The organism is Streptomyces coffeae (assembly GCF_016741875.1).
Taxonomy (GTDB): Bacteria; Actinomycetota; Actinomycetes; order Streptomycetales; family Streptomycetaceae; genus Streptomyces; species Streptomyces coffeae.
Genome location: NZ_JAERRF010000001.1, coordinates 57,340 through 115,010, shown reverse-complemented (window position 1 = coordinate 115,010; position 57,671 = coordinate 57,340). Strand labels below are relative to the sequence as shown.

Genomic DNA, 57,671 nt, shown 5'->3' with positions numbered 1-57,671 from the left:
GCGACCTCACCGTAGGCCAGCAGGGCTCGTCCGTCCTCACCCCGCCCGACCGCTTCATGCTCAACGAGGCGTCGGCGCTCATGGCCCGCTTCCGCAACGGCACCGAACTCCCGCTCACCGTGCCCCTGGACCGCGTCGGCAACATCAGCGTCATCGGTCCGCGCGAGGACTGTCTGCGCGTCGTGCGCGCCCTGCTCGTCCAGACCGCCGCCACCCACGCGCCGGACGACGCGGCGATGGCGCTCGCCGTACCGGGTGAGCGGATGGCCGACTGGGAGTGGGCGAAGTGGCTGCCGCATCTCCTCGACACCGAGCAGTTCGACGGCCCCGTCGCCGCCCGTCGCATCGCCCCCTCACCGCCCCAGCTCGCCCGGCAGATCGGCCCCGAGCTGCGCCGCCGTGCCTCGTACGCGGCCGAGGTGCGCCGCGGCCTGTCCGGTGTGGACGCGCTGGCCATGATCTCGCGCCTGCTCGTGGTGGCCGACGGACACGGCGAGGACGCCGTCGACCTGCCGCGCCCCGACGACGCGGTGGGCTTGCGCGAGATGGGCGTCACGGTGCTCCATCTCCTCGAGCGGCGGGTCCAGGAGCCGGGGCAGGTGAGCGTCCGGATCACGGTCGACGGCGACCAGGTCGTCATCGAGGATCTGCGCGAGAAGGAGCCGATCAGCGCCCACGGCACGGTGGACGAGGTGGGCATCCCGTTCGCCGAAGGGCTGGCCCGGATGATCGCGCCGCTGCGGCTGTCCGCCGAGTCGCTCGTCGACGCCCCGCTGTCCGGCCCCGTCGACTTCGCCGAACTGCTCGGCATCGACGATGTGGCCCGGCTGGATGTGGCACGCCTGTGGGCGCCGCGCGGTGAACGCGCCTTCCTGCGCGTGCCGATCGGCATCAGCGACTCCCATGAACCGGTCCTGCTCGACCTCAAGGAGTCGTCCGAGCTCGGCATGGGCCCGCACGGGCTGTGTGTGGGCGCGACCGGTTCGGGGAAGTCGGAGCTGCTGCGCACCCTCGTTCTCGCCCTGGTCGCCACCCATCCCCCCGAGGACCTCGCCCTCGTCCTCGTCGACTACAAGGGCGGTGCGACCTTCGCCCCGTTCGCCGAACTGCCGCATGTCGCGGGGGTCATCACCAATCTGGAGAACCAGGCGGGTCTGGTCGAGCGCGTCCACGCCTCGCTCGCGGGCGAGGTCAAGCGCCGTCAGCAGGTCCTCAAGGACGCGGGCAATGTCGCCGACATCGGTGACTACGCCGCGCTGCGCGCCGCGAAGCGGCCGGACCTCGATCCGCTGCCCCATCTCTTCGTGGTCATCGACGAGTTCGGCGAACTGCTCACCGCGAAACCGGACTTCATCGATCTGTTCCTGTCCATCGGCCGCATCGGCCGCTCCATCGGGGTGCATCTGCTGCTGTCCAGCCAGCGCATCGAGAGCGGCAAGCTCAAGGGCCTGGACACCTATCTCTCGTACCGGCTGGGCCTGCGCACCTTCTCGGCCGACGAATCCCGTACGGTCCTGGACACCACGGACGCCTTCCACCTCCCCCCGCTGCCCGGCTTCGGCTTCCTGAAAGTCGACACCAGCCACTACGAGCGCTTCAAGGCGAGTTATGTCTCCGGCGCCTACCGCGGGCCGGTCCAGCGGGACGAGGACGAGGACACCGGACCGCTCGCCCTGGAGTACCAGGCGTACAACACCCTCGCCGAGCCGGAGAATCCGGGCGAGCGGGAGCCCGCGATGCGGCGCCGTGAGACCGGGCCGACCGAGCTGGGTGTCATGGTGGCGCAACTCGCCGACGCCGCCGCCCCGGTGCGCCGTATCTGGCTGCCGCCGCTGCCCGACGCCATCGCGCTGGACACGGTCGCGGGCCCGCTGGAGGTCGGCGCGCGCGGGATGCAGCTCGCCCACCCGTCACCCGGCCACCGCCCCTCATCGAGCGCTTCGCGCGCCCCGTCCGAGGGCGGCGGACAGCTCCGGATACCGCTCGGGCTGCTCGACGACCCCACCAAGCAGTGGCAGGGCCGGTGGTACCTGGACCTCACGGTGGCGGGCGGCCACGCCGCCGTCATCGGCGGCCCGCAGTCCGGCAAGACCACGCTGCTGCGCACACTCGCCCTCTCCCTCGCGCTGACCCACACCCCGCAGGAGGTCGGCGTCTACGCCCTCGACCTGGTGGGCGGAGGACTCCAGGCGCTGTCCGGGCTGCCGCATGTCGGAGGTGTCGCGGGGCGCGCCGACCGCGAACGCGCCGGGCGCACCGTCGAAGAGGTGCGGACCATGCTCGCGAGCCGCGAGGACCTCTTCCGCCGGCACGGCATCGACTCCGTCGAGCAGCTGCGCTCCCTGCACGCGGCCGGGCAGCTGCCCGAGCTGGGCTCCGCCGAGATCGTGCTGGTGATCGACGGCTTCGGAGCGCTGCGGGACGACTTCGAAGAGCTGGACGACGCGGTCGTCGACCTCCTCAAGCGGGGTGGCGGCTACGGGATCCATGTCGTCGCGGCCATGCTGCGCTGGAACGACGTCCGCATCGCCACCCAGTCGAACTTCGGCACCCGTATCGAACTGCGTCTGAACGACCCCAGCGAGTCCAGCATCGACCGCAAGCTCGCGCAGACCCTGGCGCCGGACGAGCCCGGCCGGGTGCTCACCGACGGCAAGCTCTTCGCCCAGGTGGCGCTGGCCCGTACGGACGGGCTCGCCGACACCGCGGAGCTGGGCGCCGTCCTGGAGCGCACCGCCCGCACCGTCCGCGCGACATGGAGCGGTGAGGTCGCCCAGCCCGTGCGGGTGCTCCCGCAGGTCCTGGAGCCCGGTCTGCTGCCGGGGCCGGCCGCCGAGCCCGAGCGGGTGCCGATCGGTCTGGATCAGACGGCGCTCGCGCCGGTGACCCTCGACCTGTTCGAGCACGACCAGCATCTGCTGGTGCTGGGCGACAGCGAATGCGGCAAGACGAACCTCCTCAGGACCATCGCGCACGGCCTCATCGAGCGCCACGGCGAGGACGACCTGGTCTTCGCCGTGATGGACCCGCGGCGCGGGCTGCGCGGCGCGATCCCCGAGGAGTTCCGCGGCGGGTACGCGTACAACGCCAGGATGTGCGGGGGCCTTGCCGCCGGTATCGCCACCGAGCTCGAGAAGCGGCTACCCGACGAAAACGCGGACAACGCGGACACCGAGGACCTGGAGCCGGGCAGTTGGGGCAGCGGTCCGCGGATCGTGGTCCTGGTCGACGACTACGACGTGCTGACCACGGCGGGCCAGGCGCCGCTCGCGCCGTTCCTGCCGTACATCCCGTCGGCGGTCGACATCGGCCTCCACTTCGTCCTGACCCGCCGGGTCGCGGGCTCCTCGCGCGGGATGTACGAACCGCTGGTGCTGGGCCTGCGGGAATCGGGGGCCTCGGCACTCGTCATGGCGGGCGACCGCAGCGAGGGGCAGCTGTTCCCGGGGGTGTACGCCGCACAGCAGCCCGCCGGGCGCGGCGTCCTGATCCGGCGGGGCCAGACGAACCGGCTGATCCAGACGGTGTACACGGACGGGTGACGCCGAAGGCGCTCCCGCAGGCACTTCAGGACGAGGAAAGACCGGAGAGAATCACATGACCAAGGACGTCGTCACCCTCACACAGAAGATGCCCGACCCGTTGAGCGTGCTCGCGGGTCTGCTCGCCGGAGGCCCCGACAAGCTGGTCGGGACGACGGGTGAGGACGCCGTCGTACAGCTCTGTGACATGGAGGGGCGCCCCTTGGTCTCCGTGGAGGCGCCGGTGCTCGTGCACGTCGCGGGCGAGGCCGAGCGGTTGCTCGGGGCCACTGAGCCCCCGGTGCCGTTCTGGTGGACCGAGGCCCGCGCCACCACCGGTGTCGAGGAGGCGGAGCGGCTCGCCGGGACCTTCGCCGCCCGGCTCGCCTCCCTGTCGGGTGGCTCCGCCTGGCCGCCGGAGGCAGCGCGTTCCCTCGCCGTGGTGGAGTCCGACGGGGTGAGTGTGGCGAAGCCGCCCGCGGCCGCGCAGCCCGCCGTCGACGTCCTCACCGACAAGGTGGCCGTGGTCATCCAGGATCGCCCGGTGGTCGCCATGACGGCCTGGCTCTCGGACGCGCTCCGCGCCACCGCCCGCGCCGAACTCGGCCTCCAGATCGTCACCTCACCGAAGGCCCGGCTCTCCCCCGCCGTCCGCAACAGCCTCGGCGGCTGGCCCTCCCGCTGGGTCGTCCAGGACGAGCGGGAGGGCTACTACGACGGCCTCTCCGGCGCCGTACTGCGCTGGCAGAACGGCCTGTTCGCCCCGGTCGAGGCGGCCGACGCCACCCCCGAAGAGCCACGCACCCCGGTGGCCGCCGCCTACCAGGAGTTCGCCGACACCGGCGAACGCCAACTGGCCATCACCTTCCGCACCGTTCACCCCGCCGATGACCGCCTGGTCCTCGGCGGCGCACTGGAGTCGGTCTGGCGTGAGCTGACCGGCGAACCCCCGGCCGGCTGGGGCACCGCCGAACCCGCCAACCTGCCCTGGTCCCTGCGGCAGTTGACCGACCTCGCCCACGACCGGGCGCCCGAACCCACCTGGCTCGTGGTCGTCGGCTCCCCCGCCCGCCCCGGCCTGGCCACGGTCCGCATCAGCCGCACGACGGCGGGTGTGGAGGAGGACGTCACCCTGGCCTTCGGCTACGGCCCCGACGAAGAACCCCCACTGGACGCCCTTCCCCGGACCGCGGAGATCCTGGCCACCCGCCATCACCTCCAGTCCCTGCTCCTCCAGCTCCGCAAGGCCCGCCGCGACCTGATGGTTCCGCCCCGCTTCGAAGGCCCCGGCGTCCCGCTGGCCTTCGTCCTCGGAAGCGAAGAGGTCCGCCAGCTGCCCGGCGACCGGGCCCGCCGCACCCCGCTCCCCGAACCACCGCTCCCCCTCGGCCCCGCGACCCGCCCCGCCCTCTACTACCGCCTCCCGGGCGACCCGGCGGACCTGTCGGGCTGGCAGGACTTCGAACGCCTCATGCGCCACCTGAAAGGCGCGTAACTCCACCGGCCCCAGCCCGCGCCCGCCCATCCCGCGACGCGCGTCTCGACAGGTGGGCTGAGTCCGGGCGGCCGGGACGGCGCGGATACTGTGAGCCGCTATGACAGGTATTGATCATTCCGTTGCCCCCTTCGCCGTCCACATTCCCGACGCGGAGCTCGAAGTGGATCCCCTCGCCGCCGAGCAGATCGTCTCCGGGGACCCGGTCGTCACCGGGAAGGTCCTGTGGGAGTCCCCCGACGGCAAGCAGCTTCGCGGCATCTGGCAGATCACCCCGGGCGTGGTGACCGACACCGAGGCCAACGAGCTGTTCGTCGTGGTCAGCGGGCGGGCCACGATCGCGTTCGAAGGCGGGACGGTCCTCGAGGTCGGGCCGGGGGACGCCTGCGTGCTGCGCGAGGGCGACCGTACGACGTGGACCGTGCACGAGACGCTGCGGAAGGCGTACCACATCAGCCTCTGACCACGAACCGCTCCGCGTGATACTCGCCGCCGTCAGACCCGGTTACAGCTGCTGCTCGATCTCGTCGATGCGACGCCGCGTGGCGGCAGCGTTCCTCTGCTGACGTTGGAGCTTCGACTTCGCTGCCGCCAGCTCCTCAGCGAGCCTCTCACGCTCCGCGGCTAGGCGATCACACATGATCTGCTCGTCGTCATAGGCTGGCCCAATCCTCTCGCTCTGTACGACACCGCGGCGAGCATCACACTCCGGGCAGTCGACAACATCGGTCGAGACGCGGTCGTGCTCACGATGTTGTGTGTACCGAACGGTGTGGTCACAAGTGAGAGTCAGCTTCCACGCGTCCTGGTCCTTCTTCCGCTCATCCGTCGACGGCCAGGACGCGACGAGCTCTGCGAGCTTCTGGATCCGCGCTGGGCTCATCGGCGGAGGTGGGCAGCAGAGCATGCAATGCGTCACGCGAGAACCGCTGATACCCCATCGACCGCTCTTGCAGTCCGGGTGACGCTCCCGGAATCGCTCCTGCGCTGCGTCGTACTCCCGCTTCTCCTGCTCGGAGCGGTACATGGTTCCCGGCCAGTCTCCGCGCCCATCCTCCATGGGCTCGCCACAGCCTCGGCACGGTTCGCCAGCTTCGTAATCCTCCCAGCTGAGGTGCATGCCTTCCCGCTGCCACATCTCGCGACGTTCCCTGTCCCTCCGATCTTTCTCTTCGGCTTCGAGGGCCTTCTTCCGGGCGCGCGCAGCGGCACGCCGCTGGCGTTCTTCCTCGGTAAGTTTGGCCATGACGCCTTCCACGGGTGAGTAATTCCGTCACACAAATCCGCCACCTCATCCTGCGACAACTGCCAGCAGCCTGGCTGCCGTCTGCGGCTTTGACGCTGGATCGACCATTCCAACCAGGAATCCGATCACTGTTGCCAGGTTCTGACTGACTGCGCCCGTTCGGCAGCCACCGAATGCGAACAGGGCACCCGGCGTCGTCCGCGCCAACAACGACGTGCTCGACGGCATCCGCAGCACGGCGACCGCGCTCGACTCCGAGCTGCTGCGCATCCACCGCTCATGCACCGGGCTGTTCGACGAGCTGCCGGGCCACGCATGGTCGCAAGACGCTGCCGAAAAGGGCGACGACAATCCGCTCAAGCAGAACGACCACTCGTGCGACGCGCTGCGCTACGCGGTTCACTCCACCGCGCACGAGTGGCGCCACTTGCTGACCGCGCCGGGCGGAGCGGAGGGGTACACCTTGCCCGCCAACCGATGCCGGTACCCCACATCCGCCGCAGCTTGTGTGTTCAGACGTGCCGAACTATGGCTGCACCGCTCAAAAGTGAGAGGACCAAGGGTATGGACGACCGTTGGGGATTTCATACTTAGCTCCGGCGCATCCCAGGAGAAGCAGCAATATAATGATCCATCCCAATAGCATGCCATCCAGCGTTATATGCCCCACCTTCGCCCACACAAGGCCAGCGACCTGGCACGGCCAGAACAGCCAGAAGCAGACCCTCTTTCGTCGGCGAAGTTTGCTCAGCCGCTCTGTTTGCGCCCGTGCTGCGGCGCTCACGGAGTGGCGGCAATTGGGGTGCTGCAACCCTGCGCGGCGAGCCTCATCGAGGCTGCCCTGCATCGCAACGACAGCATCTTGCCGTGGATCGTGGCGTGCTCGACCTCGACCGACACGCACCTGATCTCTGCGGAAGTCGCAGAGGCCCGAGGTGCCATTGAGTTCTATCGTCGCGACAAGCCCGACGGGCTTGAAGCCACACGAAAGGTGCTCGGTCCATACTTCGACTTGCTATGGGCGTTCGAGTACGTGCTCGCTGGCCGCGAGGCCCTGTCGCGCATGCGGCGCGTGAACACTGTGAAACCGGCGCTCGACTACCTCGACAGCATGACTCGCTGGCACATCGAGGAGTGGAATCGACGCTGGCCAAAGCTTCGTGCTCAGATCCAGAATCACCTTGAGGACGACCTCGACGACCACCATTCGCTTGAGAGCTTCTGCAAGCTGGTCTGCCAAGTAACCGGTGAGACAGACGAGGTACGAACACTGCGATCTCGTATGCAGCAGGAAGACGACGAGCGACGTCGCCGTAGACAGAGCGGACAAGTCCGCAGTGCCCTCGGAAGGGATGGACAGTGAATACGCGTCAGCAGCTCGTGCAGGCGATCAACGAAGGCCAGCAGGCTGGACACGACCGGCAGCGCGTGACCGCGTGCCCGTACCCCGCAGGCGATCTGCGCCGTTCAGCTTGAGTGCGCGGGTATGCCGCCGCTAGGCTCGTGGGTTTTGCCGATTCTTCTGCCAAGCCCTGAATGCGCGAACCGATGCTGGCGCCAACGCCCCCATTGGTGAGAATGAGCCGAGACCTTCAGCGAATTCCAATGCCACGTCCATCTCCCTTGCGGGACGGAGCAGCCGAAGGTCTACCCCTTCGAGGGCAGCCAAACTGGTCAAGTTCGGCTGTCCATCAACAAGTAGCGTGTACGTGACCATGTGCCGCTTCTTGAGCAAGCTGGGGCCAACCTTCAGTGCCGTCCCGTCCAGCGCCATTCGGGGCACAGGACTTGTTACGGGCTGATTCTCCGTTTCGAGGACACCCAAGACCGGCACCCCCATGTCGAAGGTGATCGGCTGCCCGGCGTCATAGCTGCTGCTGGGGATGTCGTGTCGTCCACGGCTCACCATCCGGAACTCGACGATATACGGGTCTTCCAGGACAATGCCTCTTTGCCGAACCTCCAGCTCGGGGACTCTCCCGGTCTCTTCGGCCAGTAGTCGTGTCGTCCTGTAAATCCCGTACCACAAACGCCGCTTCGGTGTTCCCACCCGATGAGTGATTACGGCTGCGGCGAACCCCGTCGCGAGCGTCGCGACGCCACCGACAGCGGCCCAAAAGACGTCAGAGGCGTACCACTCTTCCGCAAGAAGCATGGCGCCATCCAAGCAGCGCCGGACCGCACTGCAAACGCCTCAGGCACCCCAACCTGCCGCCGCAGCCCATCCCTTGGCTGGGCCTTCTCATCCCTGTAGGAGCCATGGAGGAACGATCTGGTATGCCATCCGAGACCGCCAACACCCCCGCTGCAACGGACAGCAGCGATCAGGGCGAGCTGTCCAGCATCGACAGTGCGCGGGCTGCCACGACGACACCCGGCACTACGCCGGATCCAGTCGAAGAGCGGCAGCTCGCCGTGGCTGAGCAGCGCGCGACCGAGCAGAGCGAGCGGGCCGAGCAGCTACAGGCCGCGCTCGACGCCGTTCACCAGGCCCTCAACCCCGACGGGGGCGAGGGCGGGCAGGACCTCGCGCAGCTCGCTGCCCAGGTCGCCGACCGCGACAAGCAGCTCGCCGACGTCGGCGCGCAGCTGCGTACGGCGCAGGTCGAGCTCGCCGCCCACCGCGCCGCCGCCGAACAAGGGGAGCGCGCTGATCGGCTGCTCAACAGTCGTTCGTTCCTCGACTCGGTCGCCGCCCTCGACCCCACCGGGCCGAAGTTCGAGCAGCAGCTCAGCGCCGCCATCACCGCCGCTGTGGGCGCACGCTTGGCTCGGCATCACCCCGGCACATAATGCCGTCGCGCACCTGAACCTCACCACCTACGCCGAGGCCGGGGGACGCGTCCGCGTGCAGATGCGCGTCGGGCAGGGCGAACCCACCGTCATTGACGAGTGGGAGGTGCCGGCGGGGAAGTGGACCGCGCGCACCATCGAGCCTCCCCTGCACGGCTCCGGGTTCCTCGACGACGTCGCCATACAGGTTGAGCACCGCAGCGGCCGGCGCCGCAAGGCCATCGAAACGCGCCTGCTCGCCGCGTACAGCCGCAATACGCTCAAGGCGTCCGAGGCCCCCGACCCGCCGGTCGGCCGGGCAGGCGACACGGGCAAGCCGGTCCGCAAACGGGGGCGCTGTATGACCGAGCACGACGACGTCGCCCTCGAACTGGCGAGACTCCACAGCAGCGTCGAGGCCGGATTTGCAAGGCTCGATGGCCGCCTCGACCTACTCACACAGAAGGACGACCAGACCGACAAGGCCCTCGCCGACCACGAGCAGCGCCTCGCCGCCCTCGAACGCGCACGGTGGCCCCTGCCCAGCCTCGCCGTCATCATCGGCGGCGCCGGCTGCGCCCTATCCGCCTGGCAACTCATCCACTGAACACCACAACGCCCCCTGTACCGCCCGCGCATGGGCCGTACAGGGGGCCATTCTGCGTTCTCACGGTGATCAGACGTAGGACGGTAGGGGTGTCCATTGCGGCCGTGCGCGGCATCGTGAACGACAGCGCCCCCTGTGACGCTTCGTTGCTGACAGGCTTCTCAGAGGTTGCCGAACTCGCCAGCGCGGACGGCCGACACGAACGACGACCACTCGTCAGCCGGAAAGACGAGTGCCGGGCCATGCGGGTTCTTGCTGTCGCGGACGGGGACGGCACCGGGGATATTGGCAGCGACCTCGATGCAGTTACCGCCGTTGTTGCTGTAGGAGGACTTGAACCATCGGGGGGAGTCGGTCGTGGTCGTCACGGGGTGCCCTTTCGTGCCTCGTTGATCATTGCCATCGATGCCGCCTGCGACAGCGCCTCGGCCTGCAATTGATGGTAGGCCGTCAACAGAGGCAGTACGGATGTCGTCTCGTGTTCTAGGTGTCCCCGAATCTGGGACTCTGCATACGCGATCACGGACAGGTCCGACAGCGTCAGCAAGTTCATCGGGAGGTCGAACGGGCGGCGCTCCCCTATGTCGTACGGGGCGATCTGGAGCACGGTGTTCGGCAGCTCGGCGAACTCGGCCAGTCGCGCCAACTGCGCTCCCATGACCTCATGTCCGCCGACACGTCTACGGATACAACTCTCGTCCATCACCACCAGCATCATGGGAGGGCGGGGCCGTACTAGCGTGGCCTGCCGTTCAGCCAGGAACGAGACCCGCTCGGCTGCTTGCTCGGGGGTGATTGCCCCACGCCGTACGGCACTGTCTGCCAGAACCCGGGCGTACTCCGGTGTCTGTAGAAGCCCAGGGACGATCCCGATTTCGTACAGCCGAATCTCTGCCGCCCGGCCCTCATACTTGACGTACTCCGGGAACCCCTCCAGCAGGCTGCCGTGCCGGATCTCGCGGTACTCACCCTCGAACGAGTCTGCTGTGCCCTCAAGGCCGAAGACGTGGTCCACGCTACGCGAGAACCGGAGGGTTGGAGGCTTCCGTCCATTTTCGACTGCTGAAATATGCACACTGGAATATTCCGCGCGCTCGGCCAGGTCCTCCTGAGTCCAGCCGCGTGCCTCTCGCAGACTGCGTAAACGCGCTCCGTAGGCCGCCTGAGGGGAGGCGTCGGGGTTCAACTCGTTGCGATTCAAGGGGCGTTCATCATCCTTCCGTCCGCAAGTGACACGTTGAATGGTTCTCGACTGTAGGCCACGCTGAGTCACCCCGGTAGTGGAAGCGCTACGGAGAGGAGCAGACCTTGAACCGTAAGCGCACCTCCCCCAAGACCCCCAACGCCCGGCCCCGTAGCGCCATGAGCGCCGCGGAGATCGTCATCCCACCGCGGGATACCTGGCCCGTTCCCGTGATCACCGGGCACGCCTGTCCCGTCTGCCACCACGGCTACACCCTGGTACGTCGCGCGATTCCCGTTCCCGGCCATGTCGGCATCACCGTCTGTTCCGTGTGCGCCCTGGGCGCCGGCCACCCACCGACCTCGGAGGGCACGCGATGACCACCTCGCTGGGGCTCTGCCACCAATCCCATCCGTTGCTCGGTCGCCTGGTCGTTGACCACGCACACGATGACCGTGTGGGCGTCCTGCGCGCCATCGCGCCGGACTCGACAGACAACCGGTACCGCCTGGTGGTCATGAACCCGGACGCGCCGCCGGTGGCGTGGCTGGCACCCGAGGGGGGCGGCCTTGAATGGACGACATCGCCGGATGCGATCGAGACGGCGCAATGAGCGGCACCCACACCCGGCCGGGACCGGCACTGATCGGCGACTCTTTATGGTGGCCCCTATCGATCCTTGCCCTCGTTGGCCTCACCCCGCCCGCCGTGATCCTCGCGGGCCGGGTAGACGCCCACGGCGCGCCCGCACCGCCTGGGATCGACCAGCCCGATGCCCCGGTAGAACGGGCCGCGGCCGACACCGCCGGCGACGTGGACCGCGCCGAGTCGCACACGGGCCACTGGGGGTGGCGCATGGACTGGTCTGTGCCGCGCGAAACCGTCGACCAAGTCCTCGCCAGCACCCGCCCCCTGGACGACCGCTCACGCCCCCGCCTACGGGTCCACGCCGCCGTCCTGCTGCCCATCGTCCGTCAGCGCCCTGGAGCCTGCGACGACGAGTCGGTCGCGCTGGCCGTGAAACACCTCACCGAGGCTCTGTGCCGCCGCGCGGACATGAGCCTGGTGGCGATGGCCGAGGCCGTCGAGGTCCTGCTCGACGTGGTCGACCCCCGCGGTTCACCCGGCCACCTCTGAACCCCGGCGGCCCGACGGGAGAAGAGGACAGCCCCGCCCGGCCGCCGGCACCACTCCGTTCCGCCTGTGGGCCCATGCCTCCCATGCCCGGCCCACGGGCGGAACGGAAACCAGACCGCCCGCCACCTCTGCGGCGGGCCCGCCCTGGCCGACCCCCGAACACGGCAATCGGCACGGCCGGGGCAATGGCCCGGAACGCAAACGCCCCCCGCCGTTGGCGTTCCGGGCCAGCTCAAGCCCCCCTGCCGGACCACGGCAGGACACCCATTCCAGGAAGAAAGCGAAACGCCGTGGCACGCAAAGACAAGGGAACCGGGCCGAACGTCGCGAGGCAGAAAGTCAGAACAGGAAGAACAAGGGCTAGAGCCAGGGGTATCCACATGGATGACCCCACCAAAGTGGCCTTGAACCGATTGCTCGACGAGCATCACCAAGCGCTTACGGCGGCCCTCGGTGCAGTGCTGGACATCGACGCCGGCCTGCGCGAGATCCTTCGGACCGGTAAGGAATCCTCGCTCGACGGTCCCTCGGACACGCCTTAGCCTGCCCAGCTCACAGGCTGCCGCCCCGCGCCCGGCCAACTGGTCAAAGCGCGGGCCGGTGCACCACAGCACCACCCAACCTCATTCCACGACAGGGAAGGAATCAGCTGTGACCACCATCGTGCACCCGCGGGAAGCATTCCCGCTCGCACCCGAGGGCGGACGTATTCCGCACAGCAGCGAGGCCGCCACCGGACCGAGTAGCCGCCCGTGGGTTCTCCGGTTCGCCCGCATCCCCGACGCCGCTCAGGCGACCGTGATGCCGCCGGCCGTCTATGACAACGAATTACAGATGTCCCGCGGCCTGTACGACGGCCCGCTCCCCTACATGCAGACCCACAACCCCACCGTCCCCGACGGCAACGTGAACAACCCCCCGCCGCTCGATGAGGGCGCAAAGGACTGATGCCCTCATGCCCACCGTTCTTGTCATCGCAGCACGCGACGACTGGCCGACCGACCGCGTTGTGAAGGCCCTCACAGACGGTGGAGCGGAGGTGTTCCGCATGGACACCGCCGAGTTCCCGCAGGAACTCACCCTTGCCGGGCGCATCGACGCCCGGCAAGGGTGGCTCGGCGGACTCACCACCGCTCACCGCGCCGTCGACCTCGCGGACGTATCAGCCGTCTACTACCGCGCCCCGAACCCGTTCAGCCTTCCGGCGACCATGTCGGAACCCGAGCGCAGGTTCGCCGCCGCGCAGGCCCGCGCCGGCCTCGGCGGCGTCATCACCGCCCTGAATTGCCGGTGGGTCAATCACCCCGCCGCCATGTCTCGCGCCGAGTACAAGCCGCTCCAACTCACCACCGCACGGGACTGCGGCATGACCGTGCCACCCACGCTCATCACCAACGCCCCGGACGCCGTCCGCGCGTTCGTCGGCGACATCGCAGGCCCAGTCATCTGTAAGCCGGTAGCCACCCCCGTGTTCATCGAGGGCGACCAGCTCAAGACCGTCTACACGCACCGCCTCTCCGAGGACGACCTCAGCGACCTGCGCGGTATCGAGACCACCGCGCACCTGTTCCAAGCGTGGGTCGACAAGGCGTACGAGGTGCGGCTTACCGTCGTAGGCGACCGGCTGTTCGCCGCAGAGATCCACGCCGAGAGCGACGCAGCACACGAGGACTGGCGAAGCGACTACGCCGCGCACACGTACCGAACGTGCACACCCCCGGACTACGTCGCCAAAGGGGTGCGACGCTATATGGACCGCCTCGGCCTGCGGTTCGCGGCCCTCGACTTCATCGTCAGCCCCGGCGGCGAGTGGACGTTCTTGGAAGCGAATCCCTGCGGGCAATGGGACTGGATCGAGTACGCAACGGGCCTGCGCATCTCTCAGGCCATCGCCGACGAACTGCAAGGAGTCCCCGCATGAGCGCCCCCGCCCTCGACCAGGCGCGCCCTTATATGACCGCCCTCGCCGACGAACTCACCAAGGCCGGCGCCATCCGCACCCGCCCGTGGGCCGAGGCGTTCGCCAACACCCCGCGGCATGTGTTCGTCCCGCGCTGGTTCCAGCAGGAGACCAACGACAAAGGCATCGCCGTATGGCGGGAACACCAGGGAACCGCAAGCGCCGACGACCTCGCCGCCGTCTACCGTGACCAGACCCTCGTAACCGCACTCGACCCGGCCACCGCCGAGCAGGTCGACGAGACGGCATGGACGGGCGTCGCGACCTCATCCAGCACTCTGCCAAGCCTCATGGCCGGAATGCTCGAAGACCTCAGCGTCGAGGACGGACATAGGGTTCTCGAAATCGGCACCGGCACCGGCTACAACTCCGCCCTACTCTGTGCCCGCCTCGGCGAACGCCTCGTTCACTCCGTCGACGTTGACCCCGCGCTCGTCCAGGAAGCACAGCATCACCTCGCCGACACCGGATACACGCCCCAACTCGCCCCCGGCGACGGTACGCAGGGCTACCCCACCAGCGACACCTTCGACCGGATCATCGCCACCTGCTCCGTACCTGGCATCCCCCGCGCGTGGATCGAGCAGAGCAAACCCGGAACCATCCTGGTCGCCGATGTCGCCCTCGGCATCGAGGGCGGACTCGTCCGCCTCGCCGTCGACGAGCAACAGCGCGCCCGCGGCCACTTCACCACTACCGCCGGCCGCTTCATGGCCGCCCGCCAACAGGCACGCACCTACACAACACCACAACGCCCCGAGCGAGCGCCCGAAGCGGAAACCCGACCGACGACGGTCACCGCCACTGACATCCGCGGCAACTACCCCCTCCGCCTGCTGCTCGCCTTGCACCTTCCTGGGGCGGAACTCGTCTACCACATCGACGACACCACGGGCGCCATGGCGATCCAGATCCAGCACGCCGACGGCTCATGGGCCCGCACGCCACTCGTCGGCGAGAACACCGGCACTGTCACCTACGGCGGCGACGCCGAACTCTGGAAGCAAGCCGAGGCCGCATGGCGCTGGTGGAACGACATGGGCCGCCCGCCACAGGACCGTTTCGGGTACGCCCGTGAAGCGGACGGAAGCGCGCACGTCTGGCACATCCCCGACGGAACCCGCTGGAACCTCCCCACAGGCGTGTAAGCCTCCACCCGCGCCCTTCCCGCCCGCCGTTCCCCGGCGGGCGGGTGGGGCGCTCTGGCTGCCGCCGATCCGACTGCACGATCTGCGGCACGTCGCAGCATCGCTCATGCTCGCCGCTGGCAGGTCGCGCAGGTGGCCCTCGATCATCTCCTCGCGCAGCTCGTCGAGGCCGCCGAGCAGGACGGCCGCACGGTCGAGGAGGTCGCGCAGATGGCGCTCGCTCGGCTCACCGAGCAGACCCCCGAGGCAGCGTCCGAGCAGGATGGCCACACGATGGCCTCACAAGAGGGAGCAAAGATCCTTGAGTTCCGGCCCCGCAAGGTCAGCGCATAAGAAAAAGCCCAGGTCAGCGGGTAACTGACCTGGGCTTCGTCGGAGCCGCCTAAGGGAATCGAACCCTTGACCTACGCATTACGAGTGCGTCGCTCTGGCCGACTGAGCTAAGGCGGCAGGCCCCGGTGCCAGATTGGCATCAGCAGCGCCGCCAAGTCTACACAGTTTCGGGGGGTGCTCCGTACGGGGCCGGGTGGGGGGCGGGGAAGGGGCGTTCGGGCTGGTCAGTGGCAGCGCTTGGCGGGGGCGGGAGGGCGGCCGGAGATCAGGTAGGTGTCGATCGCGTCGTCGATACAGCGGCTGCCGCGGCCGTAGGCGGTGTGGCCGTCGCCCTCGTAGGTGAGGAGGGTGGCGGAGGAGAGCTGTCGGGCGAGGGAGCGGGCCCAGGGGTAGGGGGTGGCCGGGTCGCGGGTGGTGCCGACGACCAGGATGGGGGCGGCGCCCTTGGCGGTGAGGGCGTGGGGGCGGCCTGTGGCGGGGACGGGCCAGTAGGCGCAGTTCAGGGCGGACCAGGCCAGGGCCCCGCCGAAGACGGGGGACGCCTTCTTGAAGGCGGGCAGGGACTGTTCGACCTCGGCCGGTGTGCGGAAGGCAGCGGGGAGGTCAAGGCAGTTGACGGCGGGATTGGCGTACATGAGGTTGGTGTAGGAGCCGCCGGAATCGCGCTCGTAGTAGAGGTCGGCGAGGTTCAGCAGACCGCCGCCCTCGCCGCGCAGGGCCGCGCGGAGGGCGGTGCGCAGTTGGGGCCAGGAGCTCTCGTCGTACATCGCGGCCATCACGCCGGTGGTGGCCAGGGACTCGCCCAGCCGGCGGGATCCGCCGGTGGCGACGGGGCGGGAGTCCAGGCGGGTGAAGAAGGAGCCGAGGCGGTCGCGGGCGTCCGCGACGGAGCGGGTGCCGAGGGGGCAGCTGTCGCGGCGGACGCAGTCCTTGGCGAAGGCGGTGAAGGCGGTCTCGAAACCGGCGGTCTGGTCGAGGTTCGTCCGGCGGGAGGACAGCGCCGGGTCGAGGGCGCCGTCGAGGACAAGACGGCCGACGCGGGAGGGGTAGAGATCGGCGTAGGTGGCGCCGAGGAAGGTGCCGTAGGAGGCGCCGACATAGGTGAGCCGGTTGTCGCCGAGCGCGGCGCGCAGCAGGTCCATGTCGCGGGCCGCCTCGACGGTCGAGACATGGGCGAGGACCTTGCCGGAGCGGTCGGCGCAGCCGCGGGCGAACTTCTTGTAGGCGGCCACGAGCCGGTCCGTCTCGGCGGGGGCGTCGGGTGTCTGATCGGTCCGGGTGTAGCTGTCCATCTGCTTGTCGCTCAGACAGCGGACCGGCTCGCTGGCGGCGACGCCGCGCGGGTCCATGGCCACCATGTCGTACCGGGCCCGCACCCGCGCCGGATAGCCGAGCGCGGCAAAACTCTGGAGGTAGCCGATCGCGGAGCCGCCGGGGCCGCCCGGGTTGACCAGCAGCGAGCCCAGCCGCTGACCGGAGCGGGTGGCCTTCTTCCGGGAGACCGCCAGCTTCAGATCACGGCCCTGGCCGGGGCGGGCGTAGTCCAGCGGGGCCTTGAGGGTGGCGCACTCGAAGCCCGCTTCGCCGCAGCCGCGCCATTGCAGGGTCTGTTCGTAGTACGGCTTGAGGGCGGCCGGAACGCGGGGGGTCGGCTGCGCGGCGGCGGTCGTCGAGGAACCGGAGGAGCAGCCGGAGAACAGCAGGGCGGCGGCCGCGAACGCGGCGCCGAGCGTGCGGAGCGTACGGCGGCTGATGTCCATCGGCGGATCCCTCGGTTCGCGGTCGCGGAGCGCGGGGATCACCGGCGGCCGGCACGTCACGGCCGACCCGGAACCCCTAACGGAGCGTATCCATTCGACTACACTCCATGCGCGCACCGCCCAACCCGTACGGGTGACGCAGCGCTCGCGGACGCCGGGACCTGGCTCAGCCCGCGCGCAGCGCCATGGTCATCGCCTCGACCGCCAGCAGCGGCGCCACATTCCGGTCCAGCGCCTCGCGGCACGCCGAGACCGCCTCGATGCGGCGCAGCGTCCGCTCCGGTTTCGAGCCCGACGCCACCCGCTCCAGGGCGTCCCGTACATCGGTGTTGGCCAGCGCGACCTGGGAGCCCAGCTGGAGCGCCAGCACATCCCGGTAGAAGCCGGTGAGGTCGGTCAGCGATTGGTCGAGGCTGTCGCGCTGGGTGCGGGTGGCCCGGCGCTTCTGGCGGTCCTGGAGCTCCTTCATGGCTCCGGCCGTACCGCGCGGCAGCCGTCCGCCCGTACCGGCGGCGGCGCCCAGGGCGGCGCGCAACTCCTCGGTCTCCTTGGCGTCGACCTCCTCGGCCACCTGCTTGGCGTCCTCGACCGCCGCGTCGACCAGCTCCTGCGCCGCCTTGAGGCAGCCGCCCACGTCGTCCACGCGCAGCGGCAGTTTCAGGACCGCGGCGCGGCGGGCGCGGGCCCGCTCGTCGGTGGCCAGACGGCGGGCGCGGTCGATATGGCCCTGGGTGGCGCGGGCGGCGGAGGCGGCCCGCTCGGGCTCGATGCCGTCACGGCGGACGAGGATGTCCGCGACGGCGTCCACCGGGGGCGTACGGAGGGTCAGCAGACGGCAGCGGGAGCGGATCGTGGGCAGCACGTCCTCCAGCGAGGGCGCGCACAGCAGCCACACGGTGCGCGGCGCGGGCTCCTCGACCGCCTTGAGCAGGACGTTGCCCGCGCCCTCGGTGAGCCGGTCGGCGTCCTCCAGGACGATCACCTGCCACCGGCCGCCCGCGGGCGACAGCTGGGCCCGCCGGACCAGGTCGCGGGTCTCCTTGACGCCGATGGTGAGCAGATCGGTGCGCACCACCTCCACATCGGCGTGGGTGCCGACCAGGGCGGTGTGACAGCCGTCGCAGAAGCCGCAGCCCGGGGCGCCGCCCAGGGCCCGGTCGGGGCTGACGCACTGGAGCGCGGCGGCGAAGGCGCGCGCGGCGGTGTCCCGGCCGGAGCCGGGCGGACCGGTGAACAGCCAGGCGTGGGTCATCCTCGACGCAGCGCCCGGCTCGGCGGCCGGGGCGCCGCCCGCCGCCCGCGCCGCCGTGACCAGGGCGTCGGCATCGCGCGCGGCAGCCGTGAGCTGGGCCGCCACTCGGTCCTGCCCGATCAGGTCGTCCCACACCGCCATGGCTGCCTCCGCCCCTTGTGCTCAACGCATCCCATTGTGGGCCACCCTTCGGACACCCACGTCCACGGCCGGAACGCCCCGAAGCGAGAGGCCCACGGGGCGGCCGGAGCCACCCCGTGGGCCTCTCGATCGAACCGGCCGAGCCGCCGCCGTCAGCGGCGCCGTCCGCCGTCCTCGTCGTCGTGCGGGCCGAGCAGTTCGTCGGCCAGGGTCGGCAGATCGTCCAGCGGGGTCTCCTCCGCCCACTCCGGGCGGCGGCGCTTACGGCGCGGAGCCGACGATTCGCCCTGGTCCTCGGGCGGGTCCTGCGGCCCCTGGGCGTGACTCTCACCGTGGCCGTGGCCGTACTGGGGCATCTCGCGGGTGCGCTCGTTCCCGTGGCCCTGGTCCTCCTCGGACCGGAACATCCACGGCGGAACCCGGTCCGCCGGATCGGCGGAGCGCTCGTCCCGGACGGGCGGCAGCACGGCCGTCTCGTCGGCCGCGTTCGACGGCTCCGGTGTGGCGGGCGGCTTGGGGAGAACGGCCGTCTCCTCCACGTCCGGACCCTGCTGGGGGCGCACCGGCGGCAGCACGGCGGTCTCGTCCGCGTCCCGGGCCGGGGTGCCCCGGCCGGTGGCCGCGGTCCGCGGGTCGACGCGCGGCGTGCGGACGGTCGCCGTCGAGTCCGGCCCGGCCGCCGCGCTCGACGCGCCGGCGGCGCCCGCCGGGCCCGACGCGTCATCCGCCTCGTCACGGCCCGGACGTGCCGGGGGCGCGGGCGGTACCGGCGGTGCCGCGGGCGGCTGCGGCGCCGGACGGTCGGGACGGGCCGGAGCCTCGGTCTCCACCGTCGGCGCGTCGTCCGCGGCGGCGCTCCCGCCGCCCGGGGCGTTCGCCGCCGTCCGGGCCTGCTCCGCCCGCAGCAGCGCCTCCTCCGCCTTGCGCTGCTCCTCCCGGCGGCGGGCCTCCGCCTCGGCCCGCTCCTGGGCCTCCGCCTCCGCCTGGGCGCGGCGCCGCTGCTCCTCGGCGGCGCGGGCGCGGTCCTCCGCCTCGATACGCCTGCGGTCCTCCTCGGCCCGCCGACGCGCGTCCTCGGCCCGCTTGCGGGCCTCCTCCGCCTGCCGTTCGGCCTCGCGCCGCCGCGCCTCCTCCAGCTCGCGGCGCTTGCGCTCCTCCTCCTCGGCACGCGCCTTGGCCAGCGCCTCCTGGCGCTCGCGCTCCAGCCGCTCTTCCTCCGCCTTGCGGGCGGCCTCCTCCTCGGCCTTGCGGCGGGCCTCTTCCTCGGCGGCCTTGCGGGCCTCCTCCTGGGCCTTCACCTCCGCCTCGGACAGCGGCAGCATCTGGTCCAGCCGGTGGCGCACCACCGAGGTGATCGCCTCGGGCAGCTGCCCGGCGTCCACGACGAGGTAACGGGCCGGGTCGGCGGCGGCGAGGGCCAGGAATCCGGCGCGTACCCGCTGGTGGAACTCGGCGGGCTCGGACTCCAGCCGGTCCGGGGCCTCGGTGAAGCGCTCACGCGCGGCCTCCGGCGAGACGTCCAGCAGCACCGTCAGATGCGGCACCAGGCCGTTGGTCGCCCAGCGCGAGATCCGGGCGATCTCGGTCGCGGAGAGGTCGCGGCCCGCGCCCTGATAGGCGACGGAGGAGTCGATGTAGCGGTCGGAGATGACCACCGCGCCGCGCTCCAGGGCCGGACGGACCACGGAGTCGACGTGCTCGGCGCGGTCCGCCGCGTACAGCAGCGCCTCCGCGCGGTGCGAGATCCCCGCGGACGAGACGTCGAGCAGGATCGAGCGCAGCCGCTTGCCGATGGCGGTCGCGCCCGGCTCGCGGGTGACCACCACCTCGTGGCCCTTGGCCCTGACCCACTCGGCCAGCGCCTCCACCTGTGTGGACTTACCCGCTCCGTCACCGCCCTCGACGGCGATGAAGAAGCCGGTGGCAGCCGGGGCCTCGTCCGCGTCCCCACCGCGCAGCGCCTCGCGCAGATCCCGCCGCAGCGGCACGCCCTGCCGGTCGTCGGTGCGGCCGAGGACGAGCGCGGCGACGGGCAGCAGCAGCGCGCCGACGAGCATCAGTGTGAAGGCCGCGCCGCCGTGGGCGAAGACCCATTCGCCGCTGCCGAGCCGGTGCGGCCCGATGGCGGCGGCGAGCAGCGGGGCGGCGACCGCGCCGAGCCCGACGAAGACACGGACGACGGCGTGCAGATGCTCGGTCATCCGGGGTCGGCGGGACTCCTCGGACTCCTGGTCCAGGAGCGCGTGGCCGATGTGGGCGGCGACTCCGGCGGCGAGCCCCGCGACCAGGGCGATCATCAGGACCGTGGTGGCGTCGTGCACCAGGCCCGCCGCGAGCAGCGCCAGCCCGGTCAGCGCGATGGACAGCGCGAGCAGCCGGCGCCGGGACAGCCCCGGGAGCACATGCGGCGCCCAGCGGATGCCGAGCGCCGGACCACCGCTGAGGACCAGGACGAGCAGCGCGTAGCCGACCGGGCCACCGCCGAGGTCGACCGCTTGGAGCGCGGCGACGCCGACGGCCGCGGCGATCGCGGCCGCCACCCCGGCGCAGGACAGCACCAGCAGCGGTGCGGCGCCGGTACGGCCCTTGTCGGCGCCGGTGCCGGACGCGGCGCGCGGACGGCGCAGCCCTTCGAGGGGCGAACGGGTGCGGGGCGTCTGCACGCCGGGCAGCTCGACGAAGTAGAGGATCGAGACGGAGGCGGCGAAGAGCCCGGCGCCGACGTACGAACCCAGCGCGGCCTGGTGGTCGTGGAACCACGCCAGCCCGGTGCCCAGCAGCCGCGCGAAGAGCGCGACGACGAGCAGCCCGGCGGCGGCGAGCGGCAGCGTCAGGAAGTTGGTGCGCAGCGAGAGCCTGCGCAGCGCGTCGAGGTGGTCGGGCAGCGGGCGGACGGCCGCGCCCTCGGCGGGCGGGGCCGGGAGCAGCGCGGGGGCCGCGTCATCCTTGGCGACGGTCCAGAAGCGCTCGGCGACGCCGACGACGAAGGTGGTGATGAGCAGCCAGGCGACGGCGTCGTCCGGGGTCCACTCGATCCACAGCGGGGCGATGAGCAGCAGGACCATCCGCACCCCATCGGCGCCGATCATGGTCCAGCGGCGGTCCAGCGGGCCGGCGGGGGCGAGCAGCGAGGAGACCGGGCCGAGCAGGACCGCGCCGAAGAGCACGGTCGCCAGAAGCCGGGCGCCCAGGACGAGGGCGACCGCGAGGGCCGCTCCGCGATAGCCGCCGCCGAAGGAGCCCGCGGCGACGGACGCCTGCAACGACAGCAGGACGAGCACCAGCACGGCGAGCGCGTCTCCGGCGCCGCCGACGAGTTGGGCACTCCACAGCCGTCGCAGCGGCGGATAGCGCAACAGGGCCCGAACGGCGCGCTCGCGGGAGTCCGCGGCCAGTGCGCCGGATGTGGGGGTCACGTCCGTTGGCTGCTCTCGCGTCATTCCGCCAGCCTATCCGGATCACGCAAAACCGCGTGCCCCCGGCCGAACAAACGGGCGGGGGCGTGGCGGTTGCGGTGAAATGAGCCGGGGCTATTCGGCGTTGGCCGTCGACTTCTTGGCCGCCGTGGTCTTCTTCGCGGCGGTCTTCTTGGCGGCGGTCGTGGTCTTCTTCGCGGCCGTCTTCTTGGCCGCGGTCTTCTTGGCCGCCGTCTTCTTCGCGGCGGTCTTCTTCGCCGCCTTCTTGGCGGTCTTCTTGGCCGGGCCCTTGGCGCGCTTCTCCGCGAGCAGCTCGAAGCCGCGCTCGGGCGTGATGGTCTCGACGTCGTCGTCCCGGCGCAGCGTCGCGTTGGTCTCGCCGTCGGTGACGTACGGGCCGAACCGGCCGTCCTTCACCACCACCGGCTTCTCGCTGACCGGGTCGGTGCCCAGCTCCTTCAGCGGCGGCTTGGCCGCGGCCCGGCCGCGCTGCTTGGGCTGGGCGTAGATCGCCAGCGCCTCGTCGAGGGTGATGTTGAAGATCTGGTCCTCGCTGTCGAGCGACCGCGAGTCCGTGCCCTTCTTCAGGTACGGGCCGTAGCGGCCGTTCTGCGCGGTGATCCCGGTGCCCTCGGGGTCGGTGCCGACGACGCGCGGCAGCGACATCAGCTTGAGGGCGTCCGCCAGGGTCACCGTGTCCAGGGACATCGACTTGAAGAGGGAGGAGGTGCGCGGCTTGACCGCGTTCTTGCCGGTCTTCGGCGTGTCCTCGGGCAGCACCTCGGTGACGTACGGGCCGTAGCGGCCGTCCTTGGCGACGATCATGCGGCCGGTGTCCGGGTCGGTGCCCAGCTCGAAGTCACCGCTCGGCTTGGCGAGCAGCTCCTCGGCGTACGCCACGGTCAGCTCGTCCGGCGGCAGGTCGTCGGGGACGTCCGCGCGGTGGCCGGTCTGGCCCTCGGTCTGGGACGGGCGCTCCACGTACGGGCCGTAGCGGCCGACGCGCAGCACGATGCCGTCGCCGACGGGGAACGAGGAGACCTCACGGGCGTCGATCGCGCCCAGGTCGGTGACCAGCTCCTTGAGGCCACCGAGGTGGTCGCCGTCGCCGTTTCCGGCTTCGGCGGCGGCACCCGCGCGGCCGTCGGCGGTCTCACCGAAGTAGAAGCGCTTGAGCCACGGCACGGCCTGGGCCTCACCTCGGGCGATGCGGTCGAGGTCGTCCTCCATCTTGGCGGTGAAGTCGTAGTCGACCAGTCGGCCGAAGTGCTTCTCCAGCAGGTTGACCACGGCGAAGCTCAGGAAGGACGGCACCAGCGCGGTGCCCTTCTTGAAGACATAGCCGCGGTCGAGGATGGTGCCGATGATCGAGGCGTAGGTCGAGGGGCGGCCGATCTCGCGCTCTTCGAGCTCCTTGACCAGCGACGCCTCGGTGTAGCGGGCCGGGGGCTTGGTGGCGTGGCCGTCGGCGGTGATCTCCTCGGCGGCGAGCCGGTCGCCCTCGGCGACCTGCGGCAGACGGCGCTCGCGGTCGTCGAGCTCGGCGTTCGGGTCGTCCGCGCCCTCCACGTACGCCTTCATGAAGCCGTGGAAGGTGATCGTCTTGCCGGAGGCGGAGAATTCCGCGTCCCGGCCGTCGCTCGCCCGCCCGCCGATCTTGACGGTGACCGACTGGCCGACCGCGTCCTTCATCTGAGAGGCGACCGTCCGCTTCCAGATCAGCTCGTAGAGCCGGAACTGGTCGCCGGTGAGGCCGGTCTCTGCCGGAGTGCGGAAACGGTCTCCCGAGGGACGGATGGCCTCGTGCGCCTCCTGGGCGTTCTTGACCTTGCCCGCGTAGGAGCGCGGCTTGTCCGGCAGGTAGTCCGCGCCGTACAGCTGGGTGACCTGCGTCCGCGCCGCCGCCACCGCCGTGTCCGACAGAGTGGTGGAGTCGGTACGCATATAGGTGATGAAGCCGTTCTCGTACAGCTTCTGCGCCACCTGCATGGTGGCCTTGGCGCCGAAGCCGAGCTTCCGGCTGGCCTCCTGCTGGAGGGTGGTGGTGCGGAACGGCGCGTACGGCGAGCGGCGATACGGCTTGGACTCGACGGACCGCACCGTGAAGGCGGTCTCGGCGAGGGCCGCGGCCAGGGAGCGGGCGTTCTCCTCGTCCAGGTGCAGAACGTTCGAGCCGTCCTTGAGCTGCCCGGTCGAGGTGAAGTCGCGGCCCTGGGCGACCCGCCGGCCGTCGACGGTGGTCAGGCGGGCGCCGAAGGTGCCCGGATCGGTGGCGTCACCGGTCCGGCCGGTGGCGAAGGTACCGGTCAGGTCCCAGTACTCGGCGGAGCGGAAGGCGATGCGCTCGCGCTCGCGCTCGACGACAAGACGGGTGGCCACGGACTGCACACGGCCCGCGGACAGCCCCCGCATGACCTTCTTCCACAGGACCGGCGAGACCTCGTAGCCGTAGAGGCGGTCGAGGATCCGGCGGGTCTCCTGGGCGTCGACCAGGCGCTGGTTCAGCTCGCGCGGATTGGCCACGGCCTCGCGGATCGCGTCCTTGGTGATCTCGTGGAAGACCATCCGGCGGACCGGGACCTTGGGCTTGAGGACTTCCTGGAGGTGCCAGGCGATGGCCTCGCCCTCGCGGTCCTCATCGGTGGCGAGGAAGAGCTCGTCCGATTCGGCGAGCAGTTCCTTGAGCTTCTTGACCTGGCTCTTCTTGTCCGCGTTGACCACATAGACCGGCTGGAAGTCATGCTCGACGTCCACACCGAGACGGCGTACCTCGCCGGTGTACTTGTCGGGTACCTCGGCCGCACCGTTCGGCAGGTCCCGGATGTGCCCGACGCTGGCCTCGACCACATATCCCGGGCCGAGATAGCCCTTGATCGTCTTCGCCTTGGCAGGCGACTCGACGATGACGAGTCGGCGGCCGCCCTGTGCGGTCTCGCTGGTGGTCGGGGACAACTTCGCTCTTCTCTCCGGTCGACGCCTCGGTGAACGGGCACTGCAGCGCGGGTAACGCGTACACGGCCACCACTTCGGTGACGCTGCGGAGTGTGACGGTACCTCCCGCCCCCGTGTCAAACGGAAAAAGCCCGCAACGCCACTCGAACGGTAACCCGACAAGCGTCCTGTCTGCCGCCCGGACCGGCACAAGCCACCGTGGAAGGCCCTGTCAGGCGTAACCCAGGCACCAGATCCCGCCGCCGAGCGCGGCGATGCCGAAGAGAAGGGAGAGCGCCGCAGAAGCGACAGGACTCACACCGTGCGCGACCGGCTGACGCAGCCGCAATCGCGCCACTGTCCACAGCAGCAGCGCGGAGCCGAACAACATGAATGCCGTTGCGGCGAAGATCGCAGGTCCGCTCTCCATGGCCGGATCCTGGCACGCGCGGAAGGCGTCCGCGCGAACCTGGGGTGAACAGCGCGCGACCGGCCTTTTCGGCCATGTTCACCGAGGTCGGGCGCGGGATACGCCCCGGCGTGTCCCGGTACGGACCGGCCGGGTCCGCGGCCGTCCGGGCCACCGCGGGAGATCATCCGCGGTCACGCACCGCCGAGCATCCCGTACAGACCGTACTTCCCGGGCCTTCCGTGCTCCGTACGGCAGGTTCCTGCCATATGACGCGGAGGGGCGGGGCGGGCGCACCGGCGCACGCCCCGCACGGCTACGCGCCCTGAAGTCCGCCGGGGCCGTCGGCTCCCCCGGCGCCCTCGGCGTCCCCGGCTCCGACCGGCTCCAGAAAGCCCTGTCCGACCAGGAGCCGGATGGACTCCGGGGTACGGTCGCGCAGCACCACCGGGTCCTCCCCGAGCAGCTGGGCGATGGCGTCCAGGATCCGGCCCGCGCTGAGGGTGCCGTCGCACACACCCGCGAAGCCCGCGCCGACCGTGTCCACCTTGGTGGCGCGCCGCATTCCGCGGTTCTGCCGCAGCACCACATGCTCCGGGTCCTCCGCCCCCGGCAGCCCCACCTGCTCCTGCACGACCTCCTCCGCCAGCCGGAAGTGCCCGGCCAGCAGCGCCGCGTCGTCATGCGTCCGCAGGAAGTCCTGCCGGGCGAAGTGGGCCGCGACCGTGTCACCCAGCGGCTGCTCGACCGGGTGCGGCCACTCCTCCACGGTCACCGACGGCCGGTCGGCGCCGGACTTGCGCAGGGTGATCCAGCCGAAGCCGACGGCCTTGGTGCCACGTGCCTCGAACTCGTCCAGCCATGCGTCGTAACGCGCCGCGTACGCCTCCGGCCCGGCCAGGTGCTCGCCCGCGTCGCGCAGCCACAGCTCGGCGTACTGGGTGATGTCCTGCACCTCGCGCTGCACGATCCAGGCGTCACAGCCGCTCGGCACCCAGGAGGCCAGCCGCTCGCGCCAGTCCTCCCCCTCGATGTGCTGCCAGTTGGCGAGCAGCTGACACCAGCCGCCGTCGGTGAGGTGGTCGGCGGACTGCCGGACGAGGGTGCGGCACAGATCGTCCCCGGCCATCCCGCCGTCCCGGTAGACCAGCCGGGAGTCCTCCGGGGAGCGCGGGGAGATCACGAACGGTGGGTTGGACACGATCAGGTCGTACCGCTCGCCGTCCACCGGCTCGAAGAGCGAGCCCTCGCGCAGATCGGGCTCCGGCGCACCGGACAGGGCGAGGGTCAGCCGGGCGATGGCGAGGGCGCGCGGATTGCGGTCGGTGGCGGTCACCCGGTCGGCGTGTCGGCTCGCGTGCAGCGCCTGGATCCCGGACCCGGTGCCGAGGTCGAGGGCACGGCCGACCGGGGCGCGCAGGGTGAGCCCGGCGAGCGTGGTGGAGGCGCCGCCGACCCCCAGCACGAGCTGGGAGCGGTCCACGGCGCTCCGCTCGCCGCCGGGTCCGCCGATACCGCCCGCGCCGCCGACCGCGCAGCCCAGGTCGGAGACGATCCACCAGTCCTGGCCCTCCGGCCCGCCGTACGGCCGTACGTCCACGGTGGCGCGCACCTCGTCGCCGTCCCGCACCAGCCAGCCGTCGGCGAGGCAGTCCTCGACGGGCAGGGCCGCGGCCGCCCTCCCGTACGGCGCGGGGCACTGCAACAGGAAGAGCCGCACCAGCGTCTCCAGCGAGGAGTCACCGCGGGTGGCGCGGAGCGCCGGGACGGTCTCGCTGCGGGCCAGGGCGGCATAGGCGGACGCGCCGAGCAGGTCCAGCAGACCGTCGGCGGTGAAGGAGGCGGCCGACAGCGCGTCACGGAGACGGGCGGTGCGCCCGGGGTCGGCGGCGGGGAGGCGGAACGGGGGCTGGTGCGTACTCACGCCCCCATTGTCGGGGCAACCGCCGACGGCCCGCGACGACCGCGACGACGCGCGCCACGGTGGCCGGGTGGGGCGGCGCGGCGGGGCCGGGGTGGCGGGGGCCGGGGTGACGGTCCCGTGGATGACATCACGTCACCGGCAGGGCTGACGGACCGACAACGGGGGCGTGGCGCGGGAGCATTCCCTCCCGGCATCCACTTCTACGAATCCTCTTCGTGGATGCCGTGGTGCCGGGCTCCGCTCAGGACTGCGTGGCCGCGCCGCCGGTCGGCGTCTTCGGCTTCTGGCAGCCGGGCTGCTTGGCCATCGCCTCGCCGACCTTCCCCTCCTGCAACTGCTGGAGAGCCTTGTCACCCGACTTGCTGAGCCTGTCGAGCTCATCGGCGACGTCGTTGAGCCCCGCGGCGAACTTCGACTTGTCCGAGGTGTCGAGCTTGTCGACGCTCTTCTGCAAGTCCGCGTAGGCGGTGGAGGTGGCGTTGAGCTCCTTGACCGCCTGCTGCTGGGTCTTCTTGCCGTCGTCGACCGGCGGCGGGCCCGCCTTCTCCACGGCCTTGGCCAGCGCCGCGTACGACTCGGAGATCTGCTTGAACGCCTTGGAGTCCGTCTCCTGGAGCTTCTTGGAGTCCTGCTCGTCGGCGGCCCCCTGGATCGAGGCGTTGGCTCCCTGAATCTTCTTCAGCTGCGGCTGCACCTCGTCACAGACCGACTTGGCCCAGTCGTTGACCTTCTTGTCCTCCTCGCCGCCGCCGTTACCGCCGCAACCAGTCAGCGCCACGACGAGTGCCGCACCGCCGGACAGCGCTGCCACTAGCTTCTTGTTCACCGGATTGGTCCCTTCCATGGCTCTCGGCCCCGGAACATACACGGCGATCCGGCGAGGACCCCGGGACGGGCGTCCCTTGTGAACCCTTTTGAAGCCATTTGCATCAAGCCCGGTGTGCTGTCCGCCTCACTCCGCGGAGGGACATCCGGTGAGCCTGCGTGCGGGCGGACGGTGTGCCGGTGCACACCACCCGCCCGCACGTCGTGAGGGCTCTCACAGCCCCATGACCGACCCCGGGGTCAGGACACCACCGCCGCGTCGGCTGACTTCGCCACGCGTTCGGAGTTGCCTTCGTCACCCACGGCGATGCCGCGCCGCTTGGAGACGTAGACCGCTCCCACGATGATCACGACGGCGGTCACCGCGATGACCGCGCGCAGCCCCGGACTGGCGTTGTCCCCGTACGAGAACTTCACCACCGCCGGGGCGATCAGCAGCGCCACCAGGTTCATCACCTTCAGCAGCGGGTTGATCGCCGGGCCCGCGGTGTCCTTGAACGGGTCGCCGACCGTGTCGCCGATCACTGTGGCGGCGTGGGCCGCACTGCCCTTGCCGCCGTGGTGACCGTCCTCGACCAGCTTCTTCGCGTTGTCCCAGGCACCGCCGGAGTTCGCGAGGAATACAGCCATCAGGGTGCCGGTGCCGATCGCCCCGGCCAGGAAGGAGCCGAGTGCGCCGACCCCGAAGGTGAAGCCGACGGCGATGGGCGCCAGGACGGCGAGCAGACCCGGGGTGGCCAGCTCGCGCAGGGCGTCCTTGGTGCAGATGTCGACGACCCGCCCGTACTCCGGCGTCTCGCTGTAGTCCATGATCCCGGGCTTCTCACGGAACTGCCGCCGCACCTCGAAGACCACCGCACCGGCCGACCGCGACACCGCGTTGATCGCCAGCCCCGAGAAGAGGAAGACGACGGCGGCGCCGAGGACGAGCCCGACGAGGTTGTTGGGCTGCGAGATGTCCAGACTGAGATTCATCTCACCGGCCACGGTCGCGTGCACATCGTCGATGGCCTCGGCGATGGCGTCACGGTACGAGCCGAAGAGCGCGGCCGCGGCGAGCACCGCCGTCGCGATGGCGATGCCCTTGGTGATCGCCTTGGTGGTGTTGCCGACCGCGTCGAGGTCGGTGAGCACCTGGGCGCCCGCGCCCTCGACATCGCCGGACATCTCGGCGATGCCCTGCGCGTTGTCGGAGACCGGGCCGAAGGTGTCCATCGCGACGATGACGCCGACGGTGGTCAGCAGACCGGTACCGGCCAGCGCGACCGCGAACAGCGCCAGCATGATCGAGCTGCCGCCGAGCAGGAACGCGCCGTAGACACTGAGCCCGATCAGCGCCGCCGAGTAGACCGCGGACTCCAGGCCGAGCGAGATACCGGAGAGCACCACGGTGGCCGGGCCGGTCAGCGAGGTCTTGCCGACGTCCCGGACGGGACGCCGGTTGGTCTCGGTGAAGTAGCCGGTGAGCTGCTGGATGAGCGCGGCCAGCACGATGCCGACCGCGACGGCGACCAGCGCAAGGACCCGCGGGTCGCCGCTGTGGCCGAGGATCTCGCGGTCGGTGACCCCGTCGAGATCCGCGTAACTGGACGGCAGATACACGAAGACCGCGGCCGCCACCAGCACCATCGAGATCACCGCGGAGATGAAGAAACCGCGGTTGATGGCAGTCATCCCGCTCCGGTCGGAGCGGCGCGGGGCCACCGCGAAGATCCCGATCATGGCGGTGAGCACGCCGATGGCCGGGACGAGCAGCGGGAAGGCCAGCCCGGAGTCGCCGAACGCGGCCTTGCCGAGGATCAGCGCGGCGACCAGGGTCACGGCGTAGGACTCGAAGAGGTCCGCGGCCATGCCCGCGCAGTCGCCGACGTTGTCGCCCACGTTGTCCGCGATGGTCGCGGCATTGCGCGGGTCGTCCTCGGGGATGCCCTGCTCGACCTTGCCGACCAGGTCGGCACCGACGTCGGCGGCCTTGGTGAAGATGCCACCGCCGACCCTCATGAACATCGCGATCAGCGCGGCACCGAGGCCGAAGCCCTCCAGCACCTTGGGCGCGTCTGCGGCGTAGACGAGCACCACGCAGGAGGCGCCCAGCAGGCCGAGGCCCACGGTGAACATGCCGACCACACCACCCGTCCGGAAGGCGATCTTCATCGCCTTGTGCGAGACGGCCGTCAGATCCACGCCCGACTGGCCGGGCCCGGAGGAAGCGGAGTCTCCATTGACGGATGTGCCGGGTGAGGCGGAAGCGGCGGGAGTGGCTTCACGGGCCGCCGCGGCGACACGCACATTGCTGCGCACCGCGAGCCACATCCCGATATAGCCGGTGGCCGCCGAGAATCCCGCGCCGATCAGAAAGAACACCGAACGCCCGATGCGCTGCGCCCAGTCGTCCGCAGGCAACAGCATGAGCAGGAAGAACACCACTACGGCGAATCCGCCGAGGGTACGCAGCTGCCGGGCGAGATAGGCATTCGCGCCTTCCTGCACGGCCGCGGCGATCTTCTTCATGCTGTCCGTGCCCTCGCCGGCCGCGAGGACTTGTCGTACCAGCACCACCGCGACCGCGAGCGCCGCGATCGCGACGGCGGCGATCACCAGCACGATCACACGGTTGTCATCGGTCAGCTCTGCGGCGGCCAGGGTTGGGGTGAGGTCCAGCTGATGAGGGGTGAGAGGCCCCGCCATTCGTCCTCCTTGACGTTTGGCACATGGGCGCGCAGCAGTTCTGCGACCGCAGAAGAGCCGCCACGCTCAGGCGTCCTGAGCTTGGGATGTGGACGGATTGTAGGGAGCGTCACACGATCAAAACAGGGCGCCGGAATAGGAATTCGCCTGCACCAGCGAAGATCAATAGGTTTGAGGGCCGCGAATTCGTCCGGAAGGGGGACGGTCGACAATTCGCTGACGGGTGTCAAATGATCTCCATAAATGATCTCGGTGCACTATGAAAAGTGCTGATCAGGGCATTACCGAAGCTGATCGCGACACCCCGGTCGACAAGCGATGCGAAAGATCGTCGAGAGGTCGGTGGAGGTCTGTGAGGGACAGCGGAGGGGGCGCCGGGCCACGCGCAGGCGAGGCCTGAAGGTCATCCAAGGTCGCGGGGTCAGGAGCGCCCGGGCCCCGCAGGGGCAGAGGCGGGGACGCGGACCGCAGGGCAAAGCGCCGAGGGCGGCGGAGACGCGTCTGGCCGGGGCCGGGAACGGCAAGGTGAGGCGGCACGGGCCCCTGACCAGAGCCGGAGCCAGGGCCGGGAACGGCAAGGTGAGGCGGCGCAGCGCAGCGCGGACGACTGGCCGGGAGGCCGGGAGGCCGGGAGGCCGGGAGGCCGGGAGGCCGGGAGGCCGGGAGGCCGGGAGGCCGGGAGGCCGGGAGGCCGGGAGGCCGGGAGGCCGGGAGGCCGGGAGGCCGGGAGGCCGGGAACGGCAGGAGGAGAAGAGACCGCACCCGACATCGCGCCGAGGCACGAAGCCAGTCATCGCGCACTGGGCAGCCGTCGGCATCAGCGGAGCCTCGCGACGGCCACGCCACCGCGAAGGCGCAACAACGCGCACCCCGGAACGTGGCGGCACACAGCAGCGGTGCCAGGCGGAATGGCCGTGCCGGACGGGAGGGCCGACCCGACACCTTGCCGGGGCGGCTACGACATACAGCCGAGCCAGCAGGCTCCTACGACACCCCTGCCCTGGCGGCCCTATGACACCTGGGAGTCAGGAGAAGTCGGCCAGCTCATCCGGATCACTCCACCGGTCTCGCTGGTCGTCACCTCGACGTCGTCGACAAGCCCCTTGATCACGGCCAGGCCCATCTCGTCCTCACCCTCGGGCTCGGACTCCTCGTCCCCACCGGGGGTGCCGGGCGCCAGAGCGGCCGAGGTCGGGGACTCATCACCGATCTCGATGGAGAACTTCTTCTCCTCCTCGGTCAGCGCCACCCGTACCGGGGCTTCCACCCCATAGCTCAGATGGAGTCCCACCGCACGGGTGCACGCCTCGCCGACCGCGAGCCGCACCTCGTCGAGCACGGCCTCATCCACCCCGGCCCGGCGCGCCACTGCCGCAGCGACCAGTCGGGCGGTCCTGACGTGCTCGGGCAACGCGCTGAAGCGGAGTTCGACGGTGGCCATGCCATCCCCCTCGGGCGTATGGGCGTGCAAGTCGGGGGGCCGGGCGATGGCGCCCGGTTCCCCCTTCGGTGTCTTCCTGCGACGACTGAGTCAGTCGGTCGCCGCGACAGCGTCCTCGACCGAGGTGTGAATCGGGAACACCTTGGTCAGGCCGGTGATACGGAAGATCTTGAGAATGCGCTCCTGGTTGCACACCAGGCGCAGTGAGCCCTCATGGGCACGTACGCGCTTCAGCCCGCCGACGAGCACGCCGAGCCCGGTGGAGTCGAGAAAGTCGACGCCCTCCATGTCGACGACCAGGTGGTAGCTACCGTCGTTGACAAGCTCGACCAGCTGCTCGCGCAGCTTGGGCGCGGTGTATACATCAATCTCGCCACCGACCTCGACGACCGTGCGGTCGCCAACGGTCCGAGTCGACAGGGACAGGTCCACGGATCCTCCAGCACCTTGCATCGAGCGGTCGCCCCCCATGGATCGGCAGCCGCGATGGCATTCAATCACTTACCAGCAGGCGTGCACGACGCCTTGAGCCCATTGTCCGTCAGACCAGTGACACACTCGGTGTCGATGGCCCACAACCAACTCCCGCAGCAGGCGGGCATACGCCCCTCACCTCGGGCTGTCCTCGGTCGGCTCGGCACGGGGGCGGGCCGAGGCGCGCGCATCACTCATACGGAGCACTTGCCCCCGCGTCTCGGAAGCCATGCCGACTGGCCTTCGCCGATCCGGCCGGAAGTGATCGAGGCCATCAGCGCCGCCGGAATCGGCCGTCCATGGGCTCACCAGGCGCGTACGGCCGAGCACGCGCTGCGCGGTGAATCGGTGGTGGTCGCCACCGGAACCGCTTCCGGTAAATCCTTGTCCTATCTTGCACCCGTCCTCAGCACTCTGCTGGATGGTTCCGAGGAGCCCAGCGGGCGGGGAGCGACCGCGCTGTATCTCTCGCCCACCAAGGCGCTGGCCGCCGATCAGCGCCGCGCGGTGGCCGATCTCACCGCCCCGCTCGGCACCGCGATCCGCGCCGCGGTCTACGACGGCGACACGCCGGTCGAGGAACGCGAATGGGTGCGGCAGTACGCGAACTACGTCCTCACCAACCCCGACATGCTGCACCGGGGCATCCTGCCGGGCCATCCCCGGTGGTCCTCCTTTCTGCGCGCGCTGCGCTATGTGGTCATCGACGAGTGCCACACCTACCGGGGTGTCTTCGGCTCCCATGTCGCCCAGGTGCTGCGCCGGCTCCGGCGTGTCTGCGCCCGTTACGGCTCCTCGCCCGTCTTCCTGCTCGCCTCGGCCACAGCCGCCGATCCCGCCGTGGCGGCAAGCCGGCTGACCGGTCTGCCGGTCGTGGAGATCACCGAGGACTCCTCGCCCCGCGGCGAGGTCGTCTTCGCCCTCTGGGAGCCGCCCCTGACCGAGTTGCACGGCGAGCAGGGCGCCCCGGTCCGCCGCACCGCCACTGCCGAGACCGCGGATCTGCTCACCGATCTGGCCGTCCAGGGCGTCCGCACGGTCGCCTTCGTGCGCTCCCGGCGGGGCGCGGAGCTGATCGCGCTGATCGCCCAGGAACGGCTGGCGGAGGTGGACCGCTCGCTGCCGGACCGGGTGGCCGCATACCGGGGCGGCTATCTCCCCGAGGAACGCCGTGCCCTGGAGCGCGCGCTCCACTCCGGTGAACTCCTCGGGCTCGCCGCGACCACTGCCCTGGAGCTCGGCATGGACGTGGCCGGTCTGGACGCCGTCGTCCTGGCGGGCTATCCCGGCACCCGCGCGTCCCTGTGGCAGCAGGCGGGGCGGGCCGGGCGCAGCGGACAGGGAGCCCTGGCGATCCTCGTCGCCCGGGACGATCCGCTGGACACTTATCTAGTCCACCACCCGGACGCGCTTTTCCGTCAGCCGGTCGAGTCGACCGTGCTCGACCCGGACAACCCGTACGTCCTTGCGCCGCATCTGTGCGCGGCCGCGGCCGAGCTGCCGCTCACCCCGGCGGATCTGGAGCTGTTCGGCCCCGCCACCGAGGAGTTGGTGCCGCAGCTGGAGCAGCGCAAGCTGCTGCGCCGCCGGGCGACCGCTTGGCACTGGACCCGCCGTGAGCGCGCCGCGGACCTCACCGACATCCGCGGGGAGGGCGGCAGCCCGGTCCAGGTCGTGGAGGCGGCGACCGGTCGGCTGCTGGGCACCGTGGACTCCTCGGCCGCCCACAGTACGGTCCACGAGGGCGCCGTCCACCTCCACCAGGGCCGGAGCTACTTGGTGAAGCAGCTCGACCTCGACGACTCGGTCGCCCTGGTGGAAGAGGCCAGTCCGCCGTACTCCACCACCGCCCGCGACACCACGGCCATCTCCATCCTGGAGACCACCACCGAGATCCCATGGGGGGACGCCCGGCTGTGCTTCGGCTCGGTCGAGGTCACCAACCAGGTCGTGTCCTTCCTCCGCCGCAAGCTGATCACCGGTGAGGTGCTCGGGGAATCCAAGCTCGACCTCCCGCCGCGCACATTGCGCACCCGCGCCGTGTGGTGGACCGTCACCGAGGATCAGCTCGAGGACGCACGGGTACACCCGCAGGCGCTCGGTGGTGCCCTGCACGCCGCTGAGCACGCCTCCATCGGCATCCTGCCGCTCTTCGCGACCTGTGACCGCTGGGACATCGGCGGGGTCTCGGTGCCGCTCCACCCGGACACGCTGCTGCCCACGGTCTTCGTCTACGACGGGCACCCCGGCGGGGCGGGCTTCGCCGAGCGTGCCTTCCACACGGCCGCCCGCTGGCTGACCGCCACCCGCGAGGCCATCGCCGCCTGTGAGTGCGAGGCGGGGTGCCCGTCCTGCATCCAGTCGCCCAAGTGCGGCAACGGCAATGACCCGCTCGACAAGAGGGCCGCGATCCGCCTGCTGACGACGCTGCTCGCCGGGGCCCCCGAGCAGATCGCCGCCGCCGGATGACGTGCTCCGCTCCCCGGTCTCCGAACGCACCGCGCGGGCCGGGTCCGGCCGCCGCTCGGGGCCGTCGGTGACGGTCGTGGCCGCGGGCCCGGCCCGCGCCCTTGCCCGGAGGGTGAACGGCCCGGCGCGCACCTCCGCCGTGAGATCGGCGATCTCCCCGCTCAGGGCGCACCGCACCACATGGGCTCCCTGGGCGGAGGCGACCCGCCGGGCGAGGCGGCACGCCGCACCCTTCCCCTCCAGGCCGTGATCGGCGGCCGCGAGTGCGGCCAGATCGGCGGCGGCGCCCGCGCGGTGGCGGGCCAGCATGGCCTGCCCGGCGGCCAATACGGCCGCGAACACCGCGCAGACGGCTGTGGTGGCCACCACGGCCCAGACCGTCGCCGACCCGCGGTCGTCCGTCCTCCTCACGGCACCGACCCCCGTGCCCCGGTCACCTCCGGCGGTGGGCCGACGGCGTCCTCGGCGAGGGCGGCCGCCTCGCCGCGCAGACCCACCGCGAGCGGACCGGGTCCGGCCGAGCGGGCTTCGACCCGCACCCTCACCAGATCGCCCTCCCTCCACAGCTCGACACGGGCTCCGCGGGGTGCAGCCGACCGGGCGGCGGCCACTGCGGCCGCCTTCGGCTCCGAGCGCGCCGCCGCCCTCGCCCCGGCCCGCGCCGCGTCAACGCACTGCAACTGCGCCGCCGCGGCCATCAGGCCCCAGATCAGCATCAGCGAGAACAGCGCCAGCACCGGCAGTGCGATGGCGGCCTCCGCGGTGACATAGCCGCCGTCCCGGCCCGTGCGGGGCGGGACGGGGGTGCCCCGCGCGCCGCTCCCGGCGCACGGACCCCTCCGACCGGTCTCCTCCAGCCGCGGTTCCCCAGAACCGCGCGCCGAGCCAGAACCGCGCGCCGAGTCAAAATCGCGCGCCCTGTCAGAACCGCGCATCGAGCGCCTGCCCGATCACCGACTCGAGCGCGCCGCTGACACTTCCGCTCGTCACCACCTTGTAGAGCACCGCGGCAAAGGCGCATGCCGCAATCGTCCCCATCGCGTACTCGGCGGTGGTCATGCCCGCCTCGGCCCTGGCACACAGCGCCACATACCGCCGTGTCCACCATTGCTTCACCATGTCGGTCCCCCTTGTGATCGTCGTTTGCGGTCGTCGTTGTGTTGTCTTGAGGTCATCTCGTGGTTGTCGGGTCGGATCGCCTGTCATTCGCCAGCGCTCCACGGCTGGTCCGGGACGCCGCGCTCAGCCGCGGCCCATCAGTCCGCCCGCGAGCCCGACCATCACCGGAGCCAGGCCGATCAGCAGATACGCGGGCAGAAAGCAGACCGTGAGGGGCGCGGTGGCCCGTACGGCGGTGCGGTCGGCCCGTTTCACCGCCTTCCGGGTCTGTTCGGCGCGGCATTCGGCGGCCACCCGGGAGACCGGCTCCACGGCCGGTGCGCCTGTCGTCCCGGCTCGCTCCAAGGCGCGCGCCAGCCCTCGCGCTCCGGGAAGAGCACCCATCCGCCCCCAGGCATCGGCCGGTTCGCCTCCCAGCCGCAGCTCCGCCGCCGTCCGGGCCAGCCGCTCGCCGACCGGGCCGCCCAGCGACACGCCCACCGCCTCCGCCGCTCTGCGCGGCCCCGCTCCGGCCGCCAGGCAGGCGGTCAGCAGATCGGCCGCCAGCGGAATCTGCCGTACCGCAGCGACCTCGCTACGGCGGCCGTGGGCGGAAGGGCCACCGAGGGCCTGACGGCGCCGCTGCCAGCGCCGTACGCCGTACGCGGCGGCGAACCCCAGCACCCACCCCACCGGTCCCTCGACCACCGCTGGACCGGCCAGCAGCGCGCCGAAGGAGGCCGACCACGCCAGGGCCGCGCCCTCACCGGCGGCGGTGCGCCGACGCTCCCATGGCCGCGGCCGCTTCGGCGGTCCGCTCCCGTGTCCCGGCAGCAGAGCCACGAGCCGACGCCGGGCGGTCCGCTGCCGACGGGACTCGAGCACGGCCATCACCGTGCACAGGACGGCCGCCGCGGCGGACAACACAATCCCCAGCCTGTGGACAACGTCAGCGCTCATCGGCCACGGCCCCGGAGGAGGCGAGCGCCGACCGCACCAGCCGGCCGGTCCAGAACAGCCCGGCCCACTCCAGCAGCCCGCCCAGCACCAGACACCCGAGACCGGCCGGGGTGTGCAGCAGCACATGCAGCGGATCGGCGCCCAGCGCACTGCCCAGGATCAACCCGACAAGGGGCAGCCCGGCCAGGGCCATCGCGGTGGCCCGGGGCCCCGCCAGCTTGGCGTGCAGATCCTCCCGCTGGTCGCGCTCGGCGCGGAGCGCCGCGGCCACCCGGTCGAGCCCGGCGGCCAGCCCCGCGCCCTCGTCGACCGCCACCTGCCAGCAGGCGGCCACCCCGGTCAGACCCTCGGCCCCCGGCGCGCGAGCCGCTCTGCGCAGCGCTTCGGGCACATCGCCGCCGAACCGGGCGGCGGCCGCCACCAGCCCCCATCGCTCCCCGAGGTCGCTCGGGGACACGGCGAGCAGCGCCTCGCCGGGCTGCCGCCCGGCGCGCAGCTCGCCCGCCACCGCCGAACACAGCTCGATCACCCCGGCGGCGCGCCGCTCGCGGACCCGTCCGCGCTCCCGGCGCCGCAGCCACCGGCCCATGACCGGCACGGCCGCCACCGCGAAGAGCAGCGGCAGGACCGATGCGCCCAGCAGCGCGACCACGCCCCCGGCCGGGAGACACAGCAGCTCACGGCCCATCCTCCCGCCGTACCGGACTCGCCATCGCTCCCGCACCCCGGCGGCAACCTCTGCCGCCCTCCGCGCCGGATCCGGCGCGACGGGTGCGGCCGATGCGACGGGGGCGCCACCCACGAACAGCAGCCTGGCGCGGCGCAGCTCCCGGTCCCGCTTGGCGAGCAGCCACACGGCCGCTCCCGCGCACAGCACCGCGGCGCACAGCGCCAGCGCTCCACGATCCGCTTCCACGCCCGTCATACGGCGCCTCCGCCCCGTTCACAGAGGCTCCGGAGCTGCTGCCAGCCCTCGGCCCGTTCGAAGCCGTACGGGCCCCACAGCGCCGCGGGCACGGTGGTGACATAGCCCCCGCGGTCCCGGTCGAGGACATGCAGCTCGGCGATCCTGCGCCGCCCGCCGCGGTCCCGCACCAGATGGACCACGACCGACAGGGCGGCGGCCAGCTGGCTGTGGAGCGCGGCCCGGTCGAGTCCGGCGGTCGAGCCGAGCGCCTCCAGCCGTGCCGGAACATCCCTGGCCGTATTGGCGTGGACCGTGCCGCATCCGCCTTCGTGGCCCGTGTTCAGCGCGCCGAGGAGATCGGTCACCTCAGGGCCCCTCACCTCCCCGACCACCAGCCGGTCCGGGCGCATCCGCAGGGCTTGGCGCACCAGGTCCCGCAGGGTGACCTGGCCCCGGCCCTCCTGGTTGGCCGGGCGAGTCTCCAGCCGGACCACATGCGGATGGTCGGGCCTCAGCTCGGCCGAGTCCTCGGCCAGGACGATCCGCTCATCCGGTGCCACCAGCCCCAGCAGGCTCGACAGCAACGTGGTCTTTCCCGATCCGGTGCCCCCGCTGATGAGGAACGACAGCCGGGCGTCCAGCATCGCCCGCAGCAGGTCCGCGCCGCCGGGCGGCACGGTCCGGGCCGCCACCAGCTCGTCGAGGGAGAACGCCCGCGGGCGCACCACTCGCAGCGACAGACAGGTGGAGCCGACGGCCACCGGCGGGAGCACGGCGTGCAGCCGCGTCCCGTCCGGCAGCCGGGCGTCCACCCATGGCCGGGCGTCGTCCAGCCGCCGCCCGGCCACCGCGGCGAGCCGCTGGGCGAGCCTGCGCACGGCCGCGGCGTCAGGGAAGGTCACGGCTGTGCGCTCCAGCCCCGAACCCCGGTCCACCCACACCTCGTCGGGGGCCGTGACCAGGACGTCCGTGACATCGGGGGCGGCGAGCAGCGGCTCCAGGGGGCCGGTGCCGACCAGCTCGGAACGCAGGGTCGCGACCACTCCGAGCACCTCTGTGTCGCCGAGCAGCCGCCCCTCCTCCCGGAGGGCCGCGGCCACCCGGGCGGGGGTGGGCTCTGCTCCGCTCTCGGCGAGCCGCAATCGCACCGCGTCCAGCAGCTCCGTCGGTGCGGCGCTCATGCGGGCACGCCCCCTTCACCAGCCAGGGCGCGCGCCCAGAACTCGGTGCAGAACCGGCTGAGCGGTCCGCGCGCACTGGCTCCCGGGGGCTCCCCGCCGTCCAAGGCGGCCGACAGGCCGGGCTCCGGCGGCAGTTGACCGGCCAGCGGCAGCCCGAGCAGACCCGCGATCTCCTCGTCGTCGAGCTCGGGCCCGCACGGGCCCCGCACCACCGCACGCAGATCGCGCAGCACCATCCCCACCGTGGACGCCACTCGGTGAGAGGCCGCCACGGCCCGCAGCTCCGCGGGGACGACCAGCAGCCCGAGGTCGATCTGGGCCAGGGCCTCGGCCGTGGCGTCGTCGATCCTCCGGGGCAGATCCACCACCACGACTCCGCCCCGCCGCCGGGCCGCGGCCAGCACTGCGCGCATCGCCGAGTCGGGAATGACCACCGCGTCGCCGCGGTCCCAGCTGAGCACCCGCAGGGAGTGCAGCTCGGGCAGGGACTCCTCGAGCGCGCTCCCGGCGACCCGGCCCCTCGATTCGGCGAAGGCGGGCCATCGCAAGCCCTCCGCGCCCTCGCCACCGAGCAGCACATCGAGACCCCCGCCCAGCGGATCGCCGTCGATCAGCATCGTGCGCCGGCCCGCGCGGGCCGCGCTGACGGCCAGGGCACAGGCAAGGGTGGAGGCGCCGGCGCCGCCACGCCCGCCGATGACCCCGACAGTCAGGGCTTGTCGCCCCACCCCCTCGGCGACATCGGCGATCCGGTCCACCAGCCATGTCTCCGCATCGGGCAGAAACGCGACATGATCCGCGCCGAGATCGACGGCCCGCCGCCAGATGCCGTGGTCGTCGAGGTCGCGCCCGATGAGCAGAACCCCTTCCCTGCGGGCGCGGCCGCACAGCCGGGCGGCTGAGTCGTCGCCGACGAGGATCAGCGGCGCGCCCTCCCAACTGCCTCTGCGCGTGGGCGCCCCATGTGCCACTTCCGGCTCCGCTCCGGCCGCCGCGCACAACCGCAGCAGATCGTCGAGAAGTTCCTCGTCCTCGGTCACGATCAGCGGTCCGTTCCGCTGTTCTTCGGGCGCCGCCGGTCGTTCCGGTGTGATGGATGCAGCCACGATCCCCTCCCCATATCCGTTACGCGCACTCACTCCCGCTAACGGCGAGCGCGAACTTCGCGGAGAATCACGATGCGGCGATCCAGAAAATCTTGGGGATCTTGGTCCAAAACTGTGGACAACTCATCAGCTGTGAATATCCCAGTCACCTAAACCAGTGACTTCCGGAGAGCAGCCTGGCGATTACGCACGGTTACCGTTCAGGCTGGTGGCGAGGAAGACAGCGAGGACCCACGGGAAGGAGCCCGATCCGGTGAGCACACCGAAAAAGCGTCCGGACATGCGACGACCCCCGCCGGGGGGGAGAGCGGGGGTCGTCCCCACGGCCGACTCGGGGGGGGAGGAGTCGGACCGGGTTAGCACGGTCGCGAACGATCCGTGACTTCCATGGTGTACCCGAGAGCCTTCTCAGGCAAACCCACGCGCCTCAGCTTACGCCGAATGGTGGGCCCTATGCTCGGCGTCGTGGAAAACCACTCCTTGCCTCGGACAGCCGCCTTCTTTGACCTGGACAAGACGGTCATTGCGAAGTCAAGCACGCTCACCTTCAGCAAGTCCTTCTACCAGGGTGGTCTGATCAACCGCCGTGCCGTACTGCGCACCGCCTATGCACAGTTCGTCTTCCTCGCGGGCGGTGCGGATCACGAGCAGATGGAGCGGATGCGCGAGTACCTCTCGGCGCTGTGCCGCGGATGGAATGTCCAGCAGGTGAAGGAGATCGTCGCAGAGACCCTGCACGATCTGATCGACCCCATCATCTACGACGAGGCCGCCTCACTCATCGAGGCACATCACAGCGCCGGGCGCGATGTAGTGATCGTCAGCACGTCGGGAGCCGAAGTCGTGGAGCCGATCGGCGAGCTTCTCGGCGCGGACCGTGTGGTGGCCACCCGCATGGTCGTCGAGGACGGGGTGTTCACCGGTGAAGTGGAGTACTACGCCTACGGCCCGACCAAGGCGGAGGCGATCGCCGAGCTCGCCGAGTCCGAGGGATACGACCTCTCGCGCTGTTACGCCTACAGCGATTCGGCCACCGATCTACCGATGCTGGAGGCGGTCGGCCACCCCCACGCGGTGAACCCGGACCGCGCCCTGCGCCGCGAGGCGGCCGCCCGCGGCTGGCCGGTGCTCTCCTTCAACCGCCCGGTCCGGCTGAAGCAGCGCCTCCCCTCGTTCTCCATGCCACCGCGTCCGGTGCTGGCCGTGGCCGCCGCGGTGGGCGCGGCCGCCGCCACCGCCGGTCTGGTCTGGTACGCCAATCGGCGCCGCGCACTGTATGCCCGGATTTGACGGCAATAGCAAAGATCTGCGGCAAGGGGTTCCGCTTGGCCGCTCGCAGGAGTAGAAAGGAATCGACGGCCCGCGAGACCAGGGGATCCGGGAGGAAACCCCCAGACGCACCAAGGCCCCACGGACCGAGCACGAATGTCGGGCACCCACGCGACGCCGACCCGTCGATTACGGGCCAGCCGCACCAGGTAACGGGCAAAGATCCCGGCCTGATGGGCAAATATTTGTGCACGCATGGTAACCCGACGGACGTGCCAGCGGCGGTACCCCCGTGGTACCGCCGCAACTCTGCGTCCGCCCCCAACTCCGCCCCGGCTCCAGGCCGTTCGGACGGCGTCCCGCTGTCAGGCCGCTCCGCGCTGCAACGCCTCGCACACCGCCGTGCTCTCCCGCACCCCGAGCTCAACCGCCCGCCCGCAGTGCGCAATCCACGCCGCCATCCCCTCCGGCGTCCCGGACACATAGCCCTCCAGCGCCGCCACATACGCCGCGGTCCCCTGCTCGGCGTGCCCCACCTCCGCGGGACAGATCGACTTCGGGTCCAGCCCGCTGCCGACCAGTACGATCCGCTCGGCCGCACGCGCCACCAGACCGTTGCAGGAGACAAAGGGCCGCAGCGCGAGCAGTTCACCGTGCACCACGGCCGACGTCACCAGCGCCGGCGCCTCGGTCCCCGCGAGCAGCAGCCGCGCCAGTCCGTCGAGCCGCCCCGCCACCTCGTCCGCGCCCGGCGGTTCCGGACCGACCAGCACCTCGTCCACCCGTTCGCCCGCCTGGCGGGGCCGCCCCACGGCGTCGTCCGCCCCGGTCCCCCCGGCCGCGACCAAGTGCAGCCGGGCCAGCACCCGCAGCGGCGACTGCCGCCACACGGTCAGCAGCTGCCCCGCCTCGGCAGTCAGCCGCAGCGCCGCACCCACCAGATGCGGCTCGCCCGCAGTCCCGAAGTCGGTGCGGCGGCGCACCTCTTCCAGCGCCCAGTCGGCCCCGGCCAGCGCCGCGGAGCCACGCGCTCCGCGCAACGCCGCCTCGGAGGTGACCTCATTGCTGCGGCGACGCATCACACGATGACCGTAGACCCGGTCCACAGCCGTGCGTACGGCGTCCACGGACTCGGCCACGCCGGGCAGCGCGGCCAGGACGGCGAGCGGATCTGTCGTACTCATGAGTACGACCCTACGCACCGCCTGCCGGGCGCCCCTCGTTGGAGTGGTCTTCTTCACGTAAATCCCTCATGGAAGAGGATCACTCACCTACGCTAGGTGAACATGAAGATCGCTTTCGTAGGCAAGGGTGGCAGCGGCAAGACAACGCTGTCGTCGCTGTTCATCCGCCATCTCGCCGCCACCCGCGCCCCTGTCGTCGCCGTCGACGCCGACATCAACCAGCACCTGGGCGCGGCGCTCGGCCTCGACGAGACGGAGGCCGCCGCGCTGCCCGCCATGGGCGCCCATCTTCCGCTGATCAAGGACTACTTGCGCGGTGAGAACCCCCGGATCGCATCCGCCGACACCATGATCAAGACAACACCGCCGGGCGAGGGGTCACGACTGCTGCGCATCGGCGAGGACAACCCCGTCTACGAGGCGTGCGCCCGGACCGTCCGGCTCGACGACGGGGAGGTGCGGCTGATGGCGACCGGCCCCTTCACCGAGTCCGATCTCGGTGTCGCCTGCTACCACTCCAAGGTCGGCGCGGTCGAGCTGTGTCTGAACCATCTCGTCGACGGACGGGGGGAGTTCGTCGTCGTCGACATGACGGCGGGCAGCGACTCCTTCGCCTCCGGTCTCTTCACCCGCTTCGATATGACGTTCCTGGTCGCCGAGCCCACCCGTAAGGGCATCGCCGTCTACCGCCAGTACAAGGAGTACGCCCGCGACTTCGACGTGGCGCTGCGCGTGGTGGGCAACAAGGTGCAGGGCCCCGACGACCTCGACTTCCTACGTGCGCAAGTGGGCGATGACCTGCTGGTCACCATCGGCCACTCCGACTGGGTCCGGGCCATGGAGAAGGGCCGCCCGCCCCGCTTCGAGGAGCTGGAAGAGCCGAACCGCGAGTCGCTGCGGACCCTCCACGCGGCGGTGGACGCCTCGTACGAGCGGCGCGACTGGCAGCGCTACACCCGCCAGATGGTCCACTTCCACCTGAAGAACGCGCAGAGTTGGGGCAACGCGAAGACAGGGGCCGACCTGGCGGCCCAGGTGGACCCCGCCTTCGCGCTGGATGAGTTCGCCATGGGCGCGGCGGCGGCTACTCCCGCTCCCGCCTAGCCGATTCATCCTCTTCGGAGCCCTGATCGGTGCCGGAGTCCTGGTCGCCACCGGCATTCTGGTAGCGCTCGGACTCCCCGTAGCCGTCCGGCTCCTGGTAGCGGTCGGACTCCTGGTAACGCTCGGGCTCTTCACTCCGCTCGGACATCAACTCCCGGCCGGACGCGTTGTTCCGGTCGGAGCGTTCCTCCCGGCCCTCCCGGCCGGAGTGCTCCCGCTCCGCGTCGCGCTCCCGGCCGGAGCCATACTCGCGCTCAGTGTCCTCCCGTTCGCGCCCGTAGGTGTCCTCCCGACCGGGACCGTCCTCCCGGTCGGGACCATCCTCCCGGCGGGGGCTTTCATCGCGGCCGGGACCCTCATCCCGGCCGGGACCGTCCTCCCGACCCGGCTCGTCCTGCCGCCTGGGCTCGTCCTCCCGTCCGTGGCCACTCTTCCGTCCGTGATCGCCCTTCTCTCCGTGATCGTCTTCCCGCTTCCTCTCGGCCGGGGCGGACGAGCGCGGGAAGGTCGGCTTGGCGGCGAGGTAGCGCTTCCAGCCGCCCTCCGGCCGCTGTCCGACGTCCACCGTCCGCAGTTTCTCCAGGACCATGGGATTCTGCGCGTCCAGCCAGTCGGCCAGTTGCTTGAAGGACACGCAGTAGACGCCCTCGCGCGGACAGACCTCCTTGATGACCTCCTCGACGGCGTGCATATAGGTCCCGCCGTTCCAGGACTCGAAGTGGTTGCCCACGAACAGCGGCGCACGGTTGCCCTCGTACGCCCGGTCGAAGGCGGCGAGCAGGCCGTCGCGCATCTGGCGGCCCCATGCGGCGCGCTTGGACTTCTTGCCGTTGGTCGAGGAACCCGACTGGTTGGCCAGGAAGTTGTAGTCCATCGACAGGGTCTCGTACGCCCGGCCCGGTACCGGGATCTGCTGGAGCGGGAAGTCCCAGATGCCGTTGATCTTGCCGGGCCAGACCTGAAGGCCGCCGACGGAACTCGCGTCGTAGCGCCAGCCCATCTTCTTCGCCGCCCGCAGGAGGTTCTTCTGCCCCTCCAGGCACGGGGCACGGCCGCCGACGAGTTCCTTTTCGTAGTCGAAGGGCAGCGGGTCCTCGTCCTCGAGGCCGGTGTTGGTCTTCCAGTTCTTCACGAACTCCTCGGCCTGCCGGGTCTCGCTCATCCACTCGCTCGGCGTCCAGGTGCCGACGCCGTCGTCGGAACCGCAGAAGTGGCCGTTGAAGTGGGTGCCGATCTCGTTGCCGTCGAGCCAGGCGCCCCGTAGCTGTTCCACGGTGTCCCGGACGCCCTTGACATCGTTGAAGCCGATGGACGAGGTGCCGCGCGGATGTCTCGGCGGATCGTAGAGGTCCCGCTTATCGGTGGGCAGCATGTAGACGCCGCTGAGGAAGTACGTCATCGTCGCGCCGTACTTCTTGCCGACCTCGCGGAAGTGGGAGAACAGCTTCTGCTCGTCCTGGCCGGCGCCGTCCCACGAGAACACGACGAACTGCGGTGGCTTCTTGCCGGGTTCGAGCGTATCGGTCCTGAACTGATGGGGCTGCGGACCGGTGTAGGCGGTCGAACCGTCACCGATGAGCCGAAACGCCTTACCGGCGTGGTCCGGGCGCTTCGGCACGGCGGGGCCCTTCTGCGGACGTTCCCTGTCGTGCGAACCTCCGCTGCCCGCGGTGTCCTGTCCGTCCCCGGAGTCTCCCGAGCAGTTGGCCAGCGCCGCCAGTGCCGTCATCACGGCGAGCCATGCAGTGACGTTTCTCCTGACCCTCATACCGCCACCTCATCCCTCTTGTCTCCCTTGACCCGGGAGCTCCGGCCGGATGGGAGCCAACCTCGCACGGATCAAGAAGAAGACAGAGCATGACAAGGCATTTCAAATGACTATTCACCCGATAGATGGAATATCAGCACAGCTCACCCCGAAATGCTTCCCGCGGACTTTACTCAGCATTACCATTCATTTACCAATGCTTGGGAGTCGGTGGCACAGCAGACCGCCTCCCATGACCGTGTGGTGTCCGCGACCACGAAGCCCCGGAGAGGACGGGAATGGTGAAACTCTTGGACCGGCTCGGCGGGACCTCGCGCCGCACGGCTCTCTCCGCCTCGATCGCCGTCTTCCTGATCACCATTCCCCTCTCCCTGGGTATCGCACTGGCCGCCGGAGTCACGCTCGAGGCCGGGCTGATGGCCACCCTCGGCGGCGGAGCAGTCTCCGTGCTGCTCGGCGGTGTTCCGCTACGCCGGGAGCGGAGCGGCGGGAGCACCGTCCACGGCCCGAACGCCCTCGACGGGCAGACCAGCCATGGGGGCCTGGCGGGGCGGCCGGGAGGGGAGCCGGTCGGTGTCCGTGGCTGTCGGCCATGGACACCGTGGCGCGACCACCGGTGCACCCACCCCGGCTCGACAGAGGGGCCGGGCGGCAGACCCGGCGGCGGCCAACTGCTCGGCGGGGTCAGTGCGTTCCAGCGCAACACCGCACCGCTGGTGCGCGAGGAGCTGGCCCGGCTGGCGCGCGAAGGGCAGCGGCCCGGTCAGCTCTTCCTCACCTGCGCCGACTCCCGTCTGGTGACCAGCATGATCACCTCCAGTGGACCCGGCGATCTGTTCACCGTGCGCAATGTGGGCAATCTGGTGCCGCCGCCGGGCAGCGATGACTCCTGCGATTCGGTGGGCGCGGCGATCGAGTACGCGGTGGAGGTGCTGAAGGTCGGCAGCATCACGGTGTGCGGCCACTCCGGATGCGGGGCGATGCAGGCATTGCTCGGTTCGTCGACCTCGGTTCCGGTCCAGCCGTCGTCGGGGCCCGAGACGGCGGAGGCCGCGGAGACGGCGGAGGCCGCGGAGACGGCGGAGGCCGCGGATCCACCCGGGAGCTCAGCCCCGCCCCGACCCCAGGGCGCGGACCCGGTCGACCCTGGCGATGGGCAGACTCCACTGGCGCGCTGGCTCCGCCACGGGCGGCCAGGGCTGGCCCGTATGGAGCGGATCGGGCGGCTGGGCCGCGGCGAGGTCGCGCTGGCCGACCGGCCGGTGGCCGACGATGTGGAGCGGCTGGCGCTGATCAATGTGATCCAGCAGCTCGACCACCTCCGGGCACATCCCTGTGTCGCCCGGCGGGTGGCGGAGGGCAAGCTGACGCTGCACGGGATGTACTTCCATGTGGCAGAAGCCCAGACCTACGTCCTGGAGACCGGTTCGGGCCGGTTCCTGGCCGTCCGGGCGGGCGACGGCGTGCCGTCGATGACCACTCCCTGTGTGAGCGCGAACGGCGACGGGGCGCACAGCGAAGCCGCCCCGGGCGCGCTGGGGGTGAGGTGATCAACAACGTTCACTATAGGTCTAAACCAATTTTCGGCAACAGCCCTTGTCAGGGGGTGCCGCGGGCTGATGAGCTATGGCCTGGGACACAACGGACACCCTGGGAATGGGAGATGTCGTGAGCAACGAAAGCCTGGCCAACCTTCTTCGGGAGGAGCGTCGCTTCGCGCCGCCCGCCGAGCTTGCTGCCAGCGCCAATGTCACTGCTGAGGCGTATAAGCGGGCAAAGGCGGACCGCCTGGGCTTCTGGGCCGAGCAGGCCCGTCGGCTGACCTGGGCGACCGAGCCGAATGAGACACTCGACTGGTCCAATCCGCCGTTCGCGAAGTGGTTCGCCGACGGCAAGCTCAATGTCGCGTACAACTGCGTCGACCGTCATGTCGAGAACGGTTTGGGCGACCGCGTCGCGTTCCACTTCGAAGGGGAGCCCGGCGACACCCGCTCCCTGACCTACGCCGAGCTCCAGCGCGAGGTCTCCCAAGCGGCGCACGCCCTCACCGAGTTGGGGGTCCAGGGGGGCGACCGGGTCGCCATCTATATGCCGATGATCCCGGAGACCGCGGTCGCGATGCTGGCCTGCGCCCGTATCGGCGCCCCGCACTCCGTGGTCTTCGGCGGGTTCTCGGCCGACGCTCTCGCCACCCGCATCCAGGACGCCGACGCCCGCGTCGTCATCACCGCCGACGGCGGCTACCGCCGCGGCAAGCCGTCCGCGCTCAAGCCCGCCGTCGACGAGGCCCTGACCCGCCCCGGTACGGAGAATGTGCGCAGCGTGCTGGTGGTCCGGCGCACCGGCCAGGACGTGGCCTGGAGCGAGGGCCGCGATGTGTGGTGGCACGAGATCGTCGACCGCCAGCCGGAGCAGCACACCCCCGAGGCGTTCGACGCCGAGCACCCGCTGTTCATCCTCTACACCTCGGGCACGACCGGTAAGCCGAAGGGCATCCTGCACACCACCGGCGGCTATCTCACCCAGGTCTCCTACACCCACCACGCCGTCTTCGACCTCAAGCCGGAGACGGACGTCTACTGGTGCACGGCGGACGTCGGCTGGGTCACCGGCCACTCGTACATCGTCTACGGCCCGCTCTCCAACGGCGCCACGGAGGTGCTCTACGAGGGCACTCCGGACACCCCGCACCAGGGCCGCTGGTGGGAGATCGTCCAGAAGTACGGGGTCACCATCCTGTACACCGCCCCGACCGCGATCCGCGCCTGCATGAAGTGGGGCGACGACATCCCGGCCAAGTTCGATCTGTCGTCGCTGCGGATCCTCGGCTCGGTCGGCGAGCCGATCAACCCCGAGGCCTGGATCTGGTACCGCAAGCACATCGGCGCGGACCAGACGCCCGTGGTCGACACCTGGTGGCAGACCGAGACCGGCGGCATCATGATCACGCCCCTGCCGGGCGTCACCGCCACCAAGCCCGGCTCGGCGCAGGTCCCGCTCCCGGGCATCTCCGCCACCGTTGTCGACGACGATACCAACGAGGTGCCGAACGGCGCGGGCGGCTATCTGGTGCTCACCGAGCCGTGGCCGTCCATGCTCCGGACGATCTGGGGCGACGACCAGCGTTATCTGGACACCTACTGGTCCCGTTTCGAGAAGCGGTACTTCGCGGGCGACGGCGCCAAGAAGGACGACGACGGCGATATCTGGCTGCTCGGCCGGGTCGACGATGTGATGCTGGTGTCCGGCCACAACATCTCCACCACCGAGGTCGAGTCGGCGCTCGTCTCGCACCCCAAGGTCGCCGAGGCCGCGGTGGTCGGGGCGACGGACCCGCAGACCACCCAGGCCATCTGCGCCTTTGTGATCCTGCGCGGTAGTGCGGCCGAGGACGAGGGCCTGGTCGAGGAGTTGCGGGCGCATGTCGCCAAGCAGCTCGGCCCGATCGCCAAGCCGAAGCGGATCCTGCCGGTCGCCGAGCTGCCCAAGACCCGTTCCGGCAAGATCATGCGCCGTCTGCTGCGCGATGTCGCCGAGAACCGCGCCCTGGGCGATGTCACCACGCTCACCGACTCCTCCGTCATGGAACTGATCCAGAGCAAGCTGCCCTCCGCGCCCAGCGAGGACTGAGCGGTCAGGTCTCCGCACCAGGTCAGCGCGGTGCACAGATGAGGGGCGCCCCCGCCCGGCGGGGGCGCCCCTCACGCATCCGGGTTAAGGTTGAGATCCGTCGCGTCAAAACCGCGACAAGATGAAGAGGCGAGCCGGGAAGTCTGGTCGGCACACACCACCTGTGTATCTGCCCCACCGACCTCAGGAGGCCCGCACGTGGCCGCGCCCGCCCGCCGCACCTTCCTCGGACGTCAGTCGCTGCCCGAGCGGACGTTCGTCACCGACGCACTGCGCACCGAGACCGTCGGCGGCGTCATCCTGCTCGTCGCCGCCATCGCCGCGCTGATCCTCGCGAACACCCCGCTCAGCGGCTTCTACACCGATGTCAAAGAGTTCTCCTTCGGCCCCGAAGCGCTGCATCTGCATCTGTCGGTCGCCTCCTGGGCCACCGACGGCCTGCTGACCATCTTCTTCTTCGTGGCCGGGATCGAGCTCAAGCGCGAGCTGGTCGCCGGAGAGCTGCGTGACCCCAAGGCGGCCGCACTGCCCGTGGTCGCCGCTGTGTGCGGGATGGCCGTACCCGCGCTGGTCTACGTCGCCGTCGGCGCGGCCGGAGGCGGCAGCCTCCAGGGCTGGGCGGTACCGACCGCCACCGATATCGCCTTCGCGCTCGCCGTCCTCGCGGTCATCGGCACCGCGCTGCCCGCCGCCCTGCGCGCGTTCCTGCTCACCCTCGCCGTGGTCGACGACCTCGGCGCGATCCTGATCATCGCGATCTTCTTCACCAGGAACATCCACCTCCTCCCCCTCGTGCTGTCCTTCGCCGGACTCGCGCTCTTCTGGCTGCTGCACCGCAAGGGCGTACGCGGCAGCTATGTCTACGTACCGCTCGCCGTGGTCATCTGGGCCCTGATGCATGCCAGCGGGGTGCACGCCACCGTCGCGGGCGTCGCGATGGGCCTGATGCTGCGCTGCACCGTGCACGACGGCGAGGAGCGGTCCCCCGCGGAGCGGATCGAGCACCGGGTACGACCGTTGTCGGCGGGGCTGGCGGTGCCGCTGTTCGCCCTGTTCGCCGCCGGAGTGCCCCTCTCCAGCGGCGCGGTCGCGGACGTCTTCACCCGCCCCGAGACGCTCGGCGTGGTCCTCGGGCTCGTCGTGGGCAAGACCGTCGGCGTCTTCGGCGGCTCCTGGCTGGCCGCCCGCTTCACCAAGGCCGAGCTCAACGAGGACCTGGCCTGGGGGGATGTGCTCGCGGTCGCCTCACTCGCCGGAATCGGCTTCACCGTCTCGCTCCTCATCGGCGAACTCGCCTTCCCCGGCGACCCGGTGCTCGCCGAGGAGATCAAGGCAGCGGTGCTCATCGGGTCGCTGTGTGCCGCGCTGGTCGCGGGCGTCCTCCTCAAGATGCGCAACAACACGTACCGGCGGCTGTGTCAGGAGGAGGACCGGGACGAGGACATGGACGGCATCCCCGACATCTATGAACTCGACAGCCCGGAATACCACCTTCGGATGGCCGCGATCCATGAGGCGAAGGCCGCCGAACACCGACGGCTTGCCGAAATGGCCGCCGCTGGGGACTCCGGCGACGATGGTCCGGCATGATCTGAGAGGCTTGACATCCGCGGAATCGCGCAGAAGAGGCAGCAAGCGCGTGCAACGCGGCACATCGCAGCGAGCGGAAGACGTACAAGAGCAGAGGGAGATGGCGATGAGCGCAGCCGACGACGGCGGCAACCGCAGCCTCGGCCAGCTGGTGGCCTCGGCGACCACCGAGCTGTCCGCGCTGGTGCACGACGAAATCGCGCTGGCCAAGGCCGAGCTCCGGGTGGGAGCCAAGCGTGCCGCGGTCGGCAGCGGTGCCGGTCTCGCGGCCGGGGTGCTGCTGCTGTTCTCGCTGCCGGTGCTCAGCTTCGCCCTCGCCTACGGCCTGCGCTCCTGGACCGGTCTCGGCCTCGCCTGGTGCTTCCTGATCGTGGGCGGCGTCTACTGGCTGATCGCCGGAATCCTGGGCCTGCTGGCGCTGGTGAAGTTCAAGAAGGTGAAGCCGCCCAAGAAGTCCATCGCCTCGTCCAAGGAGACGGCCGCGGTCCTGGGGAGCGTCAAGCCGCATCCGCGTGCATCGAGCAACGGCGGACGCTCCGCACGGGATGTGACACGCTCGTCGGCATGACCGTCCCTGATACCTCCGCGTCGGCCGTACGGCTCGACGGCCCCTGGACCCACCGGGACGTCGCGGCCAACGGCGCGCGCTTCCACATCGCCGAGCAGGGCGACGGCCCGCTGGTGATGCTGCTCCACGGCTTTCCGCAGTTCTGGTGGACCTGGCGGCACCAGCTGACCGCACTCGCCGACGCCGGCTACCGCGCGGTCGCGATGGATCTGCGGGGGGTGGGCGGCAGCGACCGTACGCCCCGTGGCTACGACCCGGCCAACCTCGCCCTCGACATCACCGGGGTGGTGCGCTCGCTGGGTGAGCCGGACGCCGCGCTCGTCGGCCATGACCTGGGCGGATATCTGGCGTGGACGGCCGCGGTGATGCGGCCGAAGCTGGTCCGGCGGCTGGCGGTGGCCTCGATGCCGCACCCGCGCCGCTGGCGCTCGGCCATGCTCGCGGACGTCCGGCAGAGCGCCGCCGGCTCCCACATCTGGGGCTTCCAGCGGCCCTGGCTGCCCGAGCGCCAACTGGTCGCGGACGACGCGGCGGCCGTGGGAGAGCTGATCCGCGACTGGTCCGGTCCTCAGCTGCCCGATGACGAGACGGTGGAGGTCTACCGGCGGGCGATGTGCATCCCGTCGACCGCGCACTGCTCGATCGAGCCGTACCGCTGGATGGTGCGCTCGCTGGCACGACCGGACGGTTTCCAGTTCAACCGGCGGATGAAGCGTCCGGTGCGGGTGCCGACGCTGCACGTGCACGGATCACTCGACCCGGTGATGCGCACCCGCAGCGCGGCGGGCTCCGGGGAGTACGTGGAAGCGCCCTACCGCTGGCGGCTCTTCGACGGGCTCGGTCACTTCCCCCACGAGGAGGACCCGACCGCCTTCTCCACCGAACTGATCAACTGGCTGAAGGACCCGGAACCGGACCGCTGAGCTTCCCCCTGGGCATCGTCGGCGGGTCTCTCACCAGCCTCCGGTGGAGCACGGCCGAGCACCGCTGGGTGGGGCCCGGTGTGCGGATAGCGACCACCCCATGGCGGCCGTGCGAACAGGTGTCTTACGAACAGCCAATTGCCTGGCGCATAGGCCAATTGCCGCAGCCAGCGGCGATTACGGACCTTGGGCCAGGGGCAGACTCCGGCGTATGGGCTGGACGCACGACTACCGTGACGCACCAAGCGGCCGCGGCTCCGAAGCCGCCGCTGCTGCCAATGCCGCGCTGAGCGTTTCCGAGCGGGGCGGCTCCGGGCCTACCCAAGGCCATGACCCCAATATCGGGATTCCCCGCATCATCCGCCGCCGTGCCCGCTGGGTGTCGGCACGGCTGCGCCATCCACGCGGCCGCTAGTACAGGCACCGCCACCAGCACCAGCACCACCACCGTCACCGACGGTAGCTCCGGCGTGCCCGGCAGCATGGGGGCGCACCGCTGGGGGGCGCGCCCCGTGCTGCGCTAGAGGGCGCACCCCTGGCTGTCCACCGACTGCTCGGCCGAACGCCCCTGTTCGGCGTCCTGGGCCACCTCGTCCGCTGTCAGCGCGTACCCGGTGTCGGCGTCGTCGAGGGACTTGGCGAAGACCACGCCGTACACCCGGCCCTTCGGGGTGAGCAGCGGGCCTCCGGAGTTGCCCTGGCGCACGGTCGCGTACAGCGAGTACACATCGCGGTTGACGGTGCCCCGGTGATAGATGTCCGGGCCGTTGGCGTCGATACGGTCGCGGACCCGCGCGGCGCGTACGTCGAAGGCGCCGTTCTCCGGGAAACCGGCGACGATCGCGTCATCGCCGCTGGTCGCGTCCTCCTGGGCGAACTGGAGCGCCGGTGCGCTCAGCGAGGGCACGTCGAGGACCGCGATATCGCGCTTCCAGTCGTAGAGCACGACCTTCGCGTCGTAGAGCCGGCCCTCGCCGCCTATCTGGACGGTCGGCTCGTCGACCCCGCCGACGACGTGCGCGTTGGTCATCACCCGGTTCGGGGCGTAGACGAAGCCGCTGCCCTCCAGGACCTTGCCGCAGCTGGGGGCGGTGCCCACCACCTTCACGATGCTCTGCTGGGCTCGGGTGGCCACCGGGGACCGCGCGAGCGCGGGATCCGGCTGAGGCACCGAGGTGATCCGCTCGTTGGCGAAGGGCGCGAAGACCTGCGGGAAGCCGTTCTGGGCGAGCACCGAGGAGAAGTCGGTGAACCAGGTGTTCGCCCGGTCCGGGACGACCTGGTCGACCCCGAGCAGCACCTTGGAGTTGCGGACCTCCTTGCCGACCGTGGGGAGCGAGGTCCCGGCCACCAGGGAGCCGATCAACCAGGCCACCATCAGCATCGCCAGCACGTTCACCAGGGCGCCGCCCGTGGCGTCCAGGGCGCGCGCCGGTGACCAGGTGATGTACCGGCGCAGCTTGTTTCCCAGGTGGGTGGTGGCCGCCTGCCCGACCGAGGCGCACACGATCACCAGGGCGAGCGCCATGACGGCGCCGAATGTGCCGGGGGACGCTCTGTCGGTCGTCCCGTCCCAGATGACCGGCAGCAGATAGACCGCGACCAGCCCACCGCCGATGAATCCCGTCACCGACAGCACGCCGACGACGAAGCCCTGGCGATAGCCGATGATCGCGAACCATACGGCGGCGAGCAGCAGCAGGAAGTCCAGCACATTCACCGAGACACCGTCTCATGCACGCCAGTCGAGCGGGACGCGCTTGGCGCGGTCCCAGGGCCGCTCCCATCCCGCGAAATGCAGTATGCGATCGATCACTCCGGCGGTGAAACCCCAGACCAAAGCCCCTTCGACCAGGAACGCGGGCCCTGTGTGACCACTCGGATGCGCTGTGGTCGCCCGATTCGCCGGATCCGTGAGATCCGCCACGGGCACGGTGAAGACCCGGGCCGTCTCCGCCAGATCCACCGGCCCGACCGGGCTCGGCCGGTGCCACCAGCCCAGCACCGGTGTGACCACGAACCCACTGACCGGGATGTAGAGCCGGGGCAGCACGCTGAACACCTGGACCCCCGCGGGGTCGAGCCCGGTCTCCTCCTCGGCCTCGCGCAGCGCGGCGCGCAGCGGGCCCGGACCGTCCGGATCGCCGTCCTCCGGGTCGAGCGCACCCCCGGGGAACGAGGGCTGACCGGCGTGGGAGCGCAGCGAACCGGACCGCTCCATCAGCAGCAGCTCGGGGCCGTGCGCCCCCTCCCCGAAGAGCACCAGCACGGCGGACGGGCGGCCTCCGGCCCGGGGCGGCAGAAACCTGCTCAGCTGGGGCGGCTCGATCGTCTCGGCCGCGCGGGCCAGCGGCAGCAGCCACTCGGGCAGCCCCTGCGCGCTGACCCGCACCTCTCCGCCGTATGTGCTCGTCACTCGGCGGCTCCCAGCGGGGCCGCCGGAGGGCCCGGGTAGTCGGCCGGGGGACGCAGCCGCTGACCGGGCTGGCCGCCCATCTCGTACTTCAGCAGCTTCTTCGCCTTGTCGGGGTCCGTCTCGCCCTCGCCGTACGCCGGGCAGAGCGGAGCGATCGGGCAGGCGCCGCAGGCGGGCTTGCGGGCGTGGCAGACACGGCGGCCGTGGAAGATGATGCGGTGCGAGAGCATCGTCCACTCGCTCTTCGGGAAGAGCACTGCGATCTCCGCCTCGACCTTCTCCGGATCCTCCTGATCGGTCCACTTCCAGCGCCGCACCAGCCGCCCGAAGTGGGTGTCCACGGTCAGACCCGGCACCCCGAAGGCATTGCCGAGCACCACATTGGCCGTCTTGCGGCCGACGCCGGGCAGCGTCACCAGGTCCTTCAGCCGGCCCGGCACCTCACCGCCGAAGCGGTCGCGCAGCGCGGCGGACAGCCCCAGCAGCGACTTGGCCTTGGCACGGAAGAAGCCGGTCGGCCGGATCAGCTGCTCCAGGACCTCGGGGTCGGCGGCCGCCATGTCCTCGGGGGTCGGATAGGCGGCGAAGAGCGCGGGGGTGGTCTGGTTGACCCGCAGATCGGTGGTCTGGGCGGACAGGACCGTGGCGACCAGCAGCTGGAACGGGTTGTCGAAGTCCAGCTCGGGGTGGGCGTACGGGTACACCTCGGCGAGCTCGCGATTGATCCGCCGGGCGCGGCGGACGAGCGCGAGACGGGACTCGGTCCTGGTGCCGCCGGACGACGGCTTGGCGTTGGACGTCGGCTTGGTCTTGGACGCCGGCTCGGCCTTGGACGCCGGCTCCGCCTTGGGCGCAGGCTGGGCTTCGGACCGGGACGGAGACGCGGACGTGTCCTTGGATGTGGTGATGGATTTGCCCGCCTTCGCCGCTTTCGTCGACTTGGCGCGCCGCTGTTCGCCCACAGCGGAATTACGAGGTGTGGTCACCCGTCCGGCCCCCTTGCCCTGTGCTCTCACCGGCGTATTGGACACCCGGCCAGCCTAAGCCCAGGCGCCGACATCCGGCCCGGCCAGAGCGGAGAGGCCGCCCAATCGGACCCCTGCCGTTCGGTCCGGAAGGGCGGTGCGTCAAACTTGTGATTGATCGCACTGTTTTACCGTCCGGCATCATGGGGACGACGGTCCCCTGTGCATGTCGACAAGGAGAGACTCGTGGACGACGTTCTGCGGCGCGCCCCGCTCTTCGCGGCGCTCGATGACGAGCAGGCCGCTGAGCTGCGCGCCTCCATGGGAGAGGTCACCCTCGCGCGGGGTGACGCGCTCTTCCACGAAGGGGACCCCGGCGACCGCCTGTACGTGGTCACCGAGGGCAAGGTGAAGCTCCACCGCACCTCTCCCGACGGCCGCGAGAACATGCTGGCCGTGCTCGGCCCCGGCGAGCTGATCGGCGAGCTGTCGCTGTTCGACCCCGGCCCGCGCACCGCCACCGCCACCGCCCTCACCGAGGTCAAGCTGCTCGGCCTCGGCCACGGCGACCTCCAGCCGTGGCTGAACGCTCGGCCCGAGGTCGCGTCCGCGCTGCTGCGCGCCGTGGCCCGGCGACTGCGCAGGACCAACGACCAGATGTCCGACCTGGTCTTCTCCGACGTCCCTGGCCGCGTCGCCCGCGCGCTGCTGGACCTCTCGCGCCGCTTCGGCGTGCAGTCGGAGGAGGGCATCCACGTCGTCCACGACCTGACCCAGGAGGAGCTGGCCCAGCTGGTCGGCGCCTCTCGCGAGACCGTCAACAAGGCGCTCGCCGACTTCGCGGGCCGTGGCTGGCTGCGGCTGGAGGCCCGCGCCGTGATCCTGCTCGACGTCGAGCGCCTCGCGAAGCGCTCCCGCTGACGGGACGACACGGGACCGCATCCCGGAAGACAGAACCGAAGGGCCCCTGCCGGATCTCCCGGCCGGGGCCCTTCGGCTTGCCTCTCCTGTTTCGCCTCGTCCATGGAACCGGCTCGGAGGAACGGGCTCGGAGGAACGGGCTCGGAGCACGCTCAGGGCGCCCGGGAACGTTCCCTGGCGGTGGGAGGCCCGACCTGGCCTGTGACCACTCCCCGTACGCCTCCGTACGCCTTCGCGCGGGCGCGTACAGCCCCGCAGGGGGCGCGCGGTCCGACGAGCGCCCTGCCCGAGCGCCCTGCCCGAGCGCCCGCGCTCCGCGCCCCGCTCAGATCAGCCCGTGCTCCCGCAGATAGTCCAGCTGAGCCCGGACCGACAGCTCCGCCGCGGGCCAGAGCGACCGGTCCACATCCGCGTACACATGCGCCACGACCTCCGCGGGTGTGCGATGGCCGTCTTCCACGGCGGTCTCCACCTGCGCCAACCGGTTGGCCCGGTGCGCGAGGTAGTACTCCACCGCGCCCCGCGCATCGTTCAGCACCGGCCCGTGGCCCGGCAGCACCGTGGCCACCCCGTCGTCCACCGTCATCGAGCGCAGCCTGCGCAGCGAGTCCAGATAGTCGCCGAGCCGCCCGTCCGGGTGCGCGACCACGGTTGTACCGCGCCCGAGCACCGTGTCACCGGTAAGGACCGCCCCGTCGGCCGGGAGGTGGAAGCACAGCGAGTCGGCCGTATGGCCGGGCGTGGGCACCACCCGCAGCTCCAGCCCGCCGGTGGTTATGACATCCCCCAGCTCCAGCCCCTCGTCCCCCAGCCGCAGCGCCGGGTCCAGGGCGCGTACCCGCGTCCGCGTCAGCTCGGCGAAGCGCGCCGCGCCCTCCGCGTGGTCCGCATGGCCGTGGGTGAGCAGCGTCAGCGCGACGCGCTTGCCCGCTCGCTCCACGCCGGCGAT

General features: G+C 70.8%; 51 protein-coding genes, 1 tRNA gene and 2 pseudogenes (2 of these 54 only partly in view). 26 read left to right on the top strand and 28 right to left on the bottom strand.

Features of this window, described 5'->3' with window-relative positions; genetic code table 11:
* From eccCa to JK363_RS00505, 3 genes are all read left to right on the top strand, one after another.
* On the top strand, nt 1–3,542 hold the 3' portion of the coding sequence (eccCa, locus tag JK363_RS00515) for a type VII secretion protein EccCa (RefSeq protein ID WP_201870479.1). It extends 493 nt beyond the left edge of the window; 3,542 of the gene's 4,035 nt are visible here — the last part of the coding sequence; the start codon falls outside the window, past its left edge; the stop codon is at nt 3,540–3,542.
* Nucleotides 3,543–3,597: 55 nt separating this feature from the next.
* Nucleotides 3,598–5,016, top strand: a complete 1,419-nt coding sequence (locus JK363_RS00510; protein WP_201870478.1) for a DUF6177 family protein — start codon at nt 3,598–3,600, stop codon at nt 5,014–5,016.
* Nucleotides 5,017–5,116: 100 nt separating this feature from the next.
* Nucleotides 5,117–5,479: a cupin domain-containing protein gene (locus JK363_RS00505; protein WP_201870477.1), complete on the top strand. Its 363-nt coding sequence runs from the start codon at nt 5,117–5,119 to the stop codon at nt 5,477–5,479.
* Nucleotides 5,480–5,521: 42 nt separating this feature from the next.
* Here the strand turns inward: JK363_RS00505 and JK363_RS00500 are convergent, their stop codons facing one another.
* Nucleotides 5,522–6,262 (bottom strand): hypothetical protein, encoded by a 741-nt coding sequence (locus JK363_RS00500; RefSeq protein WP_201870476.1) that lies wholly within the window; start codon nt 6,260–6,262, stop codon nt 5,522–5,524.
* Nucleotides 6,263–6,476: 214 nt separating this feature from the next.
* Here JK363_RS00500 and JK363_RS00495 point away from each other — a divergent pair, with 214 nt between their 5' ends.
* From JK363_RS00495 to JK363_RS44100, 3 genes are all read left to right on the top strand, one after another.
* Complete coding sequence (locus JK363_RS00495) at nt 6,477–6,905, top strand: hypothetical protein (protein ID WP_201870475.1); 429 nt, start codon at nt 6,477–6,479, stop codon at nt 6,903–6,905.
* A 144-nt stretch (nt 6,906–7,049) separates the two neighbouring features.
* Nucleotides 7,050–7,625 carry a hypothetical protein gene (locus tag JK363_RS00490; RefSeq protein WP_201870474.1) on the top strand — a complete coding sequence of 192 codons (576 nt, stop codon included), beginning with the start codon at nt 7,050–7,052 and terminating at the stop codon, nt 7,623–7,625.
* On the top strand, nt 7,622–7,738 hold the full coding sequence (locus tag JK363_RS44100; protein WP_307821521.1) for an Rmf/CrpP fold protein: 117 nt from the start codon (nt 7,622–7,624) through the stop codon (nt 7,736–7,738). The genes JK363_RS00490 and JK363_RS44100 overlap by 4 nt, the downstream gene beginning before the upstream one ends.
* Nucleotides 7,739–7,757: 19 nt before the next feature.
* On the opposite strand, the gene JK363_RS00485 is transcribed toward JK363_RS44100, so the two are convergent.
* The gene (locus JK363_RS00485) at nt 7,758–8,417 is read right to left on the bottom strand and encodes a phospholipase D-like domain-containing protein (RefSeq protein WP_201870473.1); all 660 of its coding nucleotides are present in this window, start codon (nt 8,415–8,417) and stop codon (nt 7,758–7,760) included.
* A 122-nt stretch (nt 8,418–8,539) separates the two neighbouring features.
* Between JK363_RS00485 and JK363_RS00480 the strand changes: the two genes are divergently transcribed.
* On the top strand, nt 8,540–9,055 hold the full coding sequence (locus tag JK363_RS00480; protein ID WP_201870472.1) for a hypothetical protein: 516 nt from the start codon (nt 8,540–8,542) through the stop codon (nt 9,053–9,055).
* A 55-nt stretch (nt 9,056–9,110) separates the two neighbouring features.
* Nucleotides 9,111–9,641 carry a hypothetical protein gene (locus JK363_RS44560; protein WP_372444684.1) on the top strand — a complete coding sequence of 177 codons (531 nt, stop codon included), beginning with the start codon at nt 9,111–9,113 and terminating at the stop codon, nt 9,639–9,641.
* Between the two features lie 161 nt (nt 9,642–9,802).
* Here JK363_RS44560 and JK363_RS00470 read toward each other — a convergent pair whose 3' ends face one another.
* Together JK363_RS00470 and JK363_RS00465 are read right to left on the bottom strand one after the other, a co-directional pair.
* Nucleotides 9,803–10,009, bottom strand: coding sequence for a DUF397 domain-containing protein (locus tag JK363_RS00470; RefSeq protein ID WP_201870471.1), 207 nt, complete (start codon nt 10,007–10,009; stop codon nt 9,803–9,805).
* Nucleotides 10,006–10,842, bottom strand: coding sequence for a helix-turn-helix domain-containing protein (locus JK363_RS00465; protein ID WP_201870470.1), 837 nt, complete (start codon nt 10,840–10,842; stop codon nt 10,006–10,008). Before JK363_RS00465 ends, JK363_RS00470 begins: the two co-directional genes overlap by 4 nt.
* A 107-nt stretch (nt 10,843–10,949) precedes the next feature.
* Between JK363_RS00465 and JK363_RS00460 the strand changes: the two genes are divergently transcribed.
* From JK363_RS00460 to JK363_RS00425, 8 genes are all read left to right on the top strand, one after another.
* Nucleotides 10,950–11,204 carry a hypothetical protein gene (locus JK363_RS00460; protein WP_201870469.1) on the top strand — a complete coding sequence of 85 codons (255 nt, stop codon included), beginning with the start codon at nt 10,950–10,952 and terminating at the stop codon, nt 11,202–11,204.
* Nucleotides 11,201–11,437: a hypothetical protein gene (locus tag JK363_RS00455; RefSeq protein ID WP_201870468.1), complete on the top strand. Its 237-nt coding sequence runs from the start codon at nt 11,201–11,203 to the stop codon at nt 11,435–11,437. The genes JK363_RS00460 and JK363_RS00455 overlap by 4 nt, the downstream gene beginning before the upstream one ends.
* Complete coding sequence (locus JK363_RS00450; protein WP_201870467.1) at nt 11,434–11,961, top strand: hypothetical protein; 528 nt, start codon at nt 11,434–11,436, stop codon at nt 11,959–11,961. Before JK363_RS00455 ends, JK363_RS00450 begins: the two co-directional genes overlap by 4 nt.
* 380 nt (nt 11,962–12,341) lie before the next feature.
* A complete protein-coding gene (locus tag JK363_RS00445; protein WP_201870466.1) occupies nt 12,342–12,503 on the top strand; it encodes a hypothetical protein in 162 nt (53 codons plus the stop codon).
* A gap of 109 nt (nt 12,504–12,612) precedes the next feature.
* Nucleotides 12,613–12,909, top strand: coding sequence for a hypothetical protein (locus tag JK363_RS00440; RefSeq protein ID WP_201870465.1), 297 nt, complete (start codon nt 12,613–12,615; stop codon nt 12,907–12,909).
* A 7-nt stretch (nt 12,910–12,916) separates the two neighbouring features.
* On the top strand, nt 12,917–13,882 hold the full coding sequence (tgmB, locus tag JK363_RS00435) for an ATP-grasp ribosomal peptide maturase (RefSeq protein ID WP_201870464.1): 966 nt from the start codon (nt 12,917–12,919) through the stop codon (nt 13,880–13,882).
* Nucleotides 13,879–15,069: a methyltransferase domain-containing protein gene (locus JK363_RS00430; RefSeq protein ID WP_236075462.1), complete on the top strand. Its 1,191-nt coding sequence runs from the start codon at nt 13,879–13,881 to the stop codon at nt 15,067–15,069. Before tgmB ends, JK363_RS00430 begins: the two co-directional genes overlap by 4 nt.
* Nucleotides 15,070–15,201: 132 nt before the next feature.
* Nucleotides 15,202–15,402 carry a hypothetical protein gene (locus JK363_RS00425; RefSeq protein WP_201870463.1) on the top strand — a complete coding sequence of 67 codons (201 nt, stop codon included), beginning with the start codon at nt 15,202–15,204 and terminating at the stop codon, nt 15,400–15,402.
* Between the two features lie 43 nt (nt 15,403–15,445).
* Here the strand turns inward: JK363_RS00425 and JK363_RS00420 are convergent.
* The 11 genes from JK363_RS00420 to bldG form a co-directional block, all read right to left on the bottom strand.
* Nucleotides 15,446–15,519 (bottom strand) — tRNA-Thr (locus tag JK363_RS00420).
* Between the two features lie 107 nt (nt 15,520–15,626).
* Nucleotides 15,627–17,162: an alpha/beta hydrolase gene (locus JK363_RS00415; RefSeq protein WP_201870462.1), complete on the bottom strand. Its 1,536-nt coding sequence runs from the start codon at nt 17,160–17,162 to the stop codon at nt 15,627–15,629.
* 166 nt (nt 17,163–17,328) lie between these two features.
* Nucleotides 17,329–18,555 (bottom strand): DNA polymerase III subunit delta', encoded by a 1,227-nt coding sequence (locus JK363_RS00410; protein WP_201870461.1) that lies wholly within the window; start codon nt 18,553–18,555, stop codon nt 17,329–17,331.
* Nucleotides 18,556–18,707: 152 nt separating this feature from the next.
* Nucleotides 18,708–21,995, bottom strand: a complete 3,288-nt coding sequence (gene tmk, locus JK363_RS00405; RefSeq protein WP_201870460.1) for a dTMP kinase — start codon at nt 21,993–21,995, stop codon at nt 18,708–18,710.
* 90 nt (nt 21,996–22,085) lie between these two features.
* Complete coding sequence (gene topA, locus JK363_RS00400) at nt 22,086–24,923, bottom strand: type I DNA topoisomerase (RefSeq protein WP_201870459.1); 2,838 nt, start codon at nt 24,921–24,923, stop codon at nt 22,086–22,088.
* 211 nt (nt 24,924–25,134) lie between these two features.
* On the bottom strand, nt 25,135–25,332 hold the full coding sequence (locus tag JK363_RS00395) for a hypothetical protein (protein WP_201870458.1): 198 nt from the start codon (nt 25,330–25,332) through the stop codon (nt 25,135–25,137).
* Nucleotides 25,333–25,627: 295 nt separating this feature from the next.
* Nucleotides 25,628–27,235 carry a DUF7059 domain-containing protein gene (locus tag JK363_RS00390; RefSeq protein ID WP_201870457.1) on the bottom strand — a complete coding sequence of 536 codons (1,608 nt, stop codon included), beginning with the start codon at nt 27,233–27,235 and terminating at the stop codon, nt 25,628–25,630.
* Nucleotides 27,236–27,476: 241 nt separating this feature from the next.
* Nucleotides 27,477–28,061, bottom strand: a complete 585-nt coding sequence (locus JK363_RS00385; protein ID WP_307821520.1) for an MCP four helix bundle domain-containing protein — start codon at nt 28,059–28,061, stop codon at nt 27,477–27,479.
* 239 nt (nt 28,062–28,300) lie between these two features.
* A complete protein-coding gene (locus JK363_RS00380) occupies nt 28,301–30,748 on the bottom strand; it encodes a sodium-translocating pyrophosphatase (RefSeq protein WP_201870455.1) in 2,448 nt (815 codons plus the stop codon).
* 1,009 nt (nt 30,749–31,757) lie between these two features.
* Nucleotides 31,758–32,189, bottom strand: coding sequence for an ATP-binding protein (locus JK363_RS00375; protein ID WP_201870454.1), 432 nt, complete (start codon nt 32,187–32,189; stop codon nt 31,758–31,760).
* Nucleotides 32,190–32,279: 90 nt separating this feature from the next.
* On the bottom strand, nt 32,280–32,621 hold the full coding sequence (gene bldG, locus JK363_RS00370) for an anti-sigma factor antagonist BldG (RefSeq protein WP_009716787.1): 342 nt from the start codon (nt 32,619–32,621) through the stop codon (nt 32,280–32,282).
* 54 nt (nt 32,622–32,675) lie between these two features.
* On the opposite strand from bldG, the gene sftH reads away from it, so the two are divergent.
* Nucleotides 32,676–35,132 (top strand): DEAD/DEAH box helicase, encoded by a 2,457-nt coding sequence (gene sftH, locus JK363_RS00365; RefSeq protein ID WP_201870453.1) that lies wholly within the window; start codon nt 32,676–32,678, stop codon nt 35,130–35,132.
* Between the two features lie 144 nt (nt 35,133–35,276).
* On the opposite strand, the pseudogene JK363_RS44555 reads toward sftH, so the two are convergent.
* The 7 genes and pseudogenes from JK363_RS44555 to ssd all read right to left on the bottom strand — a co-directional run.
* Nucleotides 35,277–35,474 (bottom strand): annotated as a pseudogene (locus JK363_RS44555) (Rv3654c family TadE-like protein); the annotation flags it as partial.
* 65 nt (nt 35,475–35,539) lie between these two features.
* A complete protein-coding gene (locus JK363_RS00355) occupies nt 35,540–35,989 on the bottom strand; it encodes a TadE family type IV pilus minor pilin (protein ID WP_372444697.1) in 450 nt (149 codons plus the stop codon).
* 64 nt (nt 35,990–36,053) lie between these two features.
* Nucleotides 36,054–36,251 (bottom strand): DUF4244 domain-containing protein, encoded by a 198-nt coding sequence (locus JK363_RS00350; protein WP_201870452.1) that lies wholly within the window; start codon nt 36,249–36,251, stop codon nt 36,054–36,056.
* Between the two features lie 123 nt (nt 36,252–36,374).
* On the bottom strand, nt 36,375–37,121 hold the full coding sequence (locus JK363_RS00345; protein ID WP_307821551.1) for a type II secretion system F family protein: 747 nt from the start codon (nt 37,119–37,121) through the stop codon (nt 36,375–36,377).
* 58 nt (nt 37,122–37,179) lie between these two features.
* On the bottom strand, nt 37,180–38,115 hold the full coding sequence (locus JK363_RS00340; protein WP_201870450.1) for a type II secretion system F family protein: 936 nt from the start codon (nt 38,113–38,115) through the stop codon (nt 37,180–37,182).
* Nucleotides 38,112–39,278, bottom strand: coding sequence for a TadA family conjugal transfer-associated ATPase (locus JK363_RS00335; protein ID WP_201870449.1), 1,167 nt, complete (start codon nt 39,276–39,278; stop codon nt 38,112–38,114). Before JK363_RS00335 ends, JK363_RS00340 begins: the two co-directional genes overlap by 4 nt.
* The gene (gene ssd, locus JK363_RS00330) at nt 39,275–40,384 is read right to left on the bottom strand and encodes a septum site-determining protein Ssd (protein WP_201870448.1); all 1,110 of its coding nucleotides are present in this window, start codon (nt 40,382–40,384) and stop codon (nt 39,275–39,277) included. The genes JK363_RS00335 and ssd overlap by 4 nt, the downstream gene beginning before the upstream one ends.
* Nucleotides 40,385–40,837: 453 nt before the next feature.
* Between ssd and JK363_RS00325 the strand changes: the two genes are divergently transcribed.
* Nucleotides 40,838–41,674, top strand: coding sequence for an HAD family hydrolase (locus tag JK363_RS00325; RefSeq protein WP_201870447.1), 837 nt, complete (start codon nt 40,838–40,840; stop codon nt 41,672–41,674).
* A 344-nt stretch (nt 41,675–42,018) separates the two neighbouring features.
* Here JK363_RS00325 and JK363_RS00320 read toward each other — a convergent pair whose 3' ends face one another.
* Nucleotides 42,019–42,837: a Fic family protein gene (locus tag JK363_RS00320; RefSeq protein ID WP_201870446.1), complete on the bottom strand. Its 819-nt coding sequence runs from the start codon at nt 42,835–42,837 to the stop codon at nt 42,019–42,021.
* A 102-nt stretch (nt 42,838–42,939) separates the two neighbouring features.
* Between JK363_RS00320 and JK363_RS00315 the strand changes: the two genes are divergently transcribed.
* Nucleotides 42,940–43,941 (top strand): ATP-binding protein, encoded by a 1,002-nt coding sequence (locus JK363_RS00315; protein WP_201870445.1) that lies wholly within the window; start codon nt 42,940–42,942, stop codon nt 43,939–43,941.
* Here the strand turns inward: JK363_RS00315 and JK363_RS00310 are convergent.
* The gene (locus tag JK363_RS00310) at nt 43,922–45,709 is read right to left on the bottom strand and encodes a hypothetical protein (RefSeq protein WP_372444682.1); all 1,788 of its coding nucleotides are present in this window, start codon (nt 45,707–45,709) and stop codon (nt 43,922–43,924) included. The genes JK363_RS00315 and JK363_RS00310 overlap by 20 nt on opposite strands.
* A 521-nt stretch (nt 45,710–46,230) precedes the next feature.
* On the opposite strand from JK363_RS00310, the pseudogene JK363_RS00305 reads away from it, so the two are divergent.
* The 6 genes and pseudogenes from JK363_RS00305 to JK363_RS42035 all read left to right on the top strand — a co-directional run.
* Nucleotides 46,231–47,259 (top strand): annotated as a pseudogene (locus tag JK363_RS00305) (carbonic anhydrase); the annotation flags it as partial.
* A gap of 118 nt (nt 47,260–47,377) precedes the next feature.
* On the top strand, nt 47,378–49,339 hold the full coding sequence (acs, locus tag JK363_RS00300) for an acetate--CoA ligase (RefSeq protein WP_201870443.1): 1,962 nt from the start codon (nt 47,378–47,380) through the stop codon (nt 49,337–49,339).
* A 198-nt stretch (nt 49,340–49,537) separates the two neighbouring features.
* The gene (nhaA, locus tag JK363_RS00295; RefSeq protein ID WP_201870442.1) at nt 49,538–50,929 is read left to right on the top strand and encodes a Na+/H+ antiporter NhaA; all 1,392 of its coding nucleotides are present in this window, start codon (nt 49,538–49,540) and stop codon (nt 50,927–50,929) included.
* 106 nt (nt 50,930–51,035) lie between these two features.
* On the top strand, nt 51,036–51,497 hold the full coding sequence (locus JK363_RS00290; RefSeq protein WP_201870441.1) for a phage holin family protein: 462 nt from the start codon (nt 51,036–51,038) through the stop codon (nt 51,495–51,497).
* Nucleotides 51,494–52,420, top strand: coding sequence for an alpha/beta fold hydrolase (locus tag JK363_RS00285; protein WP_201870440.1), 927 nt, complete (start codon nt 51,494–51,496; stop codon nt 52,418–52,420). The genes JK363_RS00290 and JK363_RS00285 overlap by 4 nt, the downstream gene beginning before the upstream one ends.
* Before the next feature lie 211 nt (nt 52,421–52,631).
* Nucleotides 52,632–52,835 (top strand): hypothetical protein, encoded by a 204-nt coding sequence (locus JK363_RS42035; RefSeq protein ID WP_236075461.1) that lies wholly within the window; start codon nt 52,632–52,634, stop codon nt 52,833–52,835.
* A 105-nt stretch (nt 52,836–52,940) separates the two neighbouring features.
* Here the strand turns inward: JK363_RS42035 and JK363_RS00280 are convergent, their stop codons facing one another.
* Genes JK363_RS00280 through nth form a run of 3 tightly spaced genes read right to left on the bottom strand, consistent with a single transcriptional unit; the run spans nt 52,941 to nt 55,867 of the window.
* Complete coding sequence (locus tag JK363_RS00280) at nt 52,941–54,140, bottom strand: MarP family serine protease (protein ID WP_201870439.1); 1,200 nt, start codon at nt 54,138–54,140, stop codon at nt 52,941–52,943.
* Between the two features lie 12 nt (nt 54,141–54,152).
* Nucleotides 54,153–54,836 (bottom strand): NUDIX hydrolase, encoded by a 684-nt coding sequence (locus JK363_RS00275; protein WP_201870438.1) that lies wholly within the window; start codon nt 54,834–54,836, stop codon nt 54,153–54,155.
* A complete protein-coding gene (nth, locus tag JK363_RS00270; protein ID WP_201870437.1) occupies nt 54,833–55,867 on the bottom strand; it encodes an endonuclease III in 1,035 nt (344 codons plus the stop codon). Before nth ends, JK363_RS00275 begins: the two co-directional genes overlap by 4 nt.
* 180 nt (nt 55,868–56,047) lie before the next feature.
* Here nth and JK363_RS00265 point away from each other — a divergent pair, with 180 nt between their 5' ends.
* A complete protein-coding gene (locus JK363_RS00265; protein WP_201870436.1) occupies nt 56,048–56,722 on the top strand; it encodes a Crp/Fnr family transcriptional regulator in 675 nt (224 codons plus the stop codon).
* Nucleotides 56,723–57,047: 325 nt separating this feature from the next.
* On the opposite strand, the gene JK363_RS00260 is transcribed toward JK363_RS00265, so the two are convergent.
* Nucleotides 57,048–57,671, bottom strand: the 3' portion of a protein-coding gene (locus JK363_RS00260; protein WP_201870435.1) for an MBL fold metallo-hydrolase. 207 nt of this gene lie beyond the right edge of the window; the window shows 624 of its 831 coding nt (coding positions 208–831); the start codon falls outside the window, past its right edge — the gene reads right to left on this strand; its stop codon occupies nt 57,048–57,050.

Bases quoted from the DNA above. Each gene is read 5' to 3' on its own strand.
- JK363_RS00510 (WP_201870478.1), top strand. From the start codon at position 3,598: ATGACCAAGGACGTCGTCACCCTCACACAGAAGATGCCCGACCCGTTG.
- JK363_RS00505 (WP_201870477.1), top strand. From the start codon at position 5,117: ATGACAGGTATTGATCATTCCGTTGCCCCCTTCGCCGTCCACATTCCC.
- JK363_RS00500 (WP_201870476.1), bottom strand. From the start codon at position 6,262: ATGGCCAAACTTACCGAGGAAGAACGCCAGCGGCGTGCCGCTGCGCGC.
- JK363_RS00485 (WP_201870473.1), bottom strand. From the start codon at position 8,417: ATGCTTCTTGCGGAAGAGTGGTACGCCTCTGACGTCTTTTGGGCCGCT.
- JK363_RS00480 (WP_201870472.1), top strand. From the start codon at position 8,540: ATGCCATCCGAGACCGCCAACACCCCCGCTGCAACGGACAGCAGCGAT.
- JK363_RS00455 (WP_201870468.1), top strand. From the start codon at position 11,201: ATGACCACCTCGCTGGGGCTCTGCCACCAATCCCATCCGTTGCTCGGT.
- JK363_RS00450 (WP_201870467.1), top strand. From the start codon at position 11,434: ATGAGCGGCACCCACACCCGGCCGGGACCGGCACTGATCGGCGACTCT.
- JK363_RS00445 (WP_201870466.1), top strand. From the start codon at position 12,342: ATGGATGACCCCACCAAAGTGGCCTTGAACCGATTGCTCGACGAGCAT.
- tgmB (WP_201870464.1), top strand. From the start codon at position 12,917: ATGCCCACCGTTCTTGTCATCGCAGCACGCGACGACTGGCCGACCGAC.
- JK363_RS00430 (WP_236075462.1), top strand. From the start codon at position 13,879: ATGAGCGCCCCCGCCCTCGACCAGGCGCGCCCTTATATGACCGCCCTC.
- JK363_RS00415 (WP_201870462.1), bottom strand. From the start codon at position 17,162: ATGGACATCAGCCGCCGTACGCTCCGCACGCTCGGCGCCGCGTTCGCG.
- JK363_RS00410 (WP_201870461.1), bottom strand. From the start codon at position 18,555: ATGGCGGTGTGGGACGACCTGATCGGGCAGGACCGAGTGGCGGCCCAG.
- tmk (WP_201870460.1), bottom strand. From the start codon at position 21,995: ATGACGCGAGAGCAGCCAACGGACGTGACCCCCACATCCGGCGCACTG.
- JK363_RS00395 (WP_201870458.1), bottom strand. From the start codon at position 25,332: ATGGAGAGCGGACCTGCGATCTTCGCCGCAACGGCATTCATGTTGTTC.
- JK363_RS00380 (WP_201870455.1), bottom strand. From the start codon at position 30,748: ATGGCGGGGCCTCTCACCCCTCATCAGCTGGACCTCACCCCAACCCTG.
- JK363_RS00375 (WP_201870454.1), bottom strand. From the start codon at position 32,189: ATGGCCACCGTCGAACTCCGCTTCAGCGCGTTGCCCGAGCACGTCAGG.
- sftH (WP_201870453.1), top strand. From the start codon at position 32,676: ATGGCATTCAATCACTTACCAGCAGGCGTGCACGACGCCTTGAGCCCA.
- JK363_RS00350 (WP_201870452.1), bottom strand. From the start codon at position 36,251: ATGGTGAAGCAATGGTGGACACGGCGGTATGTGGCGCTGTGTGCCAGG.
- JK363_RS00345 (WP_307821551.1), bottom strand. From the start codon at position 37,121: ATGGCCGTGCTCGAGTCCCGTCGGCAGCGGACCGCCCGGCGTCGGCTC.
- JK363_RS00340 (WP_201870450.1), bottom strand. From the start codon at position 38,115: ATGACGGGCGTGGAAGCGGATCGTGGAGCGCTGGCGCTGTGCGCCGCG.
- JK363_RS00335 (WP_201870449.1), bottom strand. From the start codon at position 39,278: ATGAGCGCCGCACCGACGGAGCTGCTGGACGCGGTGCGATTGCGGCTC.
- JK363_RS00325 (WP_201870447.1), top strand. From the start codon at position 40,838: ATGCTCGGCGTCGTGGAAAACCACTCCTTGCCTCGGACAGCCGCCTTC.
- JK363_RS00320 (WP_201870446.1), bottom strand. From the start codon at position 42,837: ATGAGTACGACAGATCCGCTCGCCGTCCTGGCCGCGCTGCCCGGCGTG.
- JK363_RS00315 (WP_201870445.1), top strand. From the start codon at position 42,940: ATGAAGATCGCTTTCGTAGGCAAGGGTGGCAGCGGCAAGACAACGCTG.
- JK363_RS00310 (WP_372444682.1), bottom strand. From the start codon at position 45,709: ATGAGGGTCAGGAGAAACGTCACTGCATGGCTCGCCGTGATGACGGCA.
- JK363_RS00290 (WP_201870441.1), top strand. From the start codon at position 51,036: ATGAGCGCAGCCGACGACGGCGGCAACCGCAGCCTCGGCCAGCTGGTG.
- JK363_RS00285 (WP_201870440.1), top strand. From the start codon at position 51,494: ATGACCGTCCCTGATACCTCCGCGTCGGCCGTACGGCTCGACGGCCCC.
- JK363_RS42035 (WP_236075461.1), top strand. From the start codon at position 52,632: ATGGGCTGGACGCACGACTACCGTGACGCACCAAGCGGCCGCGGCTCC.